The organism is Bartonella sp. MF74HXZ (genome assembly GCF_042194445.1).
GTDB lineage: Bacteria > Pseudomonadota > Alphaproteobacteria > Rhizobiales > Rhizobiaceae > Bartonella > Bartonella grahamii.
The window spans coordinates 57,672-115,342 of sequence record NZ_JBHIMW010000006.1 but is presented as its reverse complement, the minus strand read 5'-3'; the positions used below and the strand labels follow the sequence as shown (position 1 = coordinate 115,342).

46 protein-coding genes and 2 other RNA genes (2 of these 48 cut by a window edge) are annotated in these 57,671 nt (G+C 39.1%); 15 read left to right on the top strand and 33 right to left on the bottom strand.

Annotated elements, in window-relative coordinates:
* From ilvC to ACFIJ8_RS06630, 3 genes are all read right to left on the bottom strand, one after another.
* Nucleotides 1-587: the 5' portion of a ketol-acid reductoisomerase gene (gene ilvC, locus ACFIJ8_RS06640; RefSeq protein ID WP_015856608.1), read on the bottom strand. The gene continues 433 nt to the left of window position 1, outside the view; only the first 587 of its 1,020 coding nucleotides appear in the window; its start codon is at nt 585-587; the stop codon falls past the left edge of the window.
* A 1,158-nt stretch (nt 588-1,745) separates the two neighbouring features.
* Entirely contained in the window at nt 1,746-2,480 is a 735-nt protein-coding gene (locus ACFIJ8_RS06635) for a pyridoxine 5'-phosphate synthase (protein WP_273788082.1), read from the bottom strand.
* 85 nt (nt 2,481-2,565) lie between these two features.
* Nucleotides 2,566-3,687 (bottom strand): ATP-dependent RecD-like DNA helicase, encoded by a 1,122-nt coding sequence (locus tag ACFIJ8_RS06630; RefSeq protein ID WP_375639243.1) that lies wholly within the window; start codon nt 3,685-3,687, stop codon nt 2,566-2,568.
* A gap of 1,033 nt (nt 3,688-4,720) precedes the next feature.
* Between ACFIJ8_RS06630 and ACFIJ8_RS06625 the strand changes: the two genes are divergently transcribed.
* The 4 genes from ACFIJ8_RS06625 (at nt 4,721) to ACFIJ8_RS06610 (ending at nt 8,112) form a co-directional block, all read left to right on the top strand.
* Nucleotides 4,721-5,647, top strand: a complete 927-nt coding sequence (locus ACFIJ8_RS06625; RefSeq protein ID WP_375639242.1) for a D-2-hydroxyacid dehydrogenase family protein — start codon at nt 4,721-4,723, stop codon at nt 5,645-5,647.
* Between the two features lie 232 nt (nt 5,648-5,879).
* On the top strand, nt 5,880-7,127 hold the full coding sequence (locus tag ACFIJ8_RS06620) for an MFS transporter (RefSeq protein WP_375639241.1): 1,248 nt from the start codon (nt 5,880-5,882) through the stop codon (nt 7,125-7,127).
* Between the two features lie 289 nt (nt 7,128-7,416).
* Nucleotides 7,417-7,632: a hypothetical protein gene (locus ACFIJ8_RS06615; protein WP_375639240.1), complete on the top strand. Its 216-nt coding sequence runs from the start codon at nt 7,417-7,419 to the stop codon at nt 7,630-7,632.
* 207 nt (nt 7,633-7,839) lie between these two features.
* Nucleotides 7,840-8,112, top strand: coding sequence for a hypothetical protein (locus ACFIJ8_RS06610; RefSeq protein ID WP_375639239.1), 273 nt, complete (start codon nt 7,840-7,842; stop codon nt 8,110-8,112).
* A gap of 185 nt (nt 8,113-8,297) precedes the next feature.
* Here ACFIJ8_RS06610 and ACFIJ8_RS06605 read toward each other — a convergent pair whose 3' ends face one another.
* From ACFIJ8_RS06605 to ACFIJ8_RS06570, 8 genes are all read right to left on the bottom strand, one after another.
* The gene (locus tag ACFIJ8_RS06605) at nt 8,298-8,450 is read right to left on the bottom strand and encodes a hypothetical protein (RefSeq protein WP_375639238.1); all 153 of its coding nucleotides are present in this window, start codon (nt 8,448-8,450) and stop codon (nt 8,298-8,300) included.
* 347 nt (nt 8,451-8,797) lie between these two features.
* Nucleotides 8,798-10,597, bottom strand: a complete 1,800-nt coding sequence (locus ACFIJ8_RS06600) for an acetolactate synthase 3 large subunit (RefSeq protein ID WP_375628957.1) — start codon at nt 10,595-10,597, stop codon at nt 8,798-8,800.
* A gap of 269 nt (nt 10,598-10,866) precedes the next feature.
* A complete protein-coding gene (gene miaA / locus ACFIJ8_RS06595; protein WP_273788075.1) occupies nt 10,867-11,739 on the bottom strand; it encodes a tRNA (adenosine(37)-N6)-dimethylallyltransferase MiaA in 873 nt (290 codons plus the stop codon).
* 935 nt (nt 11,740-12,674) lie between these two features.
* The gene (locus ACFIJ8_RS06590) at nt 12,675-14,201 is read right to left on the bottom strand and encodes a Do family serine endopeptidase (RefSeq protein WP_375639237.1); all 1,527 of its coding nucleotides are present in this window, start codon (nt 14,199-14,201) and stop codon (nt 12,675-12,677) included.
* Between the two features lie 149 nt (nt 14,202-14,350).
* Nucleotides 14,351-15,286, bottom strand: a complete 936-nt coding sequence (gene hflC / locus ACFIJ8_RS06585) for a protease modulator HflC (protein WP_273788073.1) — start codon at nt 15,284-15,286, stop codon at nt 14,351-14,353.
* Nucleotides 15,287-15,288: 2 nt separating this feature from the next.
* Nucleotides 15,289-16,434, bottom strand: a complete 1,146-nt coding sequence (hflK, locus tag ACFIJ8_RS06580; protein WP_015856616.1) for an FtsH protease activity modulator HflK — start codon at nt 16,432-16,434, stop codon at nt 15,289-15,291.
* Nucleotides 16,435-16,546: 112 nt separating this feature from the next.
* Nucleotides 16,547-17,056, bottom strand: coding sequence for a dihydrofolate reductase (locus tag ACFIJ8_RS06575; RefSeq protein ID WP_273788072.1), 510 nt, complete (start codon nt 17,054-17,056; stop codon nt 16,547-16,549).
* Nucleotides 17,053-17,847 (bottom strand): thymidylate synthase, encoded by a 795-nt coding sequence (locus ACFIJ8_RS06570; RefSeq protein ID WP_015856618.1) that lies wholly within the window; start codon nt 17,845-17,847, stop codon nt 17,053-17,055. Before ACFIJ8_RS06570 ends, ACFIJ8_RS06575 begins: the two co-directional genes overlap by 4 nt.
* A gap of 194 nt (nt 17,848-18,041) precedes the next feature.
* On the opposite strand from ACFIJ8_RS06570, the gene ACFIJ8_RS06565 reads away from it, so the two are divergent.
* The 3 genes from ACFIJ8_RS06565 to ACFIJ8_RS06555 all read left to right on the top strand — a co-directional run bounded on the left by ACFIJ8_RS06565 (nt 18,042) and on the right by ACFIJ8_RS06555 (nt 23,244).
* The gene (locus tag ACFIJ8_RS06565; RefSeq protein ID WP_375639236.1) at nt 18,042-19,349 is read left to right on the top strand and encodes an MFS family transporter; all 1,308 of its coding nucleotides are present in this window, start codon (nt 18,042-18,044) and stop codon (nt 19,347-19,349) included.
* Nucleotides 19,350-19,953: 604 nt separating this feature from the next.
* A complete protein-coding gene (locus ACFIJ8_RS06560) occupies nt 19,954-21,255 on the top strand; it encodes an MFS family transporter (protein ID WP_375639235.1) in 1,302 nt (433 codons plus the stop codon).
* Between the two features lie 687 nt (nt 21,256-21,942).
* Nucleotides 21,943-23,244 (top strand): MFS family transporter, encoded by a 1,302-nt coding sequence (locus ACFIJ8_RS06555; protein ID WP_273788069.1) that lies wholly within the window; start codon nt 21,943-21,945, stop codon nt 23,242-23,244.
* 75 nt (nt 23,245-23,319) lie between these two features.
* On the opposite strand, the gene ACFIJ8_RS06550 is transcribed toward ACFIJ8_RS06555, so the two are convergent.
* Nucleotides 23,320-23,625, bottom strand: coding sequence for a DUF2853 family protein (locus ACFIJ8_RS06550; protein ID WP_015856622.1), 306 nt, complete (start codon nt 23,623-23,625; stop codon nt 23,320-23,322).
* A gap of 97 nt (nt 23,626-23,722) precedes the next feature.
* Here ACFIJ8_RS06550 and ssrA point away from each other — a divergent pair.
* The 5 genes from ssrA to ACFIJ8_RS06525 all read left to right on the top strand — a co-directional run bounded on the left by ssrA (nt 23,723) and on the right by ACFIJ8_RS06525 (nt 27,735).
* Nucleotides 23,723-24,079, top strand: a transfer-messenger RNA (tmRNA) gene (ssrA, locus tag ACFIJ8_RS06545).
* A gap of 198 nt (nt 24,080-24,277) precedes the next feature.
* Nucleotides 24,278-24,823 carry an SspB family protein gene (locus ACFIJ8_RS06540; protein WP_015856623.1) on the top strand — a complete coding sequence of 182 codons (546 nt, stop codon included), beginning with the start codon at nt 24,278-24,280 and terminating at the stop codon, nt 24,821-24,823.
* Nucleotides 24,824-24,831: 8 nt separating this feature from the next.
* The gene (locus ACFIJ8_RS06535; RefSeq protein WP_273788068.1) at nt 24,832-25,014 is read left to right on the top strand and encodes a DUF4169 family protein; all 183 of its coding nucleotides are present in this window, start codon (nt 24,832-24,834) and stop codon (nt 25,012-25,014) included.
* 9 nt (nt 25,015-25,023) lie between these two features.
* Nucleotides 25,024-25,275 (top strand): ribbon-helix-helix domain-containing protein, encoded by a 252-nt coding sequence (locus ACFIJ8_RS06530; RefSeq protein WP_273788067.1) that lies wholly within the window; start codon nt 25,024-25,026, stop codon nt 25,273-25,275.
* A gap of 120 nt (nt 25,276-25,395) precedes the next feature.
* Nucleotides 25,396-27,735 (top strand): ATP-dependent helicase, encoded by a 2,340-nt coding sequence (locus ACFIJ8_RS06525; RefSeq protein ID WP_375639234.1) that lies wholly within the window; start codon nt 25,396-25,398, stop codon nt 27,733-27,735.
* 56 nt (nt 27,736-27,791) lie between these two features.
* On the opposite strand, the gene ACFIJ8_RS06520 is transcribed toward ACFIJ8_RS06525, so the two are convergent.
* Nucleotides 27,792-28,421 carry a DapH/DapD/GlmU-related protein gene (locus tag ACFIJ8_RS06520; protein WP_375639233.1) on the bottom strand — a complete coding sequence of 210 codons (630 nt, stop codon included), beginning with the start codon at nt 28,419-28,421 and terminating at the stop codon, nt 27,792-27,794.
* A gap of 136 nt (nt 28,422-28,557) precedes the next feature.
* On the opposite strand from ACFIJ8_RS06520, the gene ACFIJ8_RS06515 reads away from it, so the two are divergent.
* The 3 genes from ACFIJ8_RS06515 to ACFIJ8_RS06505 are packed head-to-tail and all read left to right on the top strand — an operon-like array spanning nt 28,558 to nt 31,884.
* On the top strand, nt 28,558-29,139 hold the full coding sequence (locus tag ACFIJ8_RS06515) for an SCO family protein (protein ID WP_375639232.1): 582 nt from the start codon (nt 28,558-28,560) through the stop codon (nt 29,137-29,139).
* A gap of 26 nt (nt 29,140-29,165) precedes the next feature.
* Nucleotides 29,166-30,035: a 50S ribosomal protein L11 methyltransferase gene (locus ACFIJ8_RS06510; RefSeq protein WP_375639231.1), complete on the top strand. Its 870-nt coding sequence runs from the start codon at nt 29,166-29,168 to the stop codon at nt 30,033-30,035.
* 22 nt (nt 30,036-30,057) lie between these two features.
* Nucleotides 30,058-31,884 (top strand): aminopeptidase P family protein, encoded by a 1,827-nt coding sequence (locus ACFIJ8_RS06505; RefSeq protein WP_273788062.1) that lies wholly within the window; start codon nt 30,058-30,060, stop codon nt 31,882-31,884.
* A gap of 579 nt (nt 31,885-32,463) precedes the next feature.
* On the opposite strand, the gene ligA is transcribed toward ACFIJ8_RS06505, so the two are convergent.
* The 20 genes from ligA to rnpB form a co-directional block, all read right to left on the bottom strand.
* Complete coding sequence (ligA, locus tag ACFIJ8_RS06500) at nt 32,464-34,623, bottom strand: NAD-dependent DNA ligase LigA (RefSeq protein WP_375639230.1); 2,160 nt, start codon at nt 34,621-34,623, stop codon at nt 32,464-32,466.
* A gap of 113 nt (nt 34,624-34,736) precedes the next feature.
* A complete protein-coding gene (gene recN / locus ACFIJ8_RS06495; protein WP_375639229.1) occupies nt 34,737-36,398 on the bottom strand; it encodes a DNA repair protein RecN in 1,662 nt (553 codons plus the stop codon).
* Nucleotides 36,399-36,404: 6 nt separating this feature from the next.
* Nucleotides 36,405-37,298 carry an outer membrane protein assembly factor BamD gene (locus ACFIJ8_RS06490; protein ID WP_273788059.1) on the bottom strand — a complete coding sequence of 298 codons (894 nt, stop codon included), beginning with the start codon at nt 37,296-37,298 and terminating at the stop codon, nt 36,405-36,407.
* A gap of 158 nt (nt 37,299-37,456) precedes the next feature.
* Nucleotides 37,457-38,341: a UDP-3-O-acyl-N-acetylglucosamine deacetylase gene (lpxC, locus tag ACFIJ8_RS06485; protein WP_273788058.1), complete on the bottom strand. Its 885-nt coding sequence runs from the start codon at nt 38,339-38,341 to the stop codon at nt 37,457-37,459.
* A 216-nt stretch (nt 38,342-38,557) separates the two neighbouring features.
* Nucleotides 38,558-40,339 carry a cell division protein FtsZ gene (ftsZ, locus tag ACFIJ8_RS06480; protein WP_375639228.1) on the bottom strand — a complete coding sequence of 594 codons (1,782 nt, stop codon included), beginning with the start codon at nt 40,337-40,339 and terminating at the stop codon, nt 38,558-38,560.
* Nucleotides 40,340-40,402: 63 nt separating this feature from the next.
* Nucleotides 40,403-41,704 carry a cell division protein FtsA gene (ftsA, locus tag ACFIJ8_RS06475; RefSeq protein ID WP_375628985.1) on the bottom strand — a complete coding sequence of 434 codons (1,302 nt, stop codon included), beginning with the start codon at nt 41,702-41,704 and terminating at the stop codon, nt 40,403-40,405.
* Nucleotides 41,701-42,612: a cell division protein FtsQ/DivIB gene (locus ACFIJ8_RS06470; protein WP_273788055.1), complete on the bottom strand. Its 912-nt coding sequence runs from the start codon at nt 42,610-42,612 to the stop codon at nt 41,701-41,703. Before ACFIJ8_RS06470 ends, ftsA begins: the two co-directional genes overlap by 4 nt.
* On the bottom strand, nt 42,600-43,520 hold the full coding sequence (locus ACFIJ8_RS06465; RefSeq protein ID WP_273788054.1) for a D-alanine--D-alanine ligase: 921 nt from the start codon (nt 43,518-43,520) through the stop codon (nt 42,600-42,602). The genes ACFIJ8_RS06470 and ACFIJ8_RS06465 overlap by 13 nt, the downstream gene beginning before the upstream one ends.
* Nucleotides 43,521-43,759: 239 nt before the next feature.
* A complete protein-coding gene (murB, locus tag ACFIJ8_RS06460; RefSeq protein WP_375639250.1) occupies nt 43,760-44,737 on the bottom strand; it encodes a UDP-N-acetylmuramate dehydrogenase in 978 nt (325 codons plus the stop codon).
* Nucleotides 44,715-46,142: a UDP-N-acetylmuramate--L-alanine ligase gene (gene murC, locus ACFIJ8_RS06455; protein WP_273788052.1), complete on the bottom strand. Its 1,428-nt coding sequence runs from the start codon at nt 46,140-46,142 to the stop codon at nt 44,715-44,717. The genes murB and murC overlap by 23 nt, the downstream gene beginning before the upstream one ends.
* A complete protein-coding gene (locus tag ACFIJ8_RS06450) occupies nt 46,126-47,262 on the bottom strand; it encodes a UDP-N-acetylglucosamine--N-acetylmuramyl-(pentapeptide) pyrophosphoryl-undecaprenol N-acetylglucosamine transferase (protein WP_375628988.1) in 1,137 nt (378 codons plus the stop codon). The genes murC and ACFIJ8_RS06450 overlap by 17 nt, the downstream gene beginning before the upstream one ends.
* Complete coding sequence (locus tag ACFIJ8_RS06445; protein ID WP_015856642.1) at nt 47,255-48,409, bottom strand: FtsW/RodA/SpoVE family cell cycle protein; 1,155 nt, start codon at nt 48,407-48,409, stop codon at nt 47,255-47,257. The genes ACFIJ8_RS06450 and ACFIJ8_RS06445 overlap by 8 nt, the downstream gene beginning before the upstream one ends.
* Nucleotides 48,410-48,553: 144 nt before the next feature.
* Nucleotides 48,554-49,948 (bottom strand): UDP-N-acetylmuramoyl-L-alanine--D-glutamate ligase, encoded by a 1,395-nt coding sequence (gene murD, locus ACFIJ8_RS06440; RefSeq protein WP_375628990.1) that lies wholly within the window; start codon nt 49,946-49,948, stop codon nt 48,554-48,556.
* Between the two features lie 4 nt (nt 49,949-49,952).
* Nucleotides 49,953-51,023: a phospho-N-acetylmuramoyl-pentapeptide-transferase gene (mraY, locus tag ACFIJ8_RS06435; RefSeq protein ID WP_015856644.1), complete on the bottom strand. Its 1,071-nt coding sequence runs from the start codon at nt 51,021-51,023 to the stop codon at nt 49,953-49,955.
* A gap of 21 nt (nt 51,024-51,044) precedes the next feature.
* Nucleotides 51,045-52,466, bottom strand: a complete 1,422-nt coding sequence (gene murF, locus ACFIJ8_RS06430; RefSeq protein WP_375628992.1) for a UDP-N-acetylmuramoyl-tripeptide--D-alanyl-D-alanine ligase — start codon at nt 52,464-52,466, stop codon at nt 51,045-51,047.
* Nucleotides 52,463-53,914, bottom strand: coding sequence for a UDP-N-acetylmuramoyl-L-alanyl-D-glutamate--2,6-diaminopimelate ligase (locus tag ACFIJ8_RS06425; protein WP_375628993.1), 1,452 nt, complete (start codon nt 53,912-53,914; stop codon nt 52,463-52,465). The genes murF and ACFIJ8_RS06425 overlap by 4 nt, the downstream gene beginning before the upstream one ends.
* Nucleotides 53,915-53,936: 22 nt before the next feature.
* Nucleotides 53,937-55,679, bottom strand: coding sequence for a penicillin-binding protein 2 (locus ACFIJ8_RS06420; RefSeq protein ID WP_273788047.1), 1,743 nt, complete (start codon nt 55,677-55,679; stop codon nt 53,937-53,939).
* On the bottom strand, nt 55,679-56,083 hold the full coding sequence (locus ACFIJ8_RS06415; RefSeq protein ID WP_015856648.1) for a hypothetical protein: 405 nt from the start codon (nt 56,081-56,083) through the stop codon (nt 55,679-55,681). The genes ACFIJ8_RS06420 and ACFIJ8_RS06415 overlap by 1 nt, the downstream gene beginning before the upstream one ends.
* The gene (gene rsmH, locus ACFIJ8_RS06410; protein WP_375639227.1) at nt 56,080-57,078 is read right to left on the bottom strand and encodes a 16S rRNA (cytosine(1402)-N(4))-methyltransferase RsmH; all 999 of its coding nucleotides are present in this window, start codon (nt 57,076-57,078) and stop codon (nt 56,080-56,082) included. The genes ACFIJ8_RS06415 and rsmH overlap by 4 nt, the downstream gene beginning before the upstream one ends.
* Nucleotides 57,079-57,340: 262 nt before the next feature.
* An RNA gene (gene rnpB / locus ACFIJ8_RS06405) (RNase P RNA component class A) lies at nt 57,341-57,671 on the bottom strand (it continues 60 nt past the right edge of the window).

Genomic DNA, 57,671 nt, shown 5'->3' with positions numbered 1-57,671 from the left:
TGTTCACCAAAAAGATCAGTTTCGCACTCTTCTTTAAATGTTGTTTCAATCACCCCAGCACGTCCACCACCAAGACCACATGCATAAGACAATGCTACATTATGAGCATGTCCTGAAGCATCTTGTGCCACCGCTATTAAGCAAGGAACACCACGACCAAGTTGGTATTCATTGCGCACTGTATGACCTGGACCTTTAGGAGCAATCATCACAACATCAACTGTTTTTTTAGGTTCAATTAAGCCGAAATGAATGCTCAAACCATGCGCAAAAGCAATCACTGCCCCATCACGTAAATGATCATGAATATGCTCTTTATAAATATCAGCTTGCAATTCATCTGGTGTTGCCATCATGATGAGATCTGCCCATTTTGCAGCTTCCGCAACACTCACCACTTCAAAACCATCGGCCATAGCCTTCTTAACTGTTTCCGACCCTGAACGCAAAGCTATTTGCACATTTTTAACACCGGAATCTTTCAAATTTAAAGCGTGCGCACGCCCTTGAGAACCATAACCAACAATGGCTACTTTTTTCCCTTTAATAAGATTAACATCCGCATCACGATCATAATAAACACGCATAAAAAACTTCCTTCTTTTTCTATTTAAACTGGATTTCAGATTATTTTTATTAAATAAGAAACATTATCTTCAGTGCATCACACACTTATAAAGACAAAAAACACCGCTTATAAGAACATAGCAATTGAATAATTTTTAAAGTTTACATATTGCATAAAAAAAACTGTAGTCCCCAAACATTCCCAAAACATATACGGATCCCCACATCAACTTCAACTGCTATTCCACAAAAACAATAATTACACAAAACAAGATTTTTAAAGAAAATATATTTTCTAATATTTTACTCTTCTATCGTGCAACAAAACACTATATTCTAAAAATTAAGATACAATATACAACTTTTAACATGAACCAAATCAATACGGATAGCAAGAAAAATTACAAAATAACAAGTATTGTTTTAATACAATTTTTAAAAGCATATACAAAAATATCTTTAGAATAATAGAGAGGACGTTTTTACTTTTTACATTCTTTAATATCAGCGCTTCTCACGCGAAAAAGAACACCCCCATACTGACATTATGTTATTCATTTATGGCGTCTTATAAAAAACTTTTAATGTGCTCGAGCCCTTTTCAAAAGTCCCCTATAATCGCCTAAAAGATTTATTGCACACCACTCTCTTTACTTCATAAAGCTACAAGTCGATATCATCATTCTATTTGACAGCTCTTATTGCATTAAGCCTATTCATAAAAAGCATTTTCTGATTTTAAATCTGTTCATGATGAAATCATCAAAACCCTTATATGCCAAAAACTGCCACAACATTGAATTAGCCAATAAAATGATGATAGCAATAGACTTCATATCATCCATAGAGATTTTACATTATACTATTTACAGATAACCCGTAAAATGAGCTCAAACATCAAGAAAATTTGTGTATTGATCCATAAAAATCCTACGCATTCCTTTACAAGGAAAATACTTTCCAACCCCTATTTTTTCTCCCTAATAGAGATAGTACAAATAAAAAACATCTCATACACTCAAAAACAAAAGATAGAAAGCAACCAATAAACAGAGCAACAATAGAATATTTATAATGCACGCTAATAGTGCTATTTATCTAAACATATATTATTTTTTTAAGATAAATTGGCAGAGCTTTATAAAAATTTCTCTTTCAATTTCATAGAGAGAAAAAGATTACGATAATAACCGGATAAAACGCTGAACAGTATCACGCATTCCATACTCTAATGCATCGGCAATGAGCCCATGGCCAATAGAAACTTCATCAAGCCAAGGAATGTTTTTGACAAGAGCAGGAAGATTAGCAATCGTCAAATCGTGACCTGCATTGATACCTAATTGCAGTTCTTTGGCTTTTTTTGCTGCTAAAACAAGTTTATTGAGCTCTTGATCCTGTTTTATCTTATCCTGAAATGCCCCCCCATAAGGTCCAGTATAAAATTCCACACGATCAGCCCCTATTGCTTTAGCAATATCAAGACCATCGATCGTAGGATTAGCAAAAAGTGATACACGAATCTTTCTTTTTTTCAAATGCTGAATAATAGGTGTTAAAAATTCTGCATCATGAGCAAAATTCCAACCATGATCAGACGTTGACTGCGCTGGATCATCAGGAACAAGGGTAATCTGATCAGCATACTTTTCTGCTATATCCAAAAATTGATCACTGGGATAGCCTTCAATATTAAACTCAGCTGTAGGAAAATTGTTCTTGATTAAACAGTATATATCTGGCAAATCTGCAAAACGAATATGCCTTTCATCAGGGCGTGGATGAACAGTCAAACCTGCTGCTCCAGCAGCAAGCGCTATATGCCCAATATTCGTGATACTTGGCCACGGAAGATTACGTCGATTACGCAAAACAGCAACAGCATTAAGATTAACCGAAAGTTTTACCGCCATGCCCATTTCCATTTTTCTGTAGTGTGTAACAAGATAGAAAAAAGGCATTTTCCATCTGAAACTTAGATAATATACATATTTTTTTCTATCGAACAATCATTAAACGTTCTGCTGCGCGCGTAATTCCCGTATAAAGCCAGCGCGCATACATATCACGAAATGCAAAACTTTCATCAAACAAAACGACGTTATTCCATTGAGAACCTTGCGCTTTATGAACCGTTAATGCATACCCATAATCAAAATCATCATATCGCTTTTTTAATTGCCATGAAATTTCTTGATCAGGGTTTTCAAACGCTGCTTTTAACAGTTTAATCTTTGCTACCCCACGCTCACTTTCTTCTGGTTTAACAAGAAGATTAATACTTGGTTTAACTGTTTCCTTCTGTGAAGTCATCACCTTCCATAAAGAGCCATTCAACAAACCTTTAGTAGGATCATTTCGCAAGCACACAAGCTTGTCTCCTGCTTGTGGATAATCTGCTGTAAATCCTTTTAACACACGCAAACGCTGATTATAAAGGTAGCGCGTACGATTAACCCCTACCAATACCTGATCAGCATCCAAAACCAATTGTTGATTGACCTCTTTACGTGTAACAACGCGAGCTTCTCCATAGTCACCATAAGCAATATTGCGTCCTTCACGCACATCCATAGCAAGACGTATAATCGGATTATCCCGCGCTTGCCGATGAATTTCTGAAAGAAGAAAATCTGGTTCTCCATTAGAAAAAAATCCTCCACCTGATATAGGAGGCAATTGACCTGGATCACCAAGAACAAGAATTGGCGTCCGAAAGCTCATTAAATCACGTGCCAATTTCTCATCTACCATCGAACATTCATCAACAATAATGAGCTTAGCTTGTGCAGCCGCACTCCTCCGATTTAATGTAAATGTTGGAGCAATAGACTTTTTTCCCGTAACTTCATCGGAAACTTCTTCTTCCCCACGTGGACAATAAATCAACGAATGAATAGTACAAGCATTACTGGCGCCTTTAGAGCGCAAAACCTGTGCCGCTTTGCCTGTAAACGCCGCAAACTGAACAGAACCATCAACTGTTTCTGCAAAATAGCGTGCCAGCGTTGTCTTACCCGTCCCCGCATAGCCAAAGAGGCGAAAAAGTGGAGAACGCCCCTCTTTCAACCACGCAGCAACAGCCTTCAATGCATTATCCTGTTCCGGTGAAAATTGCATAGCTTACCAACATAAGATTTGCATAAAAAGAGCAGTATTTTGAAAAAAACCGACTATCAAGAAAAACTTTTTTATTAAGAATTGCTGACACACGCCCATCTAACAACTTTCGTAGCACAATTATCAATTATTTACCCATTACTTTTTCAAGATATTGTAAAAATCTAAATTTTATCTATACATCGATCTTCTTGGTAACACCTTATACTTATCAAGTAAAATATCATTTTTTACAACAGTAACACCAACAATGAAATATACATATCTTAAATTTAAAATAATACCTATATACGCTTTTTCTAACCAAAATTTAGAATGAGAGAGCATTGCAATTGCAAAACCCTCGCTAGAAAAAATGTCCTTAACAGGATAAGAATAATGTAATTTTATGAATACTATTTTACACAATCACTCAGCTTTCTTGCACATAAAAATAAAGTACATCCACTATTACGAAATAATAATTAAATATATCAAACACCTTTTAGCAAAAATAGAAATAGCTCTCAACAAAACGACTTAATCCTATGATGATACACCTATAAAGTTCCTATCTCCCTCTTATCATGATTTTAATAAATTTACTCTTCATGCTACAAATAAGTTATATCTCAACGAACAAAGAGAAACATCACGCTTATATGAAGCACGCTTTATCTCGCACAAATATGTAGCTTTTTCTGTTTCGACAATAAAATCTGGTTCGTAAGTATGGCCTTCTTGGTAGTCTATTATAAGAAAACTGGGACATGGGTTTCAGTCCAGCGTAGCACTTCAGGTCCGTCCTCTAAAATATGAGAAAAGTGCAATTCTCCATCTACTGAGTCAAACTTTTTGTCGCAATGTGTTAAAGTTTATAAAAACTAACTGATTAATGATATTCTTATTGCTAAAAATAACAATGAAATCAAGGGGTATAATTTGTTAATAGGCTTGGCGTTATGTCAAAATATCAGCGACGAGATTGCTTTTTGATTGTTTTAGAAATGAAATAATGAGCTCCAATATTGATGAATGAAACGGGAGATTTAAATTGAAAATATTAATTCCAGATGACTATCAAAAAGCCACCCTAAAATTACAATCTATTACAAAATTAATGAAATCGCATGAAGTGCTGGTTATAAATAATTTAGCTAAAGAATGTGATTTAGAAGATAAGCTCAAAGAGATAGATATTCTTATCTTAATCAGAGAGCGGACTATAGTTGATAGAAATCTTCTCCTGAAACTGCCAAATTTAAAATTAATCTGCCAAACAGGCCCTATAGGTTCACATATTGATATAGAAGCTTGTAGAGACTTAGGAATTAAAATATTAGACGGTGGTGGAGATCCAACTTCTGCTGCTGAATTTGCGTGGCTCTTAATTATGTCTGCGCGTAGAAAACTCTGTAAATCTGTATCTGATATGAAAAAAGGACGATGGCAAACAACATTTGGCAACCAAATGAAAGGGGCTACTCTTGGAATATTCGGGTTTGGGCGTATTGGTAAAATGGTTGCTCAATATGCTCAAGCTTTTGGTATGTCCATTTTGGTTTATGGGAGCGAACGTTCAACGCAAGAAGCAAAAAATTTAGGTTATCATTTTACGCATTCAAAAGATGAATTTTTTACACGTCCTGACATTATATCCATCCATTTACGTTTAAGCGATAAAACCAGAGAAATCATTCAATTAAATGATCTATTGAGCATGAAACCTCATGCTATTTTTGTCAACACAGCGCGTTCAGCTTTGGTTGAAAAAGGGGCGATAGAAAAAATACTAAGTTTGGAAAATTCAACTTACTTTGCACTGGATGTTTATGACAGCGAGCCGGTATATGAGAGCAAATTATTGCAATCAGATAGAGTTCTTTGCACACCGCATCTGGGCTATGTGACTGAAGAAAGCTTTGAGAATTATTTTGAAAAAGCTTGCAAAAATATAGCTTCTTTTATAAAGAGCGCTTAATGCCGGATGAGCCAATGTTTGTAAAATTTATCTTATATCGCTAGCCTATCAAATTTGCACGACACATAATAGCTTATTTCCTTAAATTAAGCATATTCCTTAGCTTTCATATTAAGACCAATCGTATTGACAGATTTTTATGTAATCAGCATAAAATACCTAATTTATTGTTGCAAGCATTATTAAAAAAAAGGCCACTTTATTGGAATACACTTTAATTGGAGGGGGCATAGTGAGCAATAATAAATTTATAGAAAAAAATTATTATAGATGGATTATATTGCTTGTTGCCACTATCGCTCAAGCATCAGCTTGCTTCTTTGTTCAAGGGATTGGTCCTTTAGCTGAATTTTTTAAGAAGGATTTCTTGCTTAGTGACTCTCAGATAGGTTTGCTGTCTTCAGCAGCGCAGTTCCTACCTATTATTGGGTTACTTGTAGCTGGCGAATTACTAGACAAGTTTAACGAGCGCTATATTGTTGGAGTTGGCGCGATCGGCGTTTCTGTCGCTCTTTTGTTGGGAGCAATCGCAAATAACTATATTTCCCTTTTGGTTTGTTTGCTAATTGTAGGGGGATTTTATAGTTCTGCTCAACCCGGTGGTGCTAAATCTGTTTCTTCATGGTTTCCACAATCGCAGCGCGGATTTGCAATGGGAATAAGGCAGGCGGGACTACCATTAGGTGGTGCATTAGCTGGGATAGTTCTTCCTGCTAGTGCGCTTGTCTATGGCATACAAGGTGCGTTTTTGGTCGGTGCCATCGTTTCTTTTTTAGGTGGATGTATATTTATTATTTTTTATCACTCACCAGCAAAAGTTGTAGCTATCGTTACAGAAAGCAAGACAAAAGTTTCGTTCTATGCAAATGTAAGGTCTCGTCTTGCGATGTTGGCTGCACCGCATATGAAGAATATCATTTTTTCAGGCGTTTCACTTGTGATAGTTCAATATGTTTTAACCATTTTTATAACGATTTATTTTTATAGAATCTATCACCTGTCTTTAGATAAAAGTGCTTTTTTGTTTTTTGTTTCACAGGCTTCTGGTGCCTTAGGAAGAATTATTTTAGCAGCGTGGAGTGATCATTGTAGAAAAGGACGATTTTTTCCTGTCTTGTTTTGCATGATTGCAATCGTTTTTGGATTTTTAATATTAATTTTGGGCATGAGTGGATCGATAATTTATTTAACTATTTTATCTGCTTGGTTAGGTTTTTTTGGATTAGGATGGTATGGCCCTTGGGTTGCTTATATTGTAGACTCTTCGCCGAAAGAAAGCGTTGGTTTTTCTCTGGGGTTAGCAATGTCTGTAAATCAAATCGCAATTATTACTGCTCCACCATTATTTGGATTAATCCAAGATTTTACAAACACTTATTTACTAACATGGCTGATTTTAATTTTAATGATTGTTTTTTCACTTTTTTTAATAAAAAAAATAGGGAAATATAATTGGAGAGGAAATTATAATGATAAATGAAAATACTTTTGAATTGAGCAATATCGAAAGAGACAAACTTTGAGAAGCTTTAGACCATGTTATTTATGATCCATACGGGTGGTATTGAATATTCGGTTGAACTAAAAAATAGCATTTTCGCTGCTACCACATAGAATATTGACAATTCTTATGAATCAAAAGGGGGCTATTACCCCTAGACCATGTAATCTTTGAAAACCTTCCTATTGATAAACAAATTAATACGTCACCTAATCCTTATAATTTAGATGCGTCTTGTAAAAATGGCTATATTAGCGAAAATTTAATTATGATGTTTTCTTTATTGATCGGAGAGCCTTATTTAATTAAGTTTGAAGGCGAACATATAGTAAATAACCTAGTTCCTTTAGAAGATAATAAAAAAGATTATACAGGATTAGGATCTGAAGTTGAGTTAGATTTTCATATAGAAAATGCTGCACTAAAATTTATAACGGGTTTAAATTTATCTCCTAAAGGGATATTTTTCTGGTGTTCACAATGATGTTGATGGCCCGTTAACGAGAATATCTGATGCGCGCCTAGCTTTAAAACTTTTAAGTGAGGAGGATTTGAGGAGCTTAAGGGATAATTTATATATAATTAATGTTCCCTATAGATGGAGAAAATTGGGTAACCTCTGCAAGTAAAGTGCCTCCTAGTTCAAGAGGACGGTGAATTCCAAGATATCAGCGCTGTTTTTTATCCGAGCATGTTAGAGCCACAGTCAAAAAAAGCTAAGGAAGCTTTAAATCATTTTTATGAAGCTATGAAGACTGTATCTTTTGGAATTGACGTACAACTAGGAAGATTATTATACATTGATAACAGAATGGCTCTACACTCTGGAGGTAAATTTTTTGGATCATTTGATAGTTATGAAAATTCAATGCGGTGGATTCAAAGAGTGTTTGTGTCTGCAGATTTATGGAATCATAGATATGTAAAACAAATAAAAGAAAGAGTATTTGATTTTCAATGTTAATGTCCTGATAATGATACGATGTTGAGTATTATTCCAGTTTATATATATATTGACTACACATCTCATATGTATAGATCTCCCCCGCATAATCAGGTGAGATTACTACCTGATTATAAGCTATGGTGGCTAATTGATTTTCTATGGCTGCATTTATCTTTGTTATTTTTGCCCTTCCTTTCAAGCCGCTAGGGGGATTCTCCTATCAAGCCTTTGAAAGAGCGATTTGGAGCAATTTCATAATGCGAAACCAAAACATAGTGACAAACTTTTCTATTGTTTTCATAGGCATGACGGTTTTCATGGTCGCACCCTTCAAGCACGGTGGCTTTTTTTTGCACAATGGAATCTTTCATATATGAGACAACATAATTAATTTATAAGAGACAATTCAATGTATTATCTAAAAAATGCAACGAAATAGCTATTAATGTGAACATATGAATTAAAAAAACAAACATCGCGTACAAATAAATTCAAACATAATTGGGCACACGACTTATAACATTTTTTAGATGAACAAATAATAATACACCCCATGTCTTTAAACAAAGAATGTCTTTAAACAAAGAATGAAAATCATAAAATGAGTTCTAAGGATAATAGGAACTCTCCACAAAGAAGAGACAGAGATGAAGACTTTAAAGACTTCATCACCATCCTTTACTATTTTGTTAACATATTCATTTTATACAAGAATCTTTCCCTCGGAAGAAACAGCATTTGCAACAGCTTCCTCGCTTGCCTCATCGGGTAATAACATCTCATTATGAGCACATCCCGATGGGATCATAGGAAAACAGTTTTCTAAATGATAAACACGACAATCAAAAAGAACAGGCTTATCACAGTCAATCATCTGCTGAATTTTATTATCAAGTTCATCGGGTTTTGAACAATGAATTCCCACGGCTCCATAAGCTTGTGCTAATTTCACAAAGTCAGGCATAGATTCCGTATAAGAATGAGAAAGACGATTACCATGTAGCAATTGCTGCCACTGGCGAACCATCCCCATATACTGATTATTTAAAATGAAAATTTTTACAGGTGTGTCATGCTGAATAGCTGTTGCAAGTTCTTGAATATTCATCTGAATGGAGGCATCACCAGAAATACACACAACAAGCGCATCAGGATGGGCTATTTGAACACCGATAGCCGCCGGAAGACCATACCCCATCGTTCCAAGACCACCAGAAGTCATCCAATGTTTTGGTTCATCAAAATGATAATACTGTGCTGCCCACATCTGATGCTGTCCGACATCCGTTGTGATATAAGCATTCGCATCTTTGGTCAGTGCATAAAGCCGTTCAAGAGCATATTGTGGCATGATAACATCTTTTTTTTCCATATATGCCAATGAATTACGTGATCTCCAACGATTAATTTGCGTCCACCACGCCTCACGGACTTCACTGTTAAACGCTGGTTTCTGTATCTTTAAGAGTTGCGTCATATCTCCTAAAACACAAGCCACATCGCCAATAAGTGGAACTTTCACTTTTACGATCTTATTAATAGAAGAAGGATCAATATCAATATGGATAATACGCGCATGAGGTGCAAATGCATCCAATCGCCCTGTGATACGATCATCAAATCGTGCTCCAACAGCTAACATAACATCACAATCATGCATGGCCATATTAGCCTCATAGGTTCCATGCATCCCAAGCATTCCAAGCCAATTTTTGCCAGAAGCGGGATAAGCACCAAGCCCCATGAGTGTTGACGTAATCGGAAAATCACCCAGTTGAACTAAATCGCGCAAAAGCTTTACAGCTTCCATCCCCGATGAAATAACACCACCACCAGAATAAATAACAGGACGCTTTGCTTCTACTAAGAGAGAAACAGCCTCTTCAATAGCCTGCGCATTCCCTTTCGGCTTTGAATAAGAACGCATAAATGTCGGCGCTTGAGGTGCTCTATAAATTCCTGAAGCAAATTGAACATCCTTAGGAATATCAATCAAAACCGGTCCAGGACGACCTGATTGAGCAAGAGAAAAAGCTTCATGAATAATAGCCGCAAGATCATTGACGTTTTTAACCAGCCAATTACGCTTCGTACAGGGCTTTGTAATTCCAACCGTATCAGCTTCTTGAAAGCCATTTGTTCCAATGATCGTTGTCGCTACCTGACCAGAAAAACAAACAAGAGGTATAGAATCCATAAGAGCATCTTGCAAAGGTGTAACAGCATTCGTTGCGCCTGGACCAGAAGTCACAAGCATAACACCTACCTTTCCAGTACTGCGTGCATAACCTTCAGCAGCATGCCCTGCAGCTTGTTCATGGCGCACCAAAATATGCTGGAGTGTATCTTGGTGATAGAGCACATCAAAAATAGGCAGAACAGCCCCACCAGGATAACCAAAAATATGTTTAACCCCTTGATCTATAAGAGCCTGAATCACTATTTCAGCCCCCGACATTATTTTTCCATCTGCACTCTCTTGCTTTCTTGGATCATTTCTCATTTTTCCCACTCACCTACTTGATAGGACAATAAAAAAGCCCCTAACGGAGCCCATAAAAAAAGACCCCAAAGGAGCCCATTACACAACACATACTGTATGATCACCCCCATTATTCCAACGTATAAAATATATAAAAATTTCCTTGTAGAAAGATTTCTAATTCCATTGATACCATTCGTCAATAAAAAATTATATTTTCTAAAAAATTCTTTTTCACGAATTATCTTTTATCTTTCGATAAGTTTCTTTGCAAAGCTCTAGCTCTTTTATCAAAAAGTAAGCATCCATTCTTCATCAAATTGATTACGAAACCATGTCATTTGTCTTTTTGCATATCTCCTCGTTTGTGTTTTCACCGCTTCAAGAGCATTCTCAAAGCTTCTATATCCATCCAAATAAGCCATAAATTCAGGTATACCAATAGCCTTCATTGCTGGTAATGAAGGGGAAAGCATAAGATTCTTCATAATCATCACCTCTTCTAAAACTCCTCTTTCAATCATAGAATCCAAGCGTTTATGAATACGTTCATAAAGCAGAGGACGTGGTGGCATGAGAAGAATTTTTTCGGTGAAATTCGGCGCAATGAGAGGTGTTGTTTTTTGTTTCTGCCACCAACTGAGCGTCTTACCGGTTGCATCATAAACTTCCAAAGCACGAACAATACGCTGTCTATCGTGCGAAGAAATTTTTTCAGCAACAACAGCATCAATCTGCAACAACTGGCGATAAAGACTTGCAACGCCCTCTTTATCAAGCCGAAGTCGCCACTTCTGCCGAACAACATCTGGAACATGAGGGATTTCCGAAATTCCCTCTAAAAGAGCACGAAAATAAAGTCCTGTTCCACCAACAAAAATAACTGATCTTAAAGAAAAAGTAGCCAATAGCTTCTCGACATCACACAACCATTGCCCTACTGAATAATTCAAAGTAGGACTCACATGACCATAAAGATAATGTGGAACAATCGCAGTATCAGCCTCCGTAGGCCGTGCCGTTAAAATATTTAAAACATCATAAACCTGCATTGAATCAGTGTTAATAATGAGAGCATTTTTTTCTTGAGCCATTTGCAAGGCAAGTTCTGACTTCCCACTTGCCGTTGGTCCCGCTATTAATGTAACTGTTCTCTGTGTCATGAATAGCAATTTCTCCCAATCAATAACTTATTGCAACACACAGCCCCCCAAAGCCCCTATGAAACTTATAAAAAAAGAAAAAATGGACTTAATAACGACACCAAAGGAATTTCCAAGCATTTTTGCTATCATAATTCAATAATAAACTACAGCCATAATCATTCTGTCCGTTAGTCCATTAAAAATAAACATATTCTTTGTCATCATTTATGAAAATAATACTGAGTTTAATATATACAATCAAACAGCCTTACTTTTTCCTATAAAAACAGCATACTACTCCGATTTATAATAAGAGATTCAGAAATTGTCTTTTTAACGCTCTCTTTTTTATAACTATTTTTTCATCCATCACCAAGAAAGGTATAAATATATATAACTAATTTAGTCTAACATGATTTTTCTCTAGGATAACTTTTTTCAAACTGAAGTGAAAAAACGTTCTCTATAGCACACAAAGTACAATCACAAAGTGCTAAAAGTCTCACTAGATAAAACATTATTTATAATAATAATTGCACCCTTTATTTATAATAGTTGAGCGTTTTGCAATCTGAATAAGAGCTCCCAATATCATGAGATTTTCTCATTTTTATCCTTCTCATAAAGTGCCATATCAATACCATTCACTTGTGCATCAAAAGCAGAGATAAAAATTGACTTAAACACAAGACAGAGATCTCTTATGCAGCATTTCAAAGCCTAGGCTGTTGCAATATTAGGAACTAGCAAATCTATTATGGTACCAACTGATACTTTTATTTAACGCAAAAATAGAGCTGCCCAACGGATTTTATGTTATACAATCCATGCTCTTTGTCGTGAAATGAGCTTGAAAAATATTGGACATCACATGACTGAGCTACAAAGCAGCCCATATACTGAGGCTGATAAAAAATAAAAAATTAATTTTTAAGCCTCAATCTATTGGGGGATCAATCCATTAGAAGCGTTACGAATCGTAACTCTCCATCTGGACGCGCTACGATGAATAGAGCATTTTTGCGTCCAGCTTCACGTAATTTATGAATACGTTTTTTAGCCTCATCGATTGTTGTGATAGCACTCTGATTAATATCAATAATGACTTCACCAACGCGAATACGCTTTTTATCCGCTGCGCTATTTTGTGCAACAGATGTTACCACTAGTCCTCGAAGTTTATCTGAAATTGAATAACGATGACGCAAATCCTCTGTCAATTCAGATAGCGTCATTCCCATAAATTGCATTGTCACGCTTTTCGACAGATCATTGTCTTTTTTATCATCAACTTCTTCTTCTATATCTTCATTTGCATCTGTTTCAATCAAACGTCCAAGCTTAACTTTTACTGTTTTTTCTTGCCCATTCCGTAAAACAGTAACATCCACCACTTTTCCTTCTGAACTTTCTGCAACTAAACGCGGCAAATCACGTGCATGCTTAATTTTGAAATTACCAAAGGAAAGAATAACATCTCCAGTTTGTAACTGGCTATTATCTACATTATTTTCTTCCGTCTGTTCTATTTTACCAGCCACCAATGCTCCTACAGCATTGTCCAATTTTAAACTTTTTGCAATATCCTCTGTTACCGGCTGAATACGAATAGCCAACCAACCACGCCTTATTTCTCCAAAATCACGCAATTGATTAATAACAGAAAGGGCCATATCCGATGGAATAGCAAACCCAATACCGATAGATCCTCCAGAAGGTGAAACAATTGCTGTATTAATGCCAATGACTTCACCATTTCTATCAAATAACGGACCACCAGAATTGCCCCGATTAATTGCTGCATCTGTTTGAATAAAATTATCATAGGGACCAGCATTAAGATCACGGTTACGTGCAGAAATAATACCAACCGTTACACTTCCACCAAAACCATAAGGATTACCAATAGCCATAACCCAGTCACCAATACGTGCTTTTTCTGAGTCACCAAAACGCACAGCTTTTAATTTTTTACGTCCCGCATCCACTTGAAGTAGTGCCAAATCAGTTTTGCTATCCTTGCCAAGAAGCTTCGCCTTGAGTTTTGTACCATCTGTAAAATTAACTTCAATATCATCAGCATCAACAATAACATGATAATTTGTAACAATAATCCCTTTTTGCGCATCAATCACAAAACCAGACCCCAAAGAACGCACCTTTTGAAATTGACTATTTTTTTGACCATCTTTGGGTGTAAAAAAATCATTAAAATATTCCTCCAGCAATGAATCTTTGGGAATAATGGGTACCGAAGTATTTTCATCCTGTTCGGTTCCTTCAACAGTCTGTGCCGTAGAAATATTCACAACCGTCTCCAAAAGCTCAGAAGCTAAATCAGGAACAGAAAGCAATGTCTTGTTTGTCTCTGCGCCCCAAGACAAATTCACTGATCCTGATAAAAACAAAACCACACACAAAACAACTCTTGTGATAAAAGACTTCAAAAACGTATTTCTACTCACGATACTTCTATCCATGACATGCCTTTAACCAAAGCTGAAAAGAGCCCTACCCAATTTATTATACAAAATCAGTATGGCTTAACACTGTCTTACATTCATCATAAAAAAAGCAGCTATAGAGCATACTTCTCATATGAAATAGTATACTCTATACATTGTTTCATCTATTCTCCACCAGACTTTGAATCAGTTTTGCTCAAACTAGGACTCATTGTTGATGAAAGCTTTTTCTTTACTTTCAGGGGATTTTGAAAATAAAAAAAGAAATCCTCATTTGGTGAAATGACCATCGGAACTCTTTCTAAATTCTTATACTGTTCCATCGCTAACCAAAAATCGTAAAAAGATGGATTAGCTTCCCGCGCATTTAATAAAATGCGAATACTTTCGGCTTGTCCTTCACCGCGAGTAATTTCAGCATCACGCTTTGCAGCTGCTACGATCTCTTCATATTCACGATTAGCTTCCGCCACAATGCGATCCCGCTCCTGCTGACCACGAGCACGAATATTTTCCGCTACCGCCTCACGCTCAGCTGCCATTTGCCGATAAACATCTTCTGAGACAGCATCAGTTAAATCAGTTTTGCGAATACGCACATCAATAATAGTAATGCCTAACGAACCCGCATCCACAGAAAACTGCTTCTGCACTTCAGCCATCATCGCTCCCCGTTCATCTGACAAAGCAGCTTTAAATTCTCGCTTACCATAAACAGCACGTAAAGCATCAATAAAACGCGGTGCAAGATTTTCACGCGCAGCAATTTGTGGACGCCCCGAAGCAATGCGCTGTAGAAACAACTTAGGATCTGTAATACGATAGATAAAGAACGCATCCACTTCATAATAAGCACCACCACGAACCTGTACAGATTGTGTAGGAACATCATAACGCAACAACCGATTATCAACGACAATCATCTTATCCACAAAGGGCGCTTTAAAATAAAGGCCGGGATCAGACTCTACCTTAACAATTTGCCCAAAACGCTTAACTGCCACTTGTTGACGAGGATAGACAATAAAAAGTGACATCCACAAAATGATCAAAAGAAACATTATAGTACTAAAAATAAACAAAAAACGAGACTGCTGCATTATTAGCGTCCTCCAGAAATATGAGCATCCAAGAGCGATGTCGAACGTGCTGATTTCGCTTTTGCTTTTTCTGATAAATTGTTACGCAGCAATTCGTTCAAAGGAAGATAAGGCACCGCTGGAGAATTCATTTGATCAAGAACCAATTTATTTGGTGAAGAGAAAATACGCCCCATCGTCTCCATATAAAGACGATAACGCGCAGCCTCTGGTGATATTGCCGCCTCACGAGCTATGGCCTGAAAACGTTCGGCACGCCCGCGTGCCTCTTCAACCATTTGTGCTTTTTCACCTTTTGCGATTTCCCGTGTACGTGAAGCTTCACCATTTGCTAAACCAATCTTCGTAAAACGCACACGATTCCCCTCTTCAATCATTCTTCCACGTTCCTGCTCCGCTTGTTGAACAGAATTAAACGCAGCAGCAACCTTTGTCGGAGGAGCAGCTTCACTGATAGACACACGACTTATTTCAACACCAAGTTGATATTTATCTACAGTCAACTGGATAATTTTTCTAACGTCATTAGCAACTTCTTCTTTCTTGTCACGTAAAACATCATCAACCGGCCGCGAACCAATGACCTCGCGCATTGCACTTTCAGCAACCTGACGAACTGTTCCTTCTTGATCATTAACGTTGAATAAAAATTGTCCTGGATGTGAAATGCGATAGTAAACAGAAAAATTGACATTAACAATATTTTGATCACTAGACAGCATCAAACCTTCACTTTGTTGTACCTGACCAGGCTTCCCACCAATTGCGATTGTTTTTTCCGTTAAAGGCACTTTCATATAGGTCTCAATTGGCCAAAAGTGAAAATGCAAACCATCACCGATGATGCCTTCTTTAGGGACACCAAAACGCAATTCTACTGCTTGCTCATTTTGTTGGACAATATAAAGTGATTGATAGAGCAAAAAACACACAGCAAGAAGAAGGAACAAAACAACAGTTCCCCCTCTACTAAATTGTTTAAACTGATCCTTCCCTTTACGCAAAATATCATCAAGATTGGGACCATTTTCACCACCATTATTGCCACCAGAACCAAAAAGATTCTTAGCCGATGTTTTTTTGTCACCACTGTTCTTGTTTTTATCGCCACTCCACGGGCCACCACCATTTTGATTTGTCCAGGGCATTATCACCTCTTTAACTGACTACCACTCATTCAAATACCAACCATTCACTTAGATCTTATAGGGATTCTCTTATCTCATTACAATACAACTGACAGGTTCTTTTCACTTATGATTATTTTCGCTCATAAACCACAAAACGTGTCGGATGACTATCTTTTTCTCCTTTTGGAATATTTTGTGTTTCTACAACAATCCATTTTTCTTTATCAAAAACAGGAAAAAAACTATCCCCTTCTATAGAAGCTAAAACTTCTGTAAGGAATATTTTATCAGCCATATGCAACCCTTGTTGAAAAATTTCACCACCCCCAATAATAAAAACTGCATCTGCACCATTTTGAGAAGCCACACTTTTTGCGATAGAACAGGCTTGCGACAAAGAATGAGCAATAACAGCACCTTCAGCCGTGAATGCACAATTACGGGTAATAACAATATTTGTACGCCCTGGTAAAGGACGCCCAAGAGAATCCCATGTTTTTCGCCCCATAATAATGGGGTTACCAAAAGTCAAAGCTTTAAAGCGTTGCAAATCCGTGGATAAATGCCAAGGCATCGCACCTTCACGACCTATAACACCATTTTCTGCAACAGCTGCAATTAAACAAACTGGAAAAGTCATACTGCTACCGGTGCCTTAATATGTGGCTGCGCTTCATAATTAAGCAATTCAAAATCCTCAAATTTAAAAGAAAAAAGATCTGTTACCGCTGAATTTATAAGCATCAACGGCAAAGCATTTGGTATACGAGACAGCTGGTATCTCGCCTGTTCAAAATGGTTAGAATAAAGATGAGCATCACCCAGAGTATGAATAAAGTCTCCCGCTTTAAGTCCACTTACTTGGGCAATCATCATCGTCAACAACGCATAGGAAGCAATATTAAACGGAACACCTAAGAAAATATCTGCTGAACGCTGATAAAGCTGACAGGATAGCTTCCCATCAGCAACATAAAATTGAAAAAAACAATGACAAGGAGGCAAAGCCATCTCCTCTATCAGTGCGGGGTTCCAAGCAGATACAATTAAGCGACGAGAATCAGGCGTTTCTTTAATCATCGTCAAAAGATGACTGATTTGATCAATATGCCGTCCATCGGGAGCAGGCCAAGAGCGCCACTGATAACCATAAATAGGACCAAGGTTCCCTTTCTCATCAGCCCACTCATCCCAAATTGACACACCATGTTCCTTCAACCATGCAATATTTGTATCACCTCTCAAAAACCACAAAAGCTCATAAATGATCGAGCGCAAATGCAATTTCTTCGTTGTTAACAGAGGAAAGCCAGCCTGCAAATCAAACCGCATTTGATACCCAAAAATTGATCGGGTCCCCACACCGGTTCGATCTGTACGATCAATGCCGTTATTTAAAACATGCGATAAAAGATCAAGATAGATTTTCATATAAATATTATGGTTGATTCTTAACGTTACAGGAAATAGAAACTTCAAAATTTATAAAAATACAATTCAAAAAAATCCTCCTCCCAAACATCTTTTATAGGAAATCATTATTATACGATTGCATTTTGATGAATCAAATCGTAAATAAATTTTAAACGAAACAAGTTAGGTATGATCATAAAAGGGATAAATTTATGGAGAATGAACCAACTTTAGCACCACATGATACAAGAAAACGTATCTGGGCTATCGTGTCCAGTGCATCAGGTAATCTAGTAGAATGGTATGACTTTTATGTTTATTCCTTTACATCCATTTACTTTGCATCACAATTTTTTCCCTCAGATGGCAATGTCGTTACACAACTTTTAAAAGCGGCTGGTGTCTTTGCTATTGGTTTTCTTATGCGCCCAATCGGCGGATGGCTTTTTGGCTTCATTGCCGATCGTTACGGACGCAAACGCTCAATGCTTATCTCTGTTTTTATGATGTGTGGTGGTTCGTTCTTAATCGCCCTACTTCCTACCTATGAAACCATTGGAGTAGCAGCAGGAATTCTTTTACTTTTACTCAGAATGCTTCAGGGGCTTTCTGTCGGTGGTGAATATGGTACAACAGCAACTTATATGAGCGAAATTGCCCTCAAAAATCGCCGAGGATTTTTTAGCTCTTTCCAATACACCACACTGATTGGTGGTCAGCTTCTAGCCAGTCTTGTTATATTCATTTTAGCGCTTTACCTCACCGAAGATCAGCTAAAAGCATGGGGTTGGCGTATTCCATTTGCCATTGGTGGACTAGGAGCAATTGTTGCGATTTATCTACGCCGCACGCTCCATGAGACAACGACCAAAGAAAGTCGTTCTAGTGCACAAGCTGGTAGTATTAGGGGACTTCTAACCAACCACCGAAAAGCTTTTTTTCTAGTTATCGGCTTTACCGCTGGAGGATCGCTCACATTCTACACCTATACGACTTACATGCAGAAATATCTGATTACAACCACCGGCTTTGATAAACATACAGCCACAACTGTGATGACTGCTGCACTCTTTGTTTTCATGTTACTTCAACCTGCATTTGGTTTTATGGCTGATAAAATTGGAACAAGAACTTCACTCCTTATTTGGAGTGTCTTATCTATTATCTTTACCATTCCTGGACTTAATGTGATTGGTAGTACTGATAGTACATGGATTGCTTTATCAGTTATTATTGGAATGCTCTGCATTATGAGCTTTTACACGTCCATCTCTGGCATTGTAAAATCAGAAATGTTTCCCGCTTCAGTACGAGCAATAGGAGTTGGGCTCTCTTATGCTATTGCCAACGCACTGTTTGGCGGTTCTGCTGAATATGTCGCGCTTGGATTAAAAGATCTTGGATATGAATCTGTCTTCTATTTTTATATAACCGGCATGATGATTATTGCATTCATTTCTGTTCTCTTAATGCCCGATGCCCGGAAAGAGGGCTATCTTCAAGGTGATAGTATCCATTAAATTTTCTAAACTAAATCAAGAATCCCGATTTTTCGGGCTTCTTGATTATGATAGTACTGTAAAATCAATATTTACAACCTATTACAGACATGCCTTTCATATCATAAACATCTCCCGTATCATAAAGGAGCGATATCCTCTTCTTTGATATGAACCATGGTAAATAAATTATCCCATGTCATGACCGTATATTTTTCATGATACCAATAAATCCAGTATACTTAGCTTTAAAAACATCAGATCTGTTTTAATTAAAATCCTCTTTTCTTTATCAAAAATAAGCAAAATATCGTTTCCTTATTTGTCTAATAATAGAAATTAAACCGCATCTATTATCACCAATCAATCCTCTCTCAACACCCCTTTCTGATCTGGATGATCAATGACACCGTTAAAGATACAATAAAAATCAAAACATACCTTCCTATAAATATGAGTACCGTTTTTGTTCTATAACAAAAATAAAAACTGCAAACATCATGGAAATAAGCCGCTTCCACCCCCTTTTTTTAAGAAACATCGCAATATGATTGAATTTTTATGGCTTAAACTGTAAACAACTTTAAAGAGAAGAAAAGTTATAAATCTAAAAGGGGAATACTTCATGAATAATCAAGCAACTTTAGATCCACATGATACAAGGAAACGTATTTTTGCTATCATATCCAGTGCATCAGGAAATCTGGTAGAATGGTACGACTTTTATGCTTACTCCTTTGCATCGGTTTATTTTGCATCACAATTTTTTCCTGAAGATGAAGATATCGTCACACAACTTTTAAAAACTGCAGGAATCTTTTTTATTGGCTTTCTTATGCGTCCAATTGGAGCATGGCTCTTTGGATTCATTGCGGATCGTTATGGACGTAAACGCTCAATGCTTATTTCTGTTTTTATGATGTGTGGAGGCTCTTTTCTCATTGCCATACTTCCCACTTATAAAACCTTGGGAATAACAGCAGCATTTCTCCTCCTTTTAGTCCGCATGTTTCAAGGACTTTCCGTTGGCGGTGAATATGGTACAGCAGCAACTTATATGAGCGAAGTTGCACCCAAAAATCGTCGTGGGCTCTTTGCTTCTTTTCAATATGCAACAACGATCACAGGTCAACTTCTCGCAAGTTTTATAATATTTATTTTATCCCTTTACCTTACTGAAGATCAGTTAAAAGCATGGGGCTGGCGTATTCCTTTTGTCATTGGTGGCTTTGGAGCAATTGTTGCAATTTATCTGCGTAGTTTGCTCCATGAAACAACAACCCACAAAAGCCGCTCTGAACAACATGCTGGTAGTCTTAGAGAACTTTTTCGCAATCATAAAAAAGCTTTCTTTTTGGTTGTTGGCTTTACAGCTGGTGGATCACTCACATTTTATACATACACCACTTATATGCAAAAATATCTGATCACAACCACGGGTTTTGATAAACAAACCGCAACAACAATAATGACTGCCGCCCTCTTTATTTTTGTGCTACTCCAACCCCTTTTAGGTTTCATAGCCGATAAAATTGGAGCAAGAGCTTCACTCATTAGTTGGAGTACCTTATCCATTATCTGCACCATTCCTGTACTTAAAATGATTGGGAATGCCCATAATGCATGGGCAGCACTCTTAATCATCATTGGAATACTCTGTGTTATGAGTTTTTATACGTCCATTGCTGGTATCATAAAAGCAGAATTGTTCCCAGCCTCAATCCGCGCAATTGGTGTTGGATTTGCTTTTGCCATTGGAAATGCACTATTTGGCGGTTCTGCTGAATATGTAGCGCTTGGATTAAAAAATATGGGATACGAATCTGTTTTCTTTTTTTACATAGTTGGTATGATGATCATTGCACTCATCTCTATTCTCCTTATGCCCGATATAGATAAAGGAGGATATCTCGATAAAGACGATTAAAATTCATTAAACTTATTTTTCGGAAAAAAAGCCCAAGAAAGTGGGCTTTTTTTTTATAATTATTTACACAAAAACTTAATTTTTATTTATGAAATCCATTTCATTATCTTACTCTCAATAATGGACAGTCATCGAATATTTTCTATGACCGACAATATTACTTCCATAACCTATTGATTTGTAATGGTTGTTTATCATTTTGTATCTCAATTGAAAAACCCAAATACCATAAGATTTTTTCATTTCTACCCTTTTTATATCACGTCCTCATAACTATACCTCTTGCAACTCAGAAACAGAGTTAATGCTATGAATAAAATTATTTAATAAAATAATAAAACAGCCTTTTACAAACTATTTAAATTGCAAAAAATGTATAAATCTATTGATATAATTTAAATTTAACAAATTTTTATGAAAATAAAGGTATTTAAATATAACAAAACTTACTTAATTCTTATAAAGAATAGTTTTATATTTAAATTATAAGTTTATTAAAACGATTTTTATTATTTATATTAATTAATAAAACTATTTATACTATAGAATAAATAATTTAAAATTGCAAAAGTATTTTATTTTAAATATTTTTCATAAAAATAATCATTATACAATTGAATTTTTCTGGAAATCATAAACAATTATGGTTAGAAAATATCAACTATAAATTTAAAAGGGGAGCACTTCATGAAAAATGAAACAACTTTAGTACAACATGATACAAGAAAGCGTATCTTCGCTATCATATCTAGCGCATCAGGGAATCTAGTAGAGTGGTATGATTTTTACGTTTACTCATTTGCGTCTATTTACTTTGCACCACAATTTTTCCCTTCAGATGGCGATGTTGTTACCCAATTTTTTAAAACTGCAGGGATCTTCTTTATTGGTTTTCTTATGCGCCCAATTGGAAGTTGGCTTTTTGGCTTTATTGCTGATCGTTATGGACGAAAAAACTCGATGCTCATATCTATTCTTATGATGTGTGGGGGCTCTTTTCTCATTGCCATACTTCCCACTTATGAAACTTTAGGGAGAACTGCAGCAATTCTTCTTCTCCTAATCCGTATGATGCAGGGACTTTCAGCAGGTGGTGAATATGGTACAGCTGCAACTTATATAAGCGAAGTTTCCCTTAAAAAACACCGCGGTCTCTTCGCTTCTTTCCAATCTGGTACGCTTATTACTGGTCAACTTTTAGCCAGTTTTATTATATTTATTCTGGCACTTTATCTAACGGAAGACCAACTAAGAACATGGGGCTGGCGTATTCCATTTGCTATTGGTGGATTGGGAGCATTCGTCGTACTTTATCTACGTCGTTCACTTCATGAAACAACCACCAAAGAAAGCCGCTCTCAAAAACACACTGGGAGTCTTAAAGAGCTTCTAAGCAAACATACAAAAGCATTTTTTGTAATTGTTCTTTTTGCCTCTGGAGGATCTCTCACATTTTACACCTGTACGACTTATATGCAGAAATATCTGATCACAACTACCGGTTTTGATAAACATACCGCTACAACTGTAATGACCGCGGCACTCTTTATTTTCATATTACTCCAACCCATATTTGGTATCCTAGCTGATAAAATTGGGACAAGAAATTTACTTATCCTTTGGAGTGCACTCTCTACTCTCTTTACGATTCCTGGACTTCTCATAATCGGTCACACGCATAATCCATGGATTGCGCTATCAGTCATTATTGGAATACTCTGTATTATGAGCATGTATACATCCATCTCTGGTGTCGTAAAATCAGCAATGTTTCCCTCTTCAGTACGAGCACTGGGAGTTGGTCTCTCTCATGCTATTGGCAATGCATTATTTGGTGGTTCTGCCGAATACGTAGCTCTTGGATTAAAAAATATAGGACATGAATCACTGTTTTATTTTTACGTAATCGGCGTAATGATCATTGCATTCATTGCCACCCTCTTTATACCGGATATGAGCAAAGGAGGATATCTTCAAGAAAACGATTAAACCTTCGATGCTAAACAAAAAAGCCCAAAGAATTTTGGGCTTTTTTTATTGAGCAAAATTGAATTTTAAAATTGTTTAAATTTTATCAAGTGCGTTTAATTGTTTAGCTACCAAATAATAGAAAGTCATACGACTTTTTCTGCGATCTCCAGACATCATTTCTGCAACTTTTGACACAGCCATTTTAGCCCTCTGCTCATCCGCGCCTAATACATCTTGAACCCATTTTTCAACGCGTTCTAACTCTTTTGGATCCGATGTAGCAACAAGCGCTGCATCCTGCTTTTTCATCACCAAAGCTAAACGACGGCTAAGCCGTTCTACTGCTGCTTCATCGGGGTTTGAATCATATAGTTTAATATCTGCTAGATTATTGGTCATTTTGCATCATCTCCTCTCCAAAAATGAGCGGCCTATACTTTACAGCCGCATCATATAGCTCCATAAATAATTAGAGGATTAAAAATATTAACAACCCCCCCTTTTCCTAAGACTGTTCTTCATCTATATTTAAGGAGCTGGTTTACCAGCTATGGTAATAAATGGACAATGAAATAAACTCATTGGACCCGGGGGCGGTACCCGGCGCCTCCACCAAAATATAAGAGACCAAAGTTATATTTTGGTGGGGGCGAAATAGGATCGACAAGGGCGTAAAGATTGCTCTTTTACTCGGCATAGTACCACCGTTATCGGACTAAATGAGTAGTTGCAAATGACAACTATGCGGAAGCACGTCTCGCTGCTTAATGCAGTGCGAATGTTTCAATTTAAGTCTTAAACCGTCGCAGGTTTAAGCGGGGTTCGGAGGCACCTGGCAACAGAAGCCTTCACTTTTTTTTAATGTTATTGATTGATCTTTCAGACATTATCAGACATTATTTACCATAGAGTTTCGTTTTTATTCGATTTATTGAGGTGCATCGTAGACAAAATACTGCTAATTTTAAAATATATTCTATCACACAATATCAATACGCCCCATTATCAATACGCTCCATTCTGCTACGTGAAATAAAAGGAATAAACTTCGATGGTTAAAGATCAAATCCGTTACGATATTCTCGTTCAGGATGCGCTTCGTGGAGTTATCCGTAAAGTTTTATCGGAAGTTAGCAAAGCAGGTCTTCCGGGAAATCATCATTTTTTTATAACTTTTTTGACGAATGCCCCAGGTGTTAAAATTTCTCCTCGGCTAAAAAATCGCTATCCTGAGCAAATGACTATCGTCTTACAACATCAGTTTAGAGATCTCAGTGTTTCAGAAACAGCTTTCGAAGTAACCCTCTCCTTCAGGGAAATAACTGAAAAGCTCGTGATTCCTTTTACTTCCATTCAGGTCTTTTATGATCCTGTAGCAGCATTTGAAGCAGCATTTGATCTGCCCTCAAATCTTACCTCTGGAGAAAGTGAAAATTCAGAAAATACCTCAACTACGCCCATTACCTTATCAAACACACAAAAAAAAGAAAATACGCTTACAAAAGAACAAAATTTCAGTACAAATAAAGAATCTTCAAATAGCGATACAAAACAAAGTGCTGATGTTGTCTCTTTAGATTCTTTTCGGAAAAAATAATTTTTCTCATGACTGAATTGATTAATCTTCGCCAATTTCGAAAACAAAAAAAACGTACAGAAAAATCTCTTCGTGCTGAGCAAAATCGTTATCGTTTTGGACGAACAAAAACTGAAAAATTTTTTGAGCAACAAAAATCTTTAAAAACGCAAAAATTTCTTGATCAAAATCGTTTACGAAACGACGAATAAAGGTGGAAAATGCACGAAAATAATTCTATCGATTGGTCAAAAGTCATTCCACGAAAAATATCTGTTCGCGTTGATGGGCACGCAACAAGCGTCTCTTTAGAACCGCCATTTTTAGATATTCTAAAAGATATAGCCCGCAAAAAAGGACAATCTTTAGCCTTTATTATCACTGATATTGATAGCAAAAGACCACAACAAGTCAATCTTTCGGCTTCGTTACGCGTTTATGCCCTTCAAAGCGTTCTCACCCAACGCCTTTAGTGTTTATGCTTATTTTTTACGTTCTCTTTTTGTTCATTCAACTGAAGCTGTTGTGACTTTTTTAAGAGAAGTTTTTTTAATCTAGAACTTCAATGAAAAAAAGTCTACAAAAGAGATATAATGAGTAATTTTTCTGATCACAACATACCTTTCTTTGAAGAAGATTCCCCTCCAGACCATGATAAGAAGAGCTCTGGTTTTTCCTCCCATACTCTAAAAGAACAAAAATCATATAACATAGACTATTTAGAACAACTCAATCCAGAACAGCAACAAGCTGTTATGAATACTGAGGGACCTCTTTTAGTTCTTGCAGGTGCTGGTACAGGAAAAACGCGCGTTTTAACAACCCGTATTTCTCATATTTTACGCTCTGGGCTTGCCTCTCCTCAGCAAATACTTGCTGTTACTTTCACCAACAAAGCAGCACGTGAAATGAAAATACGTATTGGTGAACTTATTGGAGGAGTTGTTGAAGGTATGCCTTGGCTTGGAACTTTTCACTCCACTGGTGCTAAAATTTTACGCCGTCACGCAGAGCTTGTTGGTTTAAAAAGAAACTTTACAATTCTCGATAGCGATGATGTTCTTCGACTTTTAAAACAGCTTATTCAAGCTGAGGGACTAGACGATAAGCGTTGGCCCGCACGAAACCTTGCCACGATGATTGATTCTTGGAAAAATCAAGGACTTTCACCAGAACATATCTCAAAAAGTGATGCTCATTCCTTCGGCAAGGGCATGGGACGCGAACTTTATCACAGTTATCAAAACCGATTAAAAGATCTTAATGCTTGTGATTTTGGCGATCTTCTTCTTCATTCTATCTCTATCTTCCAACATCATCCAGATATTCTTCGCGAATACCATTCTCAATTTCGCTATATTCTTGTCGATGAATACCAAGATACAAATACAGCACAATATCTTTGGCTTCGCCTTTTGGCACAACATCCCCAAGGTCAACATGTTAATCTTTGTTGTGTTGGCGATGATGATCAATCCATTTATGGATGGCGTGGTGCAAAAGTCGAGAATATATTACGTTTTGAAAAAGATTTTCCTTCTGCCAAAATTATTCGTCTAGAACGTAATTATCGCTCAACATCCCATATTCTTAAAACCGCCTCCCATCTCATTGCTCATAATGAAGAAAGACTGGGCAAAGTCCTTTTTTCTGCACAAATAAAGAGTGAGGAAGAAAAAGTAAAAATTCATTCAGCATGGGATTCGCAAGAAGAGGCCCGTGCCATCGGAGAAGAAATTGAACAAGCACACCAAACAGGTCATGCATTAAATCATATGGCTATATTGGTGCGTGCATCATTCCAAATGCGTGAATTTGAAGATCGCTTTGTAACGCTTGGTCTTAACTACCGCGTCATTGGTGGTCCTCGTTTTTATGAACGAATGGAAATACGCGATGCTATGGCTTATTTACGCGTTGTTGTCCAACCTGCTGATGATTTAGCTTTTGAGCGTGTTATTAATACACCGAAACGCGGCATAGGCGATGCAACCCTGCGCATTCTTTATGAGAGTGCGCGAGCACGTGCTGTTCCTCTCTTTTCTGCGGCCGCTGACATCATTGAAACAGATGAGTTAAAGCCTAAGGCACGCAGTGCGTTACGAAGCCTTATTGAAAACTTCCGCCGCTGGCAAAATATGCTTCAAGACACTCCTCATAAAGAACTTGCCGAGATTATCCTTGATGATTCTGGTTATACAACCATGTGGTTAGAAGATCGCTCACCAGAGGCTCCTACACGACTAGAAAATCTTAAAGAAATGATCCGTTCCATGGAACAATTTGAAAATCTTCAAAGTTTTTTGGAACATGTTGCACTAGTTATGGATGCTGAAAACAATGAAAATACCGATGCAGTCAATATCATGACACTTCATTCAGCCAAAGGACTTGAATTTGAAACAGTTTTTCTTCCTGGCTGGGAAGAAGGACTTTTTCCCCATCAGCGCTCATTAGATGAAGGTGGACGTTCAGGATTAGAAGAAGAACGGCGTCTTGCTTATGTTGGACTCACAAGAGCAAAAAAACACCTGCATATATGGTTTGTATCGAATCGTAGAATTCATGGACTTTGGCAATCTACTCTTCCCTCCCGCTTTCTAGATGAATTACCAGCAGAACATATAGAAGCCATAGCAATGGAAACATCTTATGGTGGTTATGGAAAATCTTCCTTTCAAAATCACGATTCCTGTTATACTGGCTATGCAACAGCAAGACAAAAGCATGCACAAAAAAACAAGACGATTGAAGGGAAAATTATCGCTCAATCAATCTCTCATGCATCATCAGATTTTTCCATCAATGATCGGATTTTTCACATAAAATTTGGTTATGGTCATATTACAGCAATAGACGATCATAAATTGACAATAATGTTTGAAAAAGCCGGAGAAAAGCGTGTACTGGATAATTTTGTCAACAAAGCTTAACTAAAAGCAAACCACGATCAGTTTTTGCAAGAGACCATTTTGTTTTATTCTGATTATCATTTCCATTTGCGAACAAAAACTTCAATGGGTAAATTTTGCATATCAGGCAATGCATCGTAAATTTTATCAAGCGACCAATCCCACCAAGCCATCTCCAAAAGGCATTCTATGACATGATTGGGAAAACGCATCCGCAAGCGTTTAGCAGAAACACCAGCGACAACCGCATAAGGCAAAACATCTTTCGTTATAACAGCGTTAGCACCAATGATAGCGCCATGTCCAACTGTCACCCCAGGCATAATAACCGCGCCATATCCAATCCACACATCATGCCCAATAATAACACGTTTTGCACAACGCCTTTCGCGAAAAGAACGATCAAGAGCCATATAACGAAAATATTCGTTTGGACGATAGGTTATTTTATGCGTTGAAACGCGCTCCATAGGATGCTCCAACGCATTCATCCGTACATGAGATGCAATAGAACAAAAACGCCCAATATCGCTATAAATTGCCTCACTATTACGTTCTAAATAAGAAAAATCTCCAACGGTTACATCCCGTAAAATCACCCGCTCATTAATTTCCACATAGCGCCCTAATTTACAACCATGCAGCCGTGCTGTCGTATGGATACGAGGCTCACTTTCATGAAATCGAAGATCGTTCTCAATATTCATGCATCCCTCACCAATGTTTCATCAATAGATATGGAAAGACATACCAATCAAGCCAATAAAATCAACCATGAAACAGAGATTGCAAAACAAACCTGCCGATGTTACAATTTCGTGATCTATCTAAGAGAGTCAAACTATGAAAAATGTAATACGCATCTTGGGGCTGACAATCATATTTCTTGCAGGTATTTTTATTTATGATGCACTGACAAATAAGCCTTTAGGTGATAATTTTACACTCACTGATTCTAATGGAAAAAATATCACTGAGGCTGATATTCGAAGCAAGCCTTCAATAGTTTTTTTCGGCTTCACTATGTGTCCTGAAATCTGCCCTACGACATTGATGAATCTTGATCGATGGCTTACAGCCCTTGGACCCAATGCCAATAAATTAGGCATATGGTTTGTTACTGTTGACCCTGAACGTGATACACCAGAAGTACTCCATGAATATCTCAGTAATTTTAACAATAAAATCATTGGGATCAGTGGAGATCCTGATAAAGTTCATAAAATGGTCAATTCCTTTAACATCGTTGCTGAAAAAGTCCCTGGAACAGATGGAAACTATACATATAACCATACAGCAGCAATTTTTTTACTCAAAAAAGGTGGAAAATTAGCTGGCATTATCCGTTATGACACGAAAGAAAGCGATAGCGAATTAAAAGATGAAATCGCCATTGAACGGTTAAAAAAACTCATCTTAAACTAAAAAAACCGATCAAAAGAAAGAACAGCATGTCGCAACAAATTCGCCTCTATTATACTGCTTCTAAAAATGAAGCAGAACGGTTCTATACCCTTATAGACACAGCCTTTGACGAAGAAGGTTATCCTCTTGCTCTTACAGAGATAGATGAACAAAATGCTGTATATGAACTTTCACTCTATGTAGACCAAGAAAACTACGAACATATTTCGAAACGTTTTGCCCAAATCCTTTCTATAGATCCTGATAAAATTAATATGGAAGTTGTACCCAACATTGATTGGGTACAAAAAAGCCTAGAAGGACTAAAACCTGTGCAAGCCGGTCCTTTTTTTCTTCATGGAAGTCACAACCGAAACGCCATTCCAGCCAATGTTCTTCCTATCGAAATTGAAGCAAATCAAGCTTTTGGCACCGGACATCATGGAACGACAGCTGGTTGTTTAGAAATGATTGCCAAAGTGATGGAACATGAAAATCCCCAAAATGCACTTGATCTTGGTACCGGCAGTGGGGTACTCGCCATCGGCATCGCAATGCTCAAACCTATTGCTATACTTGCATCTGATATTGATCCAATCGCTATTCAAGTTACACAACACAATATCCAGCTCAATGGCGTAAAAAAATATATCACAGCTGTCACAGCAACAGATTTTGCCCATGATGAAATTGCTTCACGTGCTCCCTTTGATCTTATTGTTGCCAATATCCTTGCCAATCCTCTTATCGCACTTGCACAAGAAATGGTAAAGGCACTCCAAAAAGGTGGATCACTGATACTCTCTGGAATTCTTGAAGAACAACATGCAGATGTTTTAAAGGCTTATGTAAAACAAGGGCTGAAACACATTGAAACATACCACCGTCAAGGATGGGTTACGATACATCTGAAATAAAGTAAAAGAAAAGGACGTCGTTATGTATCAATCTTTTGAGGCGACAACAAATCCAGCCCATGCTCTAGAACGCATTGCCTCTCTTCGTAAAGAACTAGACCGCCTTGGTCTCGATGGTTTTCTTGTTCCGCGGTGCGATGAACATCAGGGAGAGTATGTCCCTCCCCATGCTCAACGCCTTGGCTGGCTCACCGGCTTTACTGGATCAGCTGGAATTGCACTGATTTTAAAAAACAAAGCCATCATATTTACAGACGGGCGATATAAACTCCAAGTTCGCCAACAAACTGATCCTAATATTTTTGATTATGAAGATCTCATAACTTGCCCTCCCTCACGATGGCTTGAAAAAAATGGGCAAAAACTTTCTATTGGCTTTGATCCATGGCTTCACACCATCGCTGCCACCGATGCTTTGAGAAACGCATTAGAAATAAAAGCAGGTGGAAAACTTGTAGCAATTCACTCCAATCCCATTGATCTGCTTTGGCATGATCAGCCATCATTACCACAAGCTGCCCTATCAATTCACCCTCTCAAATATGCTGGGTGCGATACGGATGAAAAGTTGGCATTGATTTGCAGATATATACAAAAAGCCAATGCAGAGGTTTTTATTTTTACAGACCCCTCCTCCATTGCATGGACATTCAATATACGTGGCAATGATGTTTCCAACACACCTTTTTCCCTTTGTTTTGCTCTCATTCCCATCCAAGAAACACCAGTCTTATTCATTAACAGCAAAAAACTTGGTGTAGAACAAAAACAATATCTGGAACGTTATGCAAAATTATATGAACCAGAACTGCTTATTCCAAAGGTCAAAGAGTATGTTCAAAAAGGGACAGTGTTTGCCTTAGATCCACAGCTAACATGCGAAAAATTACGAACTGTTATTGAAGAAAAAAATAGCTCTTTCATCACACTTACCGATCCTGCCGCTCTACCACGTGCCATTAAAAATGACACAGAACTCAATGGCGCACGCAAAGCGCATCTACGCGATGGTGTTGCCCTAACCCGTTTTTTTTCTTGGTTAGATAAACAAACACCAGGATCAATAAGTGAAATTTCTGCTGCGCAAAAATTAGAAGAATTTCGCATAAATACAGCAAAAGAAATGGGAGAAGAACTTAAAGATCTTTCTTTTGATACAATTTCAGCAGCAGGAGAAAATGGCGCCATTATTCATTATCGTGTAACGACACAAACAAATAAACAACTCAATGCGGGTGAACTTTATCTTGTTGATTCAGGTGGACAATATCGTGATGGAACGACAGATATCACACGTACAGTAGCAATTGGGAATATTGGAGAAGAAGAAAAACGCTGTTTCACGCTTGTCCTCAAAGGTATGATTGCTCTTTCAACGGCTTACTTTCCAAAAGGAACCCGCGGACAAGACATTGATATTCTAGCGCGCATTGCATTGTGGAAGGCTGGTTTTGATTATGCTCATGGCACCGGTCATGGTGTTGGGTCTTATCTTTCTGTTCATGAAGGACCACAAAATATTTCCCGCAAAGGATGCCAAGAACTCATCTCCGGTATGATTCTTTCAAACGAACCAGGATATTATCGCGAAGGTGCTTTTGGTATCCGTCTTGAAAATTTGATAATTGTAAATCCAGCACAAAAAATTGATGGCGGGGATATAGAAATGCTTTCGTTTGAGACGCTTACACTTTGCCCTATTGATCGAAAACTCATCCTCCCAGAGCTTTTGACACAAGAAGAACGGCAATGGCTCAATGATTACCATGCGCGCGTTTATCAGATGAATGCACCTTACTTAAATGAAGAAGATAAAAAATGGGCAAAAGAGGCAACACTACCCCTTTAAATGAGACACCACAAATATCTTCTAACGCTTCTTATAAAAACACCACACCCTTCTCTTTTAAAGAGAGAAGTGCGTATTTACCATCAGCAATCACAAAAAATGCTTCTATAAAATACTTCAAGTTTTTTTGCCGATAGGATAAAAGCTCTTCCCAAACTAAAACAGAACGGAATACACCTGTAACAGATAATGCTTATCAACTATCCTCCACCATCTTCACATGAATTATAGCCTTATTTTGTAATCCTCCGCGTCTCATTTCTAAAATGCCTATTATAACCAGCTTATTACGCCGTTTAAATTCAAAAGTTCTGCATATTTAGTTACAATTTTTACCTTGCTTCACAGTGATAACGTATATCTTTTACTAATAATAACCTTGTATATTCTTAATCATAAGAGTTTAAGTTTAATATTTAAATTCAACGTTTTTTTTAATCACTTAATAAATATCAAAATATATGGCGCTCTATTTTTGCAAAAAAACAAACCCCTATTATCCCCTTTTTGATTCCAGCCCCCCACAATGTAAGAGAGATAACCATACAAACAGCATACGCATCTTCTAGAAAACGCCCTCTAAACATCATGTTCCTCAATCAACTGTAGCCAAGTCTCTTCATCGATAACCTCAACACCTAATTCTTCAGCTTTAGCCAATTTGGAGCCCGCTCCAGGTCCTGCAACAAGAAGATCTGTTTTTTTAGAAAGTGAACCAGATGTTTTGGCCCCTAATCGCTCTGCCAATGCTTTTGCTTCATCGCGTGACATATGCGCCAAAGTTCCTGTAAAAACAATTGTCTTCTCCGCTATTGGGGAAGAAGCTGTCGTGATAGGCTCTTCATCAAGAGGGGTTACTTCTTCAAGTAAAACAGACAAAACCTCACGATTATGCGCTTCTTGATAAAAATCAACAATTGCGCTCCCTACCTGTGGTCCAATTCCTTCGATATTGGTAAGCTCCATCCAAGCTTCATTGCCTTTTTCATTTGCCTTATCACATGGCATAAGTGCTCCCATAGCCGCAGTTTCAAAAGCTGTATAATTTTTATAAGTACGCGCAAGGCGGCGTGCATTCACCTCTCCAACATGACGAATCCCCAATGCAAACAAAAAACGGCTTAAAGAAATTTCGCGACGTGCATTAATGGCATCATACAATTTGCGAACTGAAACAGTACCAAAACCTTCTATATTTTCTAAACGTATCAAAGATTTTTCTTGGCGACGTTCTAAAGTAAAAATATCAGCTGGTGTATGAATACAAAGCGCTTCATCTTGAGCATAGAAAAAAAACTCTACCTGTTTTTTACCCAAACCCTCAATATCAAAAGCATTACGCGCAACAAAATGACGAATACGCTCAATCGCCTGTGCAGGACAAATAAGCCCCCCTGTACAGCGACGCACGGCTTCTCCCACTTCACGAACAGCATGACTCCCACAAGCTGGACACAAATGAGGAAAAATAAAGACAGCAGCATCTTTCGGACGTTTTTCAATAATAACATCAATAACTTGAGGGATCACATCACCAGCACGTTGTACAATCACGCTATCGCCTACACGGATGTCACGTCCTTCACGAATAGGCTCTCCTTTATGACCAATTCCCTTAATATAATCCTCATTATGCAAACTAGCATTGGTCACCACCACTCCACCAACAGTAATAGGCGTAAGACGTGCAACAGGTGTCAAAGCTCCCGTGCGACCAACTTGAATGTCAATATCTTTCAAAAGCGCTATCGCTTTTTCTGCTGGAAATTTATGCGCGATTGCCCAACGCGGCGAACGAGAAACAAACCCCAAGCGCTTTTGGAGCATCAAATCATTAACCTTATAAACAATCCCATCAATATCATAGCTTAAAGAATGACGGCATTCTTCGATATCGTGATAATAAGAAATAATTTCTTCTAACGTCTTAAAGGCTTTTGTTAATGGATTGATAACAAAGCCATATTCTTTTAGCTTTTTCATCATCTCCATTTGACTTTCTGCCAATATTTCACTCACCTCACCACAAGCATAAGCAAAAAATTGAAGCTTTCTGCTAGCGGTTATCCGTGAATCAAGCTGACGGAGTGAACCAGCTGCCGCATTTCGAGGATTGGCAAAGGTTAACTTGCCCTTCTCTTGTTGGCTGATATTAAGTGCTTGGAAATCCTCCCGCCCTATATAAACTTCACCACGCACCTCAATTATATCAGGAAAATCACCCTGCAAAACTTGTGGAATATCAGCAATGGTTCGGGCATTTGCCGTCACATTTTCACCGACAGTTCCATCCCCACGCGTTGCCGCCCCCACAAGCCGCCCCTTTTCATAGCGTAAAGACAAAGATAAACCATCAATTTTTGGCTCCGCTGTTATTTCCAACACCTGTGTTGCTGGAAGCCGTAAAAAACGACGAATGCGCTCAACAAATTCAGTAACATCTTCAGAGCTAAACGCATTATCCAGTGAAAGCATTGGCTGTGCATGAACAGATTTTTCAAACTTTTCAGAAATTGGTGCCCCAATTTTATGTGAAGGAGAATCAACACGAATAAGCTCTGGAAAAAGAGCTTCAATTTCTGCATTACGGCGGCGCAAAGCATCATATTCTGCATCAGAAATTTCAGGCTGATCATCACGATTATAAAGCACATCATGACGTGCAATCTCTTTTGCCAACCACTCTAATTCACTTTCTGCTTCAACAGCTGTGAGATTTTTATCTGCATCTTTGTTCATAAAATCTATTCCAAATTACGAGCACTGCCACAAGGATGATCTCCGCGCCTCCTCATAAAGTGAATCTCAATAAATACAAGCTTTCCAGTATTTTTATCGCTGACTAATTACCTTCATGCTAGAAGCTTTTGAGCCGCTGCACGCGCTTCTTCAGTAATCTGTTCTCCTGCCAACATACGAGCAATTTCTTCTGCACGCTCATGCTCTTCCATTTTATGAATAGCAGTAACAAAGCGTCCTTTATCATGACTCTCAATTTTTGAAATAAGAAAATGACCATGCGCTTTCGATGCAACCTGTGGAGCATGCGTAATAGCGAAAACCTGGACATTTTCTGATAAGCGTTGCAACCGTTGCCCAATAGCAGCTGCAACAGCCCCCCCAACGCCTGTATCAATTTCATCAAAGATCAGCGTCGGAGCTGATCCTCGATCAGATAAAACAACTTTTAATGCCAACAAAAAACGAGACAATTCACCGCCAGAAGCCACACTAAGCATTGGTCCAGCACGTGTTCCAGGATTTGTTCGCACCCAATATTCAATACGATCACATCCCTCTGCACTCCGCTTTTCGATATCACTTTGCATTTCAACAATAAATTCAGCCCTCTCTAATTTCAATGCCGGTAACTCAGTCATCACGCTTTCAGACAAGTGCTTTGCAACCTCTTGACGTTTTATTGACAACGCTTGTGCTAACATATCATAATTTTTTTGTGCTTGTTTTGCTTCATCTTCAAAACGTGTCAATATAGTCTGAGCCTCTTCAAAATCAGCTAATTCAGCATCCATCTTATCGCGTAACTGAACCAATTCATCCGCAGAAACTTGATATTTACGAGCAAAACCCCGAAGAGAAAAAAGACGCTCTTCTATTCGTTCCAATTCATCAGGTTCAAAATCTAATGCTCGTATTGCCGTCTCAATACCTTCTTGCGCTGTTGCAAGTGCATGCAATGCCTCATCAATAGATTTCACCACTGGTGCAATAAGCTCTTGTGCCTCAGGAATTTTCCGCTCCAAACGCCTCACCAAATTAGAAAGCACTGGGATTGGTGATTTTTGACCCGTTAAAAGATCATCCGCTTCTTTAATATCCGTCGCTATTTTTTCTAATTTAAGCATATCGGCACGACGAAGAGAAAGAGTATCCTCTTCACCAACTTTAAAATCAAGCTTTTCAAGCTCTTCTACACACGCACGAAGATAATCAACCTCACGTACAGCACTCTCTACTTTAAGACGCTGCCGTTGCAAACGCTCCTCAAATTCACGCCATGTGTAATAACACTGACGCAAATTTTCCACTTCATCCTCAAGATCACCAAAGGCATCTAACAATTGGCGATGTGTAGCAACATCAACAAGCGCACGATCATCATGTTGTCCATGAATTTCAACCAGCAAACGGCCAACACTCCGCATCAATGCAACACTAGACACCTGATCATTAATAAAAACACGGCTGCGTCCATCACTTGATTGCACACGTCGTAAAATAATATCACCCTCATCATCAAGACCATTCTCACGAATAAGTTGACGTGCAGGATGTGAAACAGGCACATCAAAAACAGCTGTGACCTGCCCGCGCTCAGCACCATGACGCACAAGCGAAGCATCACCCCGCCCCCCTAGAGCAAGTGATAAAGCATCAAGGAGAATGGACTTCCCCGCACCTGTTTCTCCAGTTAAAACCGTCAACCCCGCCGTAAAATGAATATCGAGCGTTTCGATCAAAACAATATTATGAATCGAAAGCTGTACCAGCATAGAGAATCAACGTACCCTCTTCTTATCACCACCTAAAGCATTTGATATCCAAGAAGATTTATGCTCGCGTGGCGACATTTTATTCTTCTGCAAGAGATTATAAGAAAACTTATACCACTCACTTTTGGGATAGTTACGTCCTAAAATAGCTGCTGCCGTCTGTGCTTCCGCAGTTAAGCCGAGAGCAAGATTAACCTCAGTCAAGCGGAAAAGCGCTTCTTCAATTTGATTTGTATCGGAATACTCTTCAACCACGGTACGAAACCGTCTACTTGCCGCAAGGTAGCGCCGCCCCTCTTCATAATAACGACCAATCTGCATTTCTTTGCCAGCCAGCTGTTCGCGCCCAAAACGTATTTTATCCTTAGCATCCTTGACATATTCAGAATTAGGATAACGCTCTATAAGGAGCTGCATAGCAGCAATAGCGCGTTTCGTATCACGTTGATCACGCGTAACATCAGGAATTCGACGGAAAGAAGAAAGACCAATAATATAGTACGCATAAGCCGAGTCAGTCGACCCTGGATAAAGAGTAATATAGCGTTGAGCCATACTAATTGAATCATCATACTTTCCGAGTCGATAATTAGTAAAAGCCCCCATGACTAAAGATTTACGCCCCCAGTCTGTATAAGCATACTGCTTTTCAATCTTCAAAAACTTCTTTGATGCATCCCCAAGCTTCCCACTCTCAAGGCTAGCAAGCGCCTGATTATATAAAACATCTGGTGGCTCTATTTTCAAAACATAAGCAGATGGATCAAGGGTATTTTTCTCTTTAAAGAGGCATCCCGCCAACATACAGGTGCTTCCCAAAAGCACCACCCCCAATATCTTGCGTACAATGTTAGATTTTCTATATGTCATATTTCCAATGCACACATGAGATTTTTTCATAGTTTTTCCGGCCTCCACAGAATATCACCTTGTAGCAAAAACAAGTTATAAAAGGTCTTATACCATATCACTTCAAAATCCACATAACCAATTTAGCAGTTTAGGTCAATCATCCCCTTAAAAATCAAATAAACGATAAAAAAATCTTGTCAATTTTTTTACTCTTTCTCTAAAAAGCTTTTTTCGTAATGTGATTCGTCTGCCAAAACAGCCTTCACCAATTGCGCATTAATTCTATGTCCACTACAATAAGAACGAAATAATCCAATAAAAGGCGCCCCAAGCAAAGCAGTATCACCAATCGCATCAAGCATCTTGTGCCGAACACATTCATTTTCCCAATAAGGACCACCGGGATTTAAAATTTTATCATTAAGGTCGATAACAAGAGAATTTTCCAAAGAAGCGCCTCTCGCCTTTCCAGAAAGCCTTAATTTTTCCACGTCTTTGATAAAACCAAAAGTGCGCGCACGTGACAAATCATCTCTAAATCCTCGTGTGGTAAGATCAAAACTGAAATGTTGCTTACCAATAGCAGAAGAAGGAAAAGAGATCGTTATATCAAAACGACGTCCATCGAATGGCAAAAGCTCTGCAACACCATGAGCTCCTTCAACCCGCAACGGTTTTTTTATAATGAAATAAGAACGCAACGCATTTTGCTGTACAATGCCAACGTCTTCAAAAGCTTGGCAATATAGCCACGCTGAACCATCCAAAATAGGAATCTCATTATGTGACACTTCAATAATAAGATTATCCAAATTATAAGCAGTAATTGCTGCCATCAAATGTTCAATTGTTTCAACCCTTACATCTCCATCTCCAAGTACCGTTGATAATTCAGTTTCTCCTGTTTGGGATGCATGGGCTTGAAATATTTTCTCTGTTCCGTCTAATCCACAACGCTTAAAAATAATACCACACCCAACATCCGCTGGACAAACCTTTACCACTGACAAACAGCCACTGTGAACGCCAATCCCCTTAAATGTTACTGCTTTTTTAAGAGTAGACTGATATTTTGGCACCAAATTCATCATATTATTTTACTAAATTGCTTTTACATCTTTTAACAAAACTTATAAAACTATAAAAAATATTCATAGTAAATAGTAAAAAAAAACCGCTTATAATTAAGCGGTTTTTTTAAAAACAAAGTATTTTATCCAAAAAACAGCAATATATTTTACTGTATAATTTTTGACTGATCATCAAAGAGGTAATAAATTTTCTTACTTTGCCTCATTTTTCATCAATTAATTTGCTTGACGACGTAAAAATGCTGGTATTTCCAACTGATCTTCTTCACTTATAAAAGTACGCTGATCTTGTGGTACCTGAGGGTGCAGCTCACCAGAACGACGTGGAACATAAACAGAAGCATCTTGAGAAAGCGCCTGAGAATTTTTATTGTAAACATGAGACTCTTGCTGCTGAGACGATCTAACAGCAGGCTCCAGCCTTGCTTCTGGCTCTGCTTCTTCACGATGCGTCAAGCTCTGTTTCAAACGCTGCCAAAGATTACGAGGACCTTGATCAGTCACAGATGTTCTTTGACTTTGTCCATGAGCAACAGGAGGAAAATCCTTTAACTCAGGCATACGCATTGGAGCGCGCGCTTGCATTTGTTGCATTTGTTGCATTTGTTTTGGTTGCACTAGCTTTTCTTTTTGCTTCACAACCCCTGTCATCTCATCAAGAACATGCGCTGTTGCCTCCATACTCACGGGAGCTGTCATAGCCGGTTGAGCACCACGACTTACTTGCATACGAGGCACATTTGATCTCTGTTCCTGAACAGCATTTGAACCATACGCAACAGCATTCGTCGCACTTCGTGTCGTCATTGCTTCTGTAGGCTGTGCAAAAATTTGACTTTTGGGACGGAACTGTTCTCCGGTTGATTTACCCTTCTCTATTTCAAGTGATTCGATCACTTCTACCATTGACTCAGAACGCAGTGGCGATGACTGAACATGAAAAGAACTGTGTGACATTCCAGGATCGCTCTTGCGCATTGAAGAAGCAGGCCTTTGAATCTGAGGATGAGAGGACTGCACCACATCACTAACTTCACGATCAATACCGGTGGCAACCACAGAAACACGAATAACACCTTCCAATGACTCATCATCAATAGCGCCAAAGATCACATTCGCATCAGCATCCACTTCTTCACGAATACGATTAGCAGCTTCATCAACCTCAAAAAGAGTCATATCACGACCACCCGTAATAGAAATCAGTAAACCACGCGCCCCACGCATAGAGGTATCATCCAACAATGGGTTTGCAATAGCAGCTTCAGCCGCAGCCAAAGCACGTCCATCACCAGATGCCTCACCCGTTCCCATCATGGCTCGACCCATTTCATGCATAACAGAGCGAACATCAGCAAAATCAAGGTTAATCAAACCCTCTTTAATCATCAAATCCGTAATGGAAGCAACACCAGAATAAAGCACTTGGTCAGCCATAGCAAAAGCATCAGCAAACGTTGTCTTATCATTTGCAATACGGAAAAGATTTTGATTGGGAATAACAATCAATGTATCGACAGACTTTTGTAATTCTTCAATACCAGCCTCTGCCGTTTTCATACGACGTGCGCCTTCAAACTGAAACGGCTTTGTCACAACACCAACAGTCAAAATACCTTTTTCACGCGCTGCGCGAGCAACAACGGGAGCAGCCCCTGTTCCAGTTCCTCCCCCCATACCAGCAGTAATGAAAACCATATGAGAGTCTGCAAGATGATCAATAATTTCATCAATACATTCCTCTGCCGCCGCTTGTCCAACTTCCGGTAAAGCACCAGCACCCAAACCTTCTGTCACAGCTGCCCCAAGTTGGATAACACGTTCAGCTTTTGACATAGCCAAAGCCTGTGCATCCGTATTTGCAACAACAAAGTCAACTCCCTGAAGACCAGCATTTATCATATTATTCACGGCATTCCCGCCACCACCTCCAACACCAAAAACGGTAATGCGTGGCTTCAATTCCGCGATATCTGGCCGATGCAGATTAATCGTCATTTTCTTTTCCTTCTCATAAGACACCGCAAGCCAAAGCGATGAAATTTATCCAACTAGACTTAACTAAAAACTCTCACGCAACCACTGACCGACACGCTGAAAATACCCACGCGTGCCCATCGATAAATGATTTCCTGCCGCCTGCATTGTTTTTTCTTCAAAACCCACCAATTGCGGATAAATTAACAACCCAACAGCAGATGTAAACGCCGCCCCTTTTGCAAGAGAAGGAAGCCTCGAAATACCTAAAGGCCGCCCGATACGAACATTTCTTCCCAATATAGTACGTGCCATTTCTGGCAATCCTGTTAACTGGCTTGCTCCCCCAGTCAAAATAACACGTTTACCAATGATGTGACCAAAACCAGAACGATTTAAACAATCACGGACCATTTCTAAAATTTCTTCAACACGCGCACGAATGATACGCCCAAGAACCGCGCGAGGATATTGAGTTTCACGCTGTTCACTCCCAATTTCTGCTACATTAATCATTTGCCGCTCATCGGCACTTGTTAAAAGTGCTGAACCATAAACAACTTTTAACCGTTCCGCCTCTGTTAGAGACATAGAAAATCCGCGCGCAACATCAAGAGTGACATGATGCCCCCCAACAGCAAGAGCATCCGCATGAATAAATTTTCCTTCAAAAAACACTGAAAATGTTGTTGTTCCACCACCAAAATCAATACATGCAGCCCCTAAATGCGCCTCATCATTCATCAAGACAGCAAGACCACTTGCAAAGGGAGTAGCAACCATTGCTTCAACACTCAAATGTGCACGATTAATACAAGTTTCTAAATTACGCAAAGACGCTGTTTCAGCTGTTACCACATGCACGTCAACCCCAAATGTTTCCCCTGCCATGCCAATAGGATCAGAAATTCCTTTATCTCCATCCAATACATAAGAAACTGGAACTGAGTGCATAACATGACGTTCAGCATCAAAAGCTTTACGTGAAACATCTGAAAAGGCCATACGCATATCACGCTTGGTGACTTCACGACCATTCAAATGGACTTTTCCATTAATCAAAGCACTTTGTAATCGACTTGAGGAAAAATTCACAATCACTGAATCCACCACCAAACCAGCCATTTTTTCTGCCGCATCAACAGCCAATCTTATTGATTGTTCTGCTGCAAACATATCCATGACAACACCGGATTTAATACCGCGTGAACGCTGCACTCCAAAGCCTAGAATTTCCGTAGAATGTGTACGACCATGTAAATAGTGCGCATGCTTCAAAGGACGCAAACAAGCAATAAAACAAACAATCTTACTTGAACCGACATCAAGAACCGTTAAAAAACGTGTCTTACGCCCTCCCAGATGATGTGATCTAAGCAACATCATGGGTTCCCTGCCTTTCGTGCCTTTAAAATACGTTCTTCTTCTTCTACAGTAGCGTGATAACGCTCCAACGTTTCATCTGATAAAGAAACAGTAATTCGATCAGCAAGACGTAAATCAACACTGAGAATATCGCGAGATAAAAGATCTTGCATTGTACCGGACGAAACAAGAGAAGAAAGCCTTTCAAGGGCACCATTTTCAGGCAACATAACGCGCATTCCATTATCCAAAACAAGATCCCAACGTCGATCACCTACCCGCACAAAAGCACGAATACGATCATATACTTCCGGATAGACTGACAGCGCTTGAATAAACACTTTAGCAGCATTTTGTGCACCCTGCCCAACCACAAGAGGTAAATTCCGAACAATTTCTCCTTTAAAGGGCACAATGACACGACCTGTATTATCAACAATATCCACTATGCTATCATGTTGCCAAATAGCATAGGGTTCACGCTCCACAATGGAAATGCGCATTCTATTGGGATAAATTTTCTGAACATTAGCCGATTGCACCCAAGCCTGTTTTTCCAAAAGAGAACGTGCTCTTTCAACATCAAAAGTGAATATAGAAGGCGCAACGTCAAGTTTTAAAATTTTAAAAATATCCTGCTTTGTCAAGCGCTTATTACCGCTTATATCGACATGAGTGACCACAAAACTACTATCCAATATGATCGTGTTTACGATCACAGCCATCTGACCACTTGATGAAAGTCCATAAAAAGCCGTAACAAAGAAAAACCATACAACAGCAAAAGAGCCGAAATGGCGTGGAATATGAATATTGACAAAAACAAACTCAAACATAAACCGGAGAAAACGACGATAAAGACGTGGCAAAGCCGGCACTGAAAGCACCTCCATCGGAACATTTGTTTTATTAACATTCAACGCATACATGATGCGTCCTCCACCATCCATTGAACAATATCGCCGTAAGTACGGCCGCTCGCTTTTGCAATATCAGGAAGAAGAGACGTCGATGTCATACCGGGTTGCGTATTAATTTCAAGCCAAACCAATTCTCCCGTTTTCTCATCAAAACGAAAATCAGAACGGCTAACACCTCGACACCCTATCGCCTGATGGGCTGCTAAAGACATTCTTTGCACACTTTGGTAAATATTTAGTGAAAGCTGAGCAGGACAAATGTGAAGAGAACCACCCGTTTTATATTTCGAGTCATAATCGTAGAATGGAAAGTGTTTATCGGGAAGAATTTCACACACATCCAGCACTTCATTCCCCAAAACAGCACAAGTCAATTCACGACCAGGAATATATTTTTCAATCATCACCTCATCAGCATACCCCCACTCAGCTCCCCCAATACTATGCGGCGGTGCTGCTGCATTTTCCTGGACAATAACAACACCAAAACTTGATCCTTCACACACAGGTTTAATTACATAAGGAGGCTCCATGGGATGCGTTTGTCCCAAAGCAAAGCGGCTCATGATACGAGAAGGAGCAACACAAACCCCAACATTTTCAACGATAATTTTTGCACGTCCCTTATCCATTGCCAAAGCGGATGCCATCACACCAGAATGGGTATAAGGAATTTTTAAATATTCAAGAATCCCCTGGATCCGGCCATCTTCACCAAATGGACCATGCAATGCATTGAAGGCAATATCGGGCTGCAACTGTTCAAGAACAGAAGCAATATGAGCGTCAACATCCACGCGGCTCACGCGATACCCCTGCAGCTCTAGAACATCAGCACAAGCCGCCCCTGAAGATAAACTTACAGACCGTTCAGAAGAAAAACCTCCCATTAACACAGCTATATGTTTATCTCTCATAATAAATCACCCTCTTTCGCATACTATATGTAGTCTATATAAAATACATCAGCACCACATACAGAAAAAAACAAGGTTTATCCTTGCGAATCAATAACCTAGCATTTTGCATAATGAATCAGACTCAAAAGCCTGATGCAAGAGATTCTTTGTTAATTTATTGATTCTTAATAGAAATTTTTTATTATCTCTTTGAAATGACTCAATTTTTTATTTACACTTTTTTAGTGAACAATAAATCAATGAAATGGATCAAAAGGAGAAACACTTCGACCACGCTCAAATTGACCGATACGCTCTATTTCCCACTGTAAAAGGTGGGCTGAATTTGCAAAAACACGCGCACGCACTGTTTCTCCCAATGCTTCAAGATCATATCCTGTTGCTTGCCCTGTATTAATCATAAAGTTACAGTGCATTTCACTCATTTGAGCGCCACCAATCCGTAAACCACGACACCCTGCTTCATCAATCACGCGCCACGCAGATCCATTCTCAGGATTTTTGAAAGTTGATCCTCCTGTCTTTTCACGAATGGGTTGTACTGTTTCTCTGTGGAGGGAAACTTCATCCATAGCAGCACGAATATCATCTTTATTACCAAGTTTTCCTTCCAATAAAGCAGCTGTAAAAATAAAATCTTTAGGAATATCACAATGGCGATAGGAATAATGCATATCTTTCAAACTCAAGATATGACGTTGCCCTTTACGATCCAGCGCATAGACCTCAACAACACGCGCTGCGGTTTCAATACCATTCGCACCCGCGTTCATTTTGAGAGCTCCTCCAAGAGCACCAGGAATACCATGATAAAAATGAAAACCTGCAATTTCTGCCTTTAAAGCGGCAGCAGCTAAATGTTTATCCGCCGTACCAGCACCAACTAAAAAGCCTTTTGGAGAAACTTGCTGCACGTGCCCAAAATTTTTTGGCGAAAGACGAATCACAACACCAGGAACGCCCCCATCACGCACCAGAAGATTAGAACCGATACCGACAATTGTTACAGGAACAAATTCAGGCAAATTTTGAAGAAAGAGAGCCAAATCTTGTTCATCAACAGGCTGATAAAAAAGCTCTGCCAACCCGCCCGTGCGAAACCACGTTACCTTACGCATTTCAACATTAGGTGTAAGTTTGCCTCTCACGCCACCCAACAGCGGTTGCAATTGCGCCAATAGCGCCTCACCATCAATGTGCTGAAAATTTACCATGACCATCCAATACCGCTAATTGATGAGGCAACGCACAAGCCCATTGTGTGATATTGCCAGCACCAAGAAAAACAACATAATCCTCTGCCTGAGCAAATTTTGAGACAAGAGACACGACATCTTCCAGACTATGTATCAAGCGCACATCACGATGACCCGCCATTTTAATATGCTCTACCAATTCTTGAGCACCAAATCCTACAATAGGCTCTTCACCAGCCGCATAAACGGGCGTAATCAACACTGTATCTGCATCATTAAAACAAGCAGAAAAATCATCAAATAAATGATACAAACGTGAATACCGATGGGGTTGTGCAATCGCAATAACACGCCCTTTTGCACTCTCACGTGCTGCACGCAAAACAGCCTTTATTTCAACAGGATGATGTCCATAATCATCAAATATTTCAATACCTCGCCAACTTCCTGTTCGCGTAAAACGCCGTTTTACTCCGCCAAATTCTGCTAAGCCCCTTTTTATAGCTTCATTTGAAATGCCTAGTTCATGCGCAATAGCAATCGCCGCCGTTGCATTAGCAACATTATGCTGTCCTGCCATGGGCAAAAGCAAATTTTTCAACTCAATTTTTCTTCCTGTTTTGCGTGAGCGAACAAGAACATCAAAATGCGTTTTTTGACCATCCATCGAAAGATTAAGAAAACGAACATCCGCTTGTGGATTTGCACCATAAGTAATCACCCAACGATCATCAATACGGCCTGCCAATGACTGAACCTCTGGATGATCAAGGCACAAAACAGCAAAACCATAAAAAGGAACATTTTCTACGAATTGCCGAAAAGCCTCACGCACAGCATCAAAACTTCCATAATGATCTAAATGCTCAGCGTCAATATTAGTAATAACAGCAATATCAGCAGGCAGCTTTAAAAATGTACCATCACTTTCATCAGCTTCAACAATCATCCAATCGCCATCTCCTGTACGAGAATTCGTACCATAAGCATTAATAATACCGCCATTAATCACCACTGGATCAAAATGACCAGCATCAAGAAGAGCTGCGACCATTGATGTGGTCGTTGTTTTACCATGTGTACCACCCACCGCAATTGCACGCCGAAACCGCATCAGCTCCGCTAGCATTTCTGCACGTCTGACAAGCGGTAAATGTCTTTCCTTTGCAGCAATATACTCAGGATTTGTTTTTTTAACGGCAGTAGAAAAAACAACAACCTCTGCATTCCCTAAATTTTCAGCACAATGACCTATATGAACGTTAATTCCTTTTCTCCGCAAACGTTCAACATTTGCACTCTCAACTTGATCTGACCCTTGAACTTTATAGCCAAGATTATAAAAAACCTCCGCAATTCCACTCATACCGATCCCCCCAATTCCGATAAAATGGATAACACCTATATCAAGTGGCATTTTCATTAAAAAGCTCCTCTTTTATATCTGACAACAATCGCCCTGCAATTAAGGATTCAGCCATATCAGCAAGGCAACTGGTTGCATGAGGTTGCCCAACTTTTTTTGCAGCAAGCGCTTGTTTTTCTAATAAATGGGGCGCACAACAAGCGTGCATTAAAAGAGAAGAAAGCTTTTGTGCATTTAAATCTTTTTCTGATACAATTTGCGCACCACCTACACGAGCAAGCAGAGCTGCATTGGCAGCCTGATCATGATCTAAAGCATGGGGATAGGGAACAAGCAAAGCAGGTCTACCAATCACCGCTATCTCACAAACAGATGAAGCCCCAGCGCGCGACAAAATAAAATGGGCATGTGCCATACGTTCAGCCATATCATCAAAAAAAGGAGCTACCTCTGCTTGTACACCCATATCACGATAGATTTTGATCAACCCTTCTGCTTCACCTCGAACTTGCTGCACAATTCGTAAACGTTTACGGTTTTTATCATCGAATAAAGCAATAGCTTCTGGAACAATATGTGAAAAAGCAGAAGCCCCTTGGCTACCTCCAAAAATCAAAAAATGAAATGGCTCTTCACCAGTTGAGGGATGATAAGGAATTTTGCCCGCCTTCAACACAGCCTCACGGACAGGATTCCCCGTCAAAAGTATTTTATGAGCATAAGCGCCATTTGGCGACAACAAACCACCAGCGATTGCACGCACAAAAATTGCTAACATCCGATTGGCACGCCCCATAACAGCATTTTGTTCATGAATAAATGTTACACGCCTCGTTAAGGCCGCAATAAAAAGAGGAGGAAAGCTCGGATACCCCCCAAATCCTCCAACAAGAACAGGACGTAATTTATAAAACAACGCCAACGATTGCCCCATACCCCTTAGCAAAGACCAAAACGTCTTTATCAGAGCAAAAGGATGGCGTCGTGTAAATGTTGCTGATGAAACGATATGAATATGCTCTTCATCAAAGCACCGAACAAAAGGTCGTGCTCTTTCATCTGTTATTAAATGAACATCATATCCACGCTGCCTTAATTCAACAGAAAGGGCTTCAGCAGGAAAAAGATGTCCACCTGTACCACCAGCCACCAAAACAATAACTTTTTTATCATTCATAAGGGGTATCCAAGACAGAAGAGGAAGAAAAAGCTGAAAGGCGTGCTTCTGGCCAACGACGTGTTAAACTGAGCAAAATGCCCATTGAAAACGCAATCGCCACCATCGAAGAACCACCATAAGAAATAAAAGGCAATGTCATGCCTTTTGGAGGAATTAAGTGAAGATTAACGGCCATATTAATCGCTGATTGAAAGCCAATCATCATTGCTATGCCAGTAATACCAAGACGTATAAAGGAATCACGTGTATTCATGGCTATATACAATGAACGCATAACGATAAAGCCAAAAAGCATCATAATTAATAAACAAAGAATAATACCATATTCTTCAGCAGCAACGGAAAATACAAAATCTGTATGGCTATCAGGAATGATACGTTTTACTGTTCCCTCCCCAGGGCCTTGCCCAAACCAACCACCATTCAAAATAGCCTCACGTCCTACATCCACTTGAAACGTATCCCCTTCACCTGTCAAAAAACCATTGATACGCTCGCGCACATGATGCAGAAAAAGATAAGCTAAAATAATTCCTACAACGCCTAAAATGAGAAAGAGAAAAATAATGGTAAGAGGTACACCAGCAATAAAAAATAGCCCCCCCCATGTTGCACTTATTAAAACTGTTTGTCCAATATCAGGCTGCAAAACCAGAAGCACACAACAAATGGCATAAAGTAGAATCGCTAACGTATAACCCAGAATTCCCCTCCTGCGTATCTGTTCTGAAAAAAGCCAAGCGGACATAACCACAAAAGCTGGCTTCATAAACTCTGAAGCCTGTACAGAAAAACCAAATAGTAGAATCCACCTCCGTGCTCCCTTTAATTCTGGACCCCAAAATAAGGTTGCAACCATAAGAGCAAGCGTTACAATGAGCAAAAGAGCACATAAACGACGAATATTAGAAAGCGAAAAAAAGGAAATGGTAACCATCGTAAAAAATGCTGAAATGCTAAAAATGATATGCCACCGAACAAAATAAAAACTATCAGCAATTCCGATTTTTTTTGCAATAATAGGGCTGGCAGCAAAAGACAGCATAATGCCAATTCCCATTAAAATTAAACAAGCTGCAAAGATAGAGCGATCAATCGTCCACCACCAATTAGCAATTGGATCTCTATCTGCACGCGTAACCATGGTATCCACCTTATCCATTTTATAAATTATCTCAAAGTGATATGGTTCCCCAGCCTATTTAACAAACACTTTAAAAACTAAATTACACAAAAAAAGATTCTGGAGTCTTAACGCAAAAATATTTTTTTATAACTGATGATTTTTTTATTGTAACTGCATCACAAAAGAGACAAATTCTTCGCCTCGCATTTCATAATTTTTAAATTGGTCATAACTTGCACAAGCAGGTGACAGAAGAACCGTCACCTCTTTTTCCTTACAACCCATTGCGTCAACAGCTGCTTCACGCACCGCATTTTTCAAAGTTAAGCTCATAGAAAAGGGAAAAGCAGATCCAATAGTGCGAGCAAATTCTTCCGCCGCGCTCCCAATCAAATAGGCTTTACGAATTTTAGGAAAAAATTCTCTAAGAGACTCTATTCCTCCCTTTTTTGCCTGTCCCCCAACAATCCAAAAAATATCATTAAAGGTGGAAAGCGCAGGAGCTGTTGCATCTGCATTAGTCGCCTTGCTGTCATTGATAAACAAAACCGCCCCCATTTTACGCACCTGCTGCATACGATGATCCAGCCCTTTATAACTTGCTAAATGCTTGTTCATAGAAGGATCGGTTATTTTTAAAGCCTGCAACGTTGCTAATGCCATAAGGGCATTTTGCGCATTATGACGTCCGCGCAAAGCAGTCATAGACGTCAGATCTGCAAGCATATGACGCTGTCCTTGATAAACAGCAAAGAGCTTAGTCCCATCTGCATAAAAACCATTTTCAACAAAATGATCCTTGGAAATTGCCCCAATTTTCTTCCCTTCATGAAGCAACTGCTGATATAAAACCCTACAAGCTGCATCATCAACTGAAATAAAAGCCTGTGAAGCCTGAGCAATCAGATGCCTTTTGGTTTGCACATAACAGGCAAAACTCCCATGTCGATCAATATGATCAGGTGTTAAATTCAATAAAAGTCCAATGGTCGGCTGAAGAGAGGGTGTAAGATCAATTTGAAATGATGAACATTCAATCACATAGATACGTTTTTTAACAAATGGCTTAAGCGTCAATATTGCCTTTCCGATATTCCCCCCCACCTGCACATCATAACCCATTTTTTCCAACAAATGCGCAAGTAAAGCCGTTGTGGTTGACTTTCCATTCGTCCCCGTAATCGCAATGAAAGGAACATCTTGGTCACAAAAACCATAATGCTGTAAAAAATGCTGGCGCGCACGAACAAATAATTCAATATCACCGATAATTTCTATATTTTTTTTTCGTGCTTTTTCAACAACCCAATGGGGTTGAGGATAATTTAAAGGAACTCCAGGAGCTACAATCAATGCAACAAATTCTGACCAATCTTCATAACGGAGATCTCGCGTTGGAATATTGTGCCGAAAAGCCATCTGCACGCTTGAAGGACTATCATCCCACGCCACCACTTCTGCACCGCCACGCATCAATGCTTGTGCCGTTGCTAGTCCAGACTTTCCTAATCCAAATAAAGCAACTTTTTGTCCTTTATAACACGCAACAGAAATCAAAATCTCACCGCAATTTAAGTGTTGAAAGACCAATAAGAGCAAGAACAATTGAAATAATCCAAAAGCGTATCACGACTTGGCTTTCAGTCCAGCCTTTTTTCTCAAAATGATGATGTATCGGTGCCATAAGAAACACTCGTTTTCTTGTTAATTTGAAATAACCAACCTGAATAACGACCGAAAAAGCTTCCACAACAAAAAGCCCACCAATAAGAGCCAAAACAATTTCGTGCTTCGTAGCGACTGCAACAGTCCCTAATAATCCTCCAAGAGCCAACGAACCAGTATCTCCCATAAAAATAGCTGCAGGTGGTGCATTAAACCATAAAAAACCAAGCCCTGCCCCAACAACAGCTCCCAGTAAAACAGCCAATTCACCTGCTCCCGATACATAATGGATTTGGAGATAATCAGCAAAATTCATATTACCAGAAAGATAAGCAATCAGAGCAAAAGATAAGGCTGCAACCATCACAGGAACAATAGCAAGGCCATCAAGTCCATCCGTCAAATTAACCGCATTACCCGTCGCGACAATAACAAAAGCAGAAAAAGGAATAAAAAACCAGCCCAAATTGATAAGATAATCTTTCAAAAAAGGCAAAGCGAATCCAGATGAGCCAATTTGTAGGATGACAAAAGCAGCAATTGCGGCAACACAAAACTCCAAACTTAACCGTGCTTTCCCAGAAAATCCTTTGTCTGTTTGTTTTGTGACCTTAAGATAATCGTCATAAAATCCAATTGCCCCAAAAGAAAGCATAACCAATAGCGATACCCAAAAATAAATATTCGATAAATTACACCACAAAAATGCCGATACCACAATACCGGTTAAAATCATCAATCCACCCATTGTAGGTGTTCCAGCCTTTTTAAAATGTGTTTGAGGACCATCCGCACGAATCGGTTGCCCCTTACCCTGCCGCAATTTAAGAGAAGCAATGATGCTAGGTCCAAACAAAAAGACGATGAGCCCCGAAGTAAGCATAGCCGCTATCGTGCGAAAAGTAATATAACGAAATACATTCACACCTGGAAGCCAATCACTAAACGAAGAAAAAAACAGCATCATGGTACAAAAAACCTCTTAAAACTATGAAGAAACCGCTTTATAGCGGTCAAGCAATGCAGTCACAATATTTGATGAACAAAGGCTATTGGATGATTTAACCATAAGCAGATCCCCAGAAGAAATTTCTGCTAAAAGGAGAGATAAAATTTTCTCAATATTTTCAGCATAATGAACCTTAACACCAGCAGACAAATCACTGACTAAAGATTTCATCGCCTCACCAAATAGAAAAACCGGATTAGCACCGGAAAGACGTATTGGCTTTATTAAATCACGATGAAGCTTTTCACTATACTCCCCTAACTCTAGCATATCTCCTAAAATAGCAATTCGCCGCCCCTCTTCCCCGACTGGTCCTGTAGCAAGAAGCTCAAGCGCAGCACGCATAGAAGCAGGATTTGCATTATAGCTTTCATCAATGAGATAAAATTCACCCCCATTTGATAAAGACAGTCGATAACGAACACCTCGCCCCTTTTGAGAAGAAAAATGGCGAAAAGAAAGAAGAACAGGCTCTAACTCAACTCCCATAGCATCACAAGCAGCAATAACCCCTAAACTATTTTGCACAATATGGCGTCCGGGAGCACCAATTTGAACCTCCCTATCCCGCTCCCTAATACGTACAATCATAGAAGAACGATCAGTTAGAAGACGTATATCTCGCGCTTGATAATCAGCATTTTTGCTCTCACCAAAGCTTAAGATATTCTTTACACCGCATTTCTTTGCTTCTTGAACGAGATAAGAAAAAAAATCACTATCCGCATTTAAAATGGCAATGCCTTTCTCATCTAATCCTTCAAAAATTTCAGCTTTTGCCTTTGCTATTTCTTCAAGATTTTTGAAAAAACCCATATGTCCTGCACAAATATGCGTAATGAGAGCAACATGCGGACAAACCAGTTTGACCAGAGGGCGAATTTCATCTCTATGATTCATGCCAATTTCAAAGATACCATAATCACTCTCTATAGGCATCCGCGCTAAAGTGAGTGGAACCCCCCAGCAATTGTTTAAAGAAGCAAGATTCGCATGAACGTTCCCAGTCGTTGCAAGTGCTTGTTTCAAAGCTTCTTTTGTCGTTGTTTTTCCCACCGATCCTGTTATCGCGATAATCTTAGCTCTTGAACGTTTGCGTGCAGCTTGTGCGAGTTTTTCTAGGGCTTGCAAAACATCAGGAACAACAATAAGTGGAGCAGATATTTTTTTCATATCCCTCAAACGATGTTCCGCAACGATAAGAACGCCTGCACCTCGTTCATAAGCTTGCGCAGCAAAATCATGACCATCAAGATGATGCCCCTTAATGCAGAAAAAAATATCACCTTCCGCAAGAGTACGGCTATCAATGGAAACCCCAGAAAAAGTTTCTGGCATGCTTCCCATTACAACACCATTAATTGCAGCAACAAGTGCTTTCTTATCCCATAAAGCTGTCATTTCTTTCGGTCCTCTAGAGCTTCTATCGCTTTCAGACGATCTGAAAAAGGATAAGTTGTCTGCCCTATAATTTGGCCATCCTCATGACCTTTTCCAGCAATGATTAATGTATCACCAGCTTTCAAAAGCTCCACCGCGTAAGAAATAGCCTCACCACGATCTGCTATCTCTATTGCTGTTGGCACTGCCTGTAAAATATCCTTGCGTATTTTTTCTGGCATTTCTGTGCGAGGATTATCATCCGTTACAATAACAATATCCGCTTTATCCGCCGCAATTTTTCCCATCAAAGGTCTTTTTCCTTGATCACGATCTCCTCCACAACCAAAAACAACGATCAAACGCCCTTGTGTAAAGGGACGAACAGAAAGCAAAACCTGCTCCAAAGCTTCTGGTTTATGGGCATAATCAATATAAACAGGCGCATTATTTTCTGTCTTTCCGACAAATTCTAACCGCCCAGGTGCCCCCTGCAAAGTTTCAAGCGCAGAAAAAACCTTACGAGGTGAAACACCCGTTGCAATTGCTAACCCCGCTGCCATAAGCGCATTGGCTACCTGAAAATCTCCAGCCAAAGGCAAATCAAATGTATAAATATTATTTTCCACACGACACTCAACACACTGTTTTGAGCGTTGATGTTCAACGCGATTAATCGTGATAAATTGCCCCTTACGACCAATTGTCAAGACACGGCGGCGCGCTTGTGTAACAACATCAATAACCTTTTGTGAATAGACATCATCAGCAAAAATCAAAGCAGGAGCAGATACAGGCAAAAGTGTATCAAATAACTTCATTTTAGCCCGCAAATAATCCTCTACCCCCGTGTGATAATCCATGTGATCTCGCCCTAAATTGGTAAAGGCACCAGCCGTTAAACGAACTCCATCAAGTCGTCCTTGATCAAGCCCATGCGAAGATGCTTCAAGGGCTGCATGCGTCACACCTTCATGAGAAATTTCACAAAGAAGACGGTGCAAGGCAACCGGATCAGGTGTTGTGAGAGAACCATAAACATTCCGTTTAGGAGAAACAACACCAACCGTTCCTATACTCGCAGCACAAAATCCAACATGAGTCCAAATTTGCCGAATAAAAGAGACAACAGATGTTTTACCACTTGTACCAGTCACAGCAACGACCGTTTCAGGCTGAGAACCGTAAAAACGTGCAGCTGCCAACGCTAAACTATGACGAACATTAGAAACACGTAAAATGGGAACAGGTAAATCCTCAAGAACAGCATGACAATCTGTAACAATTGCTCGTGCACCCCGCTTTATCGCATCATCTATATAGTGTCTTCCATCACTTTTTTTTCCTTGAACAGCGACAAAAACATAGCCTGGCAAGACTTGTCGAGAATCTGCACTGATTCCTGTTATTTCCATTGAAGAAAGATTCTGATCTTCAAGACATTCTGTAAAAACTGTTCCAAACAACATAACGATACACCTTTTATTCATTTTACCGTTGTTTAACGAAACTTGAATTGCTCTTTTTACTTAAAAGAGGCTCATATTCTTTTTTAAAATCGGGTTTTACACCAAGAAAACTAGCTGTGCGACGAACAATATTAGCAAGCATTGGTCCAGCATTCATCCCCGCTGTTGCTGAACGCTGTCCTTCTGCAGGCTTTGGTTCATCAATAATTGTTAAAACAACGTAAACAGGATCATCAATAGGAAAAGCAGCAAGAAAACTATTGAAATTTTTTGTTTTAGAATATTTTCCATTTTCAACTTTTTCAGCTGTTCCTGTCTTACCACCTACACGATAACCTTCGACTTTTGCATTACGTCCAGAACCAATATCACTATTTAATTTATAAAGGTAACGCATATTTTGACTTGTTTTAGCCTGCAAAACCCGTTTTGCATGGTGCAACGTTTGTCCTTTTGTACGTTTTAAAAATGTCGGAGCAATTAACCAACCACCATTCATTAAAGCAGCAGCCCCAACAGCTGTTTGCAAAGGTGTTGTTGCCATACCATGCCCAAAAGAAATCGTCATAGAATGGATATCCTTCCAATGATGAGGCACAATAGGATGGGCAACTTCAGGCAACTCTGTTGTAAGACGATCCAGTAACCCAAGTTTTTGCAAAAAACCACGATGTTTATCAATCCCTATCGCCAATGCCTCTTTAGCAGAACCAATATTGGAGGAATAAATAAAAACCTCCCATAACGTTAAGGGACGATTTTTCCCATGAAAATCATGAATAGTATACCCACTACTTGCTTTTATTGGCTTTGAAGCATCAATAATACTGTTTAAATGAAAAATATCGGAATCAAGAGCCATGGCAGTTGTAAAACTTTTAATGATTGATCCCATTTCAAAAGCTCCTGCCGTCATCCGATTGAGACGATCACTTTTTAAAGCTTCAATAGGATTTCCAGGATCAAAATCTGGTAGTGATGCCAAAGCCAAAACTTCCCCCGTATGTATATTTAAAATAATAGCTCCTGCAGCAATTGCCCTATAACGCTTCATAGCCTGAATAAGTTCATCATGAACAATTGCCTGAACACGCACATCAATCGAAAGCTGAACTTGTTTTAATGATTCTTCCATAGCAAGACCAGCGGCACGCAAAGCACTCAACCCCGCATCATCAATATATTTTTCCATACCTGCAATGCCCTGATTATCAACATTCACCATACCGAGAATATGGGAAGTTACAGGTCCATCAGGATAAAAACGACGAATTTCAGTCCGAAAACCAATTCCTGGTATACCAAGAGCCATAATTTTCGTCTTTTGCATTGGTGTTAACCCACGCTGTATCCAAGAAAAACCAGATTTTCTTTTTAAGCGCTTATAGGTTTCCTGCCAATTAAGATCAGGCAAAACTGTTGAGAGCAATTCAATTGTTTCATCCACATCAATAATACGTCGTGGCTCAGCAAAAAGTGAATAAGTTTTAATATCTGTTGCCAATAAACGACCATTACGATCAACAATATCAGGCCGTGCCATCAATTGAAGAACTCCTGGCCCCTTTGCTTCTTCAATCTGTCCACCTTCCAACCCATAAGAAATAAGGCAAGCCCCCATGATGCCATATAAAATTAAAAAGCAGAACAACGAAAAAAGCAAACGTGGACGACTAGAATAGGGACGACGAACAGAAACATTATGATTATTCAACGAATTCTTTAAGCGCTTTTTCTTCTGTGAGAATAAAAAAGTCGATTTCATTACTGCGCGCCTTTTTGGACAACACCATTTATCTGAGAAGCCCGATTATTTGTCAAAATATCCTGATTATCTTCCAAGATATTTTGTTTAATCACTTCTTCAATTTGATCATGTATCCGTACCGGAATATCTTTAAACGCCACGATTTGACGCGGCTGTATAACCTCTAACTCAAGTTCTTTTTGATAACGTTTTGCAAGTTTTTGCATGCGTGAAGGCCTTATCATCACAGCCCACTCAGCACGAAGCAAACTTACCGTATTTTTTGCTGCAGCAATTTCATGCTCAAGATGACGAACTTCGTTCATTCGTTTTTGAACATCATATTTTACTTTATAAGTAAGACCTGCCATACAAATCATAATCATCACTAAGATCATATCAAATGTACGAAAAACTGTCATTTCTTGCCGCCTTCAAAACTGGCAATCTCTGCTAAACCAAATAATTTCATATCTGCTGCAAGAGCCTCTGCTTCAGTTCGTACACCAATACGCAACCGCGCAGAACGTGAACGAGGATTTTGCTGTAACTCCTCTTCACTTGCAGTTATCCCCCCTTTAAACAAAGGGAAAAATGTTGCTGGAACCGTTTTTATTTCAGGAAGATAGCGTGATCTCATACACTCTCCTGAACGAAAAGAAAAAAATCTTTTGACCATACGATCTTCAAGAGAATGAAAACTGACAACACCCAAACGACCACCCGGTTTCAAAATGCGTTCAGCAGCAAATAAGCCACGTGCAAGTTCACCAATTTCATCATTAACATAAATGCGAAGAGCCTGAAATACACGTGTTGCAGGATGAATGCGATCTCCCGGCTTACGTCCTATCAACGCTTCGATAGCATACGCCAAATCACCTGTACGCAAAAAAGGCTGAACAACACGACGCTTTTCAATCATCCGTGCAATTCGCCCCGCATAACGCTCTTCTCCTAATATCTTAAAGATACGTGCCAAATCCCTTGCTTTTAAGTGATTTACAACATCGCCAGCAGTAAAACCAGTCTGAGCCATTCGCATATCTAATGGACCATCTTTTTGAAAAGAAAATCCCCTTTCAGCTTCATCAAGCTGCATTGAAGAGACACCAATATCCAAAATAACAGCGTCTACCTTCTCTTCAACAACGCGATCCAACTGTGAAAATTCGATTTGCACCAAACGAAGTCGTGGAAAAAATTCTTCAACAAGCGATTGTCCCGCACTAATAGCATGAGGATCACGATCAAGAGCGATCACCTCCGCCCCTGCCTTTAACAAAGCACGCGTGTAACCACCAGCACCAAAGGTGCCATCAATCACTTTTGCTCCAACCAATGGCATAAGCCCAGCCAAAACTGGCTGCAACAACACTGGAATATGGCGTTCAGCTCTTTGATCCTGCTTTATCAAAATAATCCGTCTTGAAGTTATGCTGTCTCAAATTAACAGCTCTCTCATAGCAACTGATTTTAGAGTAACCTAGCCTTCAACTTTCATATTAATCACAATGAACGAAAAAACTAAAGTTATCCCAAGACAGATCCTAACGCATTATACTTAAAGAAATGTTATAATTTTTTAAAATACTCTTTGCTCACGTGTCCATTTCAAACATATAGACTCCATAAAAGACCATATAATCGATCTTATAAAATATCGCGTATCATCATGAAATATCAGTCGGCCTATAAGCCGGGTTCTGTAGAGTAAAGCTTACACTTTACATGGCAACCATTCATCTGGGACGGATGTTACCATCCGCCTCGTGCAACCTACCCGAATGACTCGCCCGGAAATCGGCTGCAAATTAAATTTTGCACGTCATTTCTATTTGGTCTTGCTCCCGGTGGGGTTTACCTTGCCACATTCATTACTGAATGCGCGGTGGGCTCTTACTCCACCCTTTCACCCTTACCTATAAAAATAGGCGGTTTACTTTCTGTGGCACTTTCCCTAGGGTCACCCCCGCCGGGTGTTACCCGGCACCGTCTTTCCATGGAGCC

What these genes read in the sequence shown, in the direction of transcription:
- ACFIJ8_RS06635 (WP_273788082.1), bottom strand. Translation starts at nt 2,480, where the DNA reads ATGGCGGTAAAACTTTCGGTTAATCTTAATGCTGTTGCTGTTTTGCGT.
- ACFIJ8_RS06630 (WP_375639243.1), bottom strand. Translation starts at nt 3,687, where the DNA reads ATGCAATTTTCACCGGAACAGGATAATGCATTGAAGGCTGTTGCTGCG.
- ACFIJ8_RS06615 (WP_375639240.1), top strand. Translation starts at nt 7,417, where the DNA reads ATGATGTTTTCTTTATTGATCGGAGAGCCTTATTTAATTAAGTTTGAA.
- ACFIJ8_RS06610 (WP_375639239.1), top strand. Translation starts at nt 7,840, where the DNA reads ATGTTAGAGCCACAGTCAAAAAAAGCTAAGGAAGCTTTAAATCATTTT.
- ACFIJ8_RS06600 (WP_375628957.1), bottom strand. Translation starts at nt 10,597, where the DNA reads ATGAGAAATGATCCAAGAAAGCAAGAGAGTGCAGATGGAAAAATAATG.
- miaA (WP_273788075.1), bottom strand. Translation starts at nt 11,739, where the DNA reads ATGACACAGAGAACAGTTACATTAATAGCGGGACCAACGGCAAGTGGG.
- ACFIJ8_RS06590 (WP_375639237.1), bottom strand. Translation starts at nt 14,201, where the DNA reads ATGGATAGAAGTATCGTGAGTAGAAATACGTTTTTGAAGTCTTTTATC.
- hflC (WP_273788073.1), bottom strand. Translation starts at nt 15,286, where the DNA reads ATGCAGCAGTCTCGTTTTTTGTTTATTTTTAGTACTATAATGTTTCTT.
- hflK (WP_015856616.1), bottom strand. Translation starts at nt 16,434, where the DNA reads ATGCCCTGGACAAATCAAAATGGTGGTGGCCCGTGGAGTGGCGATAAA.
- ACFIJ8_RS06575 (WP_273788072.1), bottom strand. Translation starts at nt 17,056, where the DNA reads ATGACTTTTCCAGTTTGTTTAATTGCAGCTGTTGCAGAAAATGGTGTT.
- ACFIJ8_RS06570 (WP_015856618.1), bottom strand. Translation starts at nt 17,847, where the DNA reads ATGAAAATCTATCTTGATCTTTTATCGCATGTTTTAAATAACGGCATT.
- ACFIJ8_RS06565 (WP_375639236.1), top strand. Translation starts at nt 18,042, where the DNA reads ATGGAGAATGAACCAACTTTAGCACCACATGATACAAGAAAACGTATC.
- ACFIJ8_RS06560 (WP_375639235.1), top strand. Translation starts at nt 19,954, where the DNA reads ATGAATAATCAAGCAACTTTAGATCCACATGATACAAGGAAACGTATT.
- ACFIJ8_RS06555 (WP_273788069.1), top strand. Translation starts at nt 21,943, where the DNA reads ATGAAAAATGAAACAACTTTAGTACAACATGATACAAGAAAGCGTATC.
- ACFIJ8_RS06550 (WP_015856622.1), bottom strand. Translation starts at nt 23,625, where the DNA reads ATGACCAATAATCTAGCAGATATTAAACTATATGATTCAAACCCCGAT.
- ACFIJ8_RS06540 (WP_015856623.1), top strand. Translation starts at nt 24,278, where the DNA reads ATGGTTAAAGATCAAATCCGTTACGATATTCTCGTTCAGGATGCGCTT.
- ACFIJ8_RS06535 (WP_273788068.1), top strand. Translation starts at nt 24,832, where the DNA reads ATGACTGAATTGATTAATCTTCGCCAATTTCGAAAACAAAAAAAACGT.
- ACFIJ8_RS06530 (WP_273788067.1), top strand. Translation starts at nt 25,024, where the DNA reads ATGCACGAAAATAATTCTATCGATTGGTCAAAAGTCATTCCACGAAAA.
- ACFIJ8_RS06525 (WP_375639234.1), top strand. Translation starts at nt 25,396, where the DNA reads ATGAGTAATTTTTCTGATCACAACATACCTTTCTTTGAAGAAGATTCC.
- ACFIJ8_RS06520 (WP_375639233.1), bottom strand. Translation starts at nt 28,421, where the DNA reads ATGAATATTGAGAACGATCTTCGATTTCATGAAAGTGAGCCTCGTATC.
- ACFIJ8_RS06515 (WP_375639232.1), top strand. Translation starts at nt 28,558, where the DNA reads ATGAAAAATGTAATACGCATCTTGGGGCTGACAATCATATTTCTTGCA.
- ACFIJ8_RS06510 (WP_375639231.1), top strand. Translation starts at nt 29,166, where the DNA reads ATGTCGCAACAAATTCGCCTCTATTATACTGCTTCTAAAAATGAAGCA.
- ACFIJ8_RS06505 (WP_273788062.1), top strand. Translation starts at nt 30,058, where the DNA reads ATGTATCAATCTTTTGAGGCGACAACAAATCCAGCCCATGCTCTAGAA.
- ligA (WP_375639230.1), bottom strand. Translation starts at nt 34,623, where the DNA reads ATGAACAAAGATGCAGATAAAAATCTCACAGCTGTTGAAGCAGAAAGT.
- recN (WP_375639229.1), bottom strand. Translation starts at nt 36,398, where the DNA reads ATGCTGGTACAGCTTTCGATTCATAATATTGTTTTGATCGAAACGCTC.
- ACFIJ8_RS06490 (WP_273788059.1), bottom strand. Translation starts at nt 37,298, where the DNA reads ATGAAAAAATCTCATGTGTGCATTGGAAATATGACATATAGAAAATCT.
- lpxC (WP_273788058.1), bottom strand. Translation starts at nt 38,341, where the DNA reads ATGATGAATTTGGTGCCAAAATATCAGTCTACTCTTAAAAAAGCAGTA.
- ftsZ (WP_375639228.1), bottom strand. Translation starts at nt 40,339, where the DNA reads ATGACGATTAATCTGCATCGGCCAGATATCGCGGAATTGAAGCCACGC.
- ftsA (WP_375628985.1), bottom strand. Translation starts at nt 41,704, where the DNA reads ATGATGTTGCTTAGATCACATCATCTGGGAGGGCGTAAGACACGTTTT.
- ACFIJ8_RS06470 (WP_273788055.1), bottom strand. Translation starts at nt 42,612, where the DNA reads ATGTATGCGTTGAATGTTAATAAAACAAATGTTCCGATGGAGGTGCTT.
- ACFIJ8_RS06465 (WP_273788054.1), bottom strand. Translation starts at nt 43,520, where the DNA reads ATGAGAGATAAACATATAGCTGTGTTAATGGGAGGTTTTTCTTCTGAA.
- murB (WP_375639250.1), bottom strand. Translation starts at nt 44,737, where the DNA reads ATGGTAAATTTTCAGCACATTGATGGTGAGGCGCTATTGGCGCAATTG.
- murC (WP_273788052.1), bottom strand. Translation starts at nt 46,142, where the DNA reads ATGAAAATGCCACTTGATATAGGTGTTATCCATTTTATCGGAATTGGG.
- ACFIJ8_RS06450 (WP_375628988.1), bottom strand. Translation starts at nt 47,262, where the DNA reads ATGAATGATAAAAAAGTTATTGTTTTGGTGGCTGGTGGTACAGGTGGA.
- ACFIJ8_RS06445 (WP_015856642.1), bottom strand. Translation starts at nt 48,409, where the DNA reads ATGGTTACGCGTGCAGATAGAGATCCAATTGCTAATTGGTGGTGGACG.
- mraY (WP_015856644.1), bottom strand. Translation starts at nt 51,023, where the DNA reads ATGATGCTGTTTTTTTCTTCGTTTAGTGATTGGCTTCCAGGTGTGAAT.
- murF (WP_375628992.1), bottom strand. Translation starts at nt 52,466, where the DNA reads ATGACAGCTTTATGGGATAAGAAAGCACTTGTTGCTGCAATTAATGGT.
- ACFIJ8_RS06425 (WP_375628993.1), bottom strand. Translation starts at nt 53,914, where the DNA reads ATGTTGTTTGGAACAGTTTTTACAGAATGTCTTGAAGATCAGAATCTT.
- ACFIJ8_RS06420 (WP_273788047.1), bottom strand. Translation starts at nt 55,679, where the DNA reads ATGAAATCGACTTTTTTATTCTCACAGAAGAAAAAGCGCTTAAAGAAT.
- ACFIJ8_RS06415 (WP_015856648.1), bottom strand. Translation starts at nt 56,083, where the DNA reads ATGACAGTTTTTCGTACATTTGATATGATCTTAGTGATGATTATGATT.